Source organism: Microvirga calopogonii (assembly GCF_003347665.1).
Lineage (GTDB): Bacteria > Pseudomonadota > Alphaproteobacteria > Rhizobiales > Beijerinckiaceae > Microvirga > Microvirga calopogonii.
In genome coordinates this window covers 1-57,671 of the sequence record NZ_QDGA01000024.1, presented here as the reverse complement: position 1 = coordinate 57,671, position 57,671 = coordinate 1, and the positions used below count along the sequence as shown (strand labels likewise).

General features: G+C 63.6%; 43 protein-coding genes and 1 tRNA gene (1 of these 44 running past the window's edge). 14 read left to right on the top strand and 30 right to left on the bottom strand.

The annotated features are described in order from the left end of the window. From DDF70_RS18215 to pobA, 6 genes are all read right to left on the bottom strand, one after another. A protein-coding gene (locus DDF70_RS18215) for a reverse transcriptase domain-containing protein (protein ID WP_114946279.1) crosses the window boundary here: on the bottom strand, positions 1-1,244 show its 5' portion. Its footprint begins 631 nt before the window's first position; 1,244 of the gene's 1,875 nt are visible here — the first part of the coding sequence; its start codon is at positions 1,242-1,244; its stop codon lies off the left edge, out of view. Between the two features lie 648 nt (positions 1,245-1,892). Then, positions 1,893-10,394, bottom strand: coding sequence for an Ig-like domain-containing protein (locus DDF70_RS18210; protein WP_114946278.1), 8,502 nt, complete (start codon positions 10,392-10,394; stop codon positions 1,893-1,895). Between the two features lie 7 nt (positions 10,395-10,401). Continuing rightward, entirely contained in the window at positions 10,402-11,850 is a 1,449-nt protein-coding gene (locus DDF70_RS18205; protein WP_114946277.1) for an HlyD family type I secretion periplasmic adaptor subunit, read from the bottom strand. After that, positions 11,847-14,033 carry a peptidase domain-containing ABC transporter gene (locus DDF70_RS18200; protein ID WP_114946276.1) on the bottom strand — a complete coding sequence of 729 codons (2,187 nt, stop codon included), beginning with the start codon at positions 14,031-14,033 and terminating at the stop codon, positions 11,847-11,849. The genes DDF70_RS18205 and DDF70_RS18200 overlap by 4 nt, the downstream gene beginning before the upstream one ends. Further along, on the bottom strand, positions 14,030-15,730 hold the full coding sequence (locus DDF70_RS18195; protein ID WP_114946275.1) for a peptidase domain-containing ABC transporter: 1,701 nt from the start codon (positions 15,728-15,730) through the stop codon (positions 14,030-14,032). The genes DDF70_RS18200 and DDF70_RS18195 overlap by 4 nt, the downstream gene beginning before the upstream one ends. A gap of 308 nt (positions 15,731-16,038) precedes the next feature. Continuing rightward, positions 16,039-17,208, bottom strand: coding sequence for a 4-hydroxybenzoate 3-monooxygenase (pobA, locus tag DDF70_RS18190; protein ID WP_114946294.1), 1,170 nt, complete (start codon positions 17,206-17,208; stop codon positions 16,039-16,041). A 144-nt stretch (positions 17,209-17,352) separates the two neighbouring features. Here pobA and DDF70_RS18185 point away from each other — a divergent pair, with 144 nt between their 5' ends. Then, positions 17,353-18,246 carry a helix-turn-helix domain-containing protein gene (locus tag DDF70_RS18185; protein WP_162820483.1) on the top strand — a complete coding sequence of 298 codons (894 nt, stop codon included), beginning with the start codon at positions 17,353-17,355 and terminating at the stop codon, positions 18,244-18,246. 521 nt (positions 18,247-18,767) lie between these two features. Here the strand turns inward: DDF70_RS18185 and DDF70_RS18175 are convergent. The 4 genes from DDF70_RS18175 to DDF70_RS18160 all read right to left on the bottom strand — a co-directional run bounded on the left by DDF70_RS18175 (position 18,768) and on the right by DDF70_RS18160 (position 21,757). Further along, positions 18,768-19,265 (bottom strand): invasion associated locus B family protein, encoded by a 498-nt coding sequence (locus tag DDF70_RS18175; RefSeq protein ID WP_114946272.1) that lies wholly within the window; start codon positions 19,263-19,265, stop codon positions 18,768-18,770. Between the two features lie 194 nt (positions 19,266-19,459). After that, the gene (locus DDF70_RS18170) at positions 19,460-20,077 is read right to left on the bottom strand and encodes a peptidoglycan-binding domain-containing protein (RefSeq protein ID WP_162820481.1); all 618 of its coding nucleotides are present in this window, start codon (positions 20,075-20,077) and stop codon (positions 19,460-19,462) included. A gap of 154 nt (positions 20,078-20,231) precedes the next feature. Beyond that, positions 20,232-21,287: a histone deacetylase family protein gene (locus tag DDF70_RS18165; RefSeq protein WP_114946270.1), complete on the bottom strand. Its 1,056-nt coding sequence runs from the start codon at positions 21,285-21,287 to the stop codon at positions 20,232-20,234. A 26-nt stretch (positions 21,288-21,313) separates the two neighbouring features. After that, entirely contained in the window at positions 21,314-21,757 is a 444-nt protein-coding gene (locus tag DDF70_RS18160) for an OsmC family protein (RefSeq protein ID WP_114946269.1), read from the bottom strand. Between the two features lie 133 nt (positions 21,758-21,890). Between DDF70_RS18160 and mazG the strand changes: the two genes are divergently transcribed. Beyond that, entirely contained in the window at positions 21,891-22,736 is an 846-nt protein-coding gene (mazG, locus tag DDF70_RS18155; RefSeq protein ID WP_114946293.1) for a nucleoside triphosphate pyrophosphohydrolase, read from the top strand. Here mazG and hflX read toward each other — a convergent pair. From hflX to dusB, 7 genes are all read right to left on the bottom strand, one after another. Then, the gene (gene hflX, locus DDF70_RS18150; RefSeq protein ID WP_114946268.1) at positions 22,731-24,125 is read right to left on the bottom strand and encodes a GTPase HflX; all 1,395 of its coding nucleotides are present in this window, start codon (positions 24,123-24,125) and stop codon (positions 22,731-22,733) included. The genes mazG and hflX overlap by 6 nt on opposite strands. A 1-nt stretch (position 24,126) precedes the next feature. After that, positions 24,127-24,381 carry an RNA chaperone Hfq gene (gene hfq, locus DDF70_RS18145; RefSeq protein WP_009491222.1) on the bottom strand — a complete coding sequence of 85 codons (255 nt, stop codon included), beginning with the start codon at positions 24,379-24,381 and terminating at the stop codon, positions 24,127-24,129. A gap of 233 nt (positions 24,382-24,614) precedes the next feature. Further along, positions 24,615-25,985 carry a nitrogen assimilation response regulator NtrX gene (ntrX, locus tag DDF70_RS18140; RefSeq protein WP_114946267.1) on the bottom strand — a complete coding sequence of 457 codons (1,371 nt, stop codon included), beginning with the start codon at positions 25,983-25,985 and terminating at the stop codon, positions 24,615-24,617. Beyond that, entirely contained in the window at positions 25,982-28,213 is a 2,232-nt protein-coding gene (locus DDF70_RS18135) for a sensor histidine kinase NtrY-like (protein ID WP_425374090.1), read from the bottom strand. Before DDF70_RS18135 ends, ntrX begins: the two co-directional genes overlap by 4 nt. Before the next feature lie 118 nt (positions 28,214-28,331). Further along, complete coding sequence (ntrC, locus tag DDF70_RS18130; RefSeq protein ID WP_114946265.1) at positions 28,332-29,798, bottom strand: nitrogen regulation protein NR(I); 1,467 nt, start codon at positions 29,796-29,798, stop codon at positions 28,332-28,334. 8 nt (positions 29,799-29,806) lie between these two features. Next, entirely contained in the window at positions 29,807-30,904 is a 1,098-nt protein-coding gene (locus tag DDF70_RS18125; RefSeq protein WP_114946292.1) for a two-component system sensor histidine kinase NtrB, read from the bottom strand. A gap of 2 nt (positions 30,905-30,906) precedes the next feature. Next, positions 30,907-31,926: a tRNA dihydrouridine synthase DusB gene (gene dusB, locus DDF70_RS18120; RefSeq protein ID WP_114946264.1), complete on the bottom strand. Its 1,020-nt coding sequence runs from the start codon at positions 31,924-31,926 to the stop codon at positions 30,907-30,909. A gap of 109 nt (positions 31,927-32,035) precedes the next feature. On the opposite strand from dusB, the gene DDF70_RS18115 reads away from it, so the two are divergent. Continuing rightward, positions 32,036-33,229 (top strand): bifunctional 2-C-methyl-D-erythritol 4-phosphate cytidylyltransferase/2-C-methyl-D-erythritol 2,4-cyclodiphosphate synthase, encoded by a 1,194-nt coding sequence (locus DDF70_RS18115; protein ID WP_114946263.1) that lies wholly within the window; start codon positions 32,036-32,038, stop codon positions 33,227-33,229. After that, the gene (locus tag DDF70_RS18110; RefSeq protein ID WP_114946262.1) at positions 33,226-33,714 is read left to right on the top strand and encodes a CinA family protein; all 489 of its coding nucleotides are present in this window, start codon (positions 33,226-33,228) and stop codon (positions 33,712-33,714) included. Before DDF70_RS18115 ends, DDF70_RS18110 begins: the two co-directional genes overlap by 4 nt. On the opposite strand, the gene DDF70_RS18105 is transcribed toward DDF70_RS18110, so the two are convergent. The 7 genes from DDF70_RS18105 to gor all read right to left on the bottom strand — a co-directional run bounded on the left by DDF70_RS18105 (position 33,715) and on the right by gor (position 43,192). Further along, positions 33,715-34,200: a type II toxin-antitoxin system RatA family toxin gene (locus DDF70_RS18105; protein WP_114946261.1), complete on the bottom strand. Its 486-nt coding sequence runs from the start codon at positions 34,198-34,200 to the stop codon at positions 33,715-33,717. Between the two features lie 2 nt (positions 34,201-34,202). After that, positions 34,203-34,727, bottom strand: coding sequence for a P-loop NTPase family protein (locus DDF70_RS18100; protein ID WP_114946260.1), 525 nt, complete (start codon positions 34,725-34,727; stop codon positions 34,203-34,205). A 16-nt stretch (positions 34,728-34,743) separates the two neighbouring features. After that, positions 34,744-35,703 (bottom strand): lipoyl synthase, encoded by a 960-nt coding sequence (gene lipA / locus DDF70_RS18095; RefSeq protein ID WP_009491232.1) that lies wholly within the window; start codon positions 35,701-35,703, stop codon positions 34,744-34,746. Positions 35,704-36,678: 975 nt separating this feature from the next. Then, on the bottom strand, positions 36,679-38,019 hold the full coding sequence (gltX, locus tag DDF70_RS18090) for a glutamate--tRNA ligase (protein WP_114946259.1): 1,341 nt from the start codon (positions 38,017-38,019) through the stop codon (positions 36,679-36,681). A gap of 199 nt (positions 38,020-38,218) precedes the next feature. Further along, positions 38,219-39,952: an NAD+ synthase gene (locus tag DDF70_RS18085; RefSeq protein ID WP_114946258.1), complete on the bottom strand. Its 1,734-nt coding sequence runs from the start codon at positions 39,950-39,952 to the stop codon at positions 38,219-38,221. A gap of 339 nt (positions 39,953-40,291) precedes the next feature. After that, the gene (locus DDF70_RS18080) at positions 40,292-41,677 is read right to left on the bottom strand and encodes a class II 3-deoxy-7-phosphoheptulonate synthase (RefSeq protein ID WP_114946257.1); all 1,386 of its coding nucleotides are present in this window, start codon (positions 41,675-41,677) and stop codon (positions 40,292-40,294) included. 129 nt (positions 41,678-41,806) lie between these two features. Further along, on the bottom strand, positions 41,807-43,192 hold the full coding sequence (gor, locus tag DDF70_RS18075) for a glutathione-disulfide reductase (RefSeq protein ID WP_114946256.1): 1,386 nt from the start codon (positions 43,190-43,192) through the stop codon (positions 41,807-41,809). Positions 43,193-43,424: 232 nt separating this feature from the next. On the opposite strand from gor, the gene DDF70_RS18070 reads away from it, so the two are divergent. The 3 genes from DDF70_RS18070 (at position 43,425) to DDF70_RS18060 (ending at position 46,448) form a co-directional block, all read left to right on the top strand. Further along, a complete protein-coding gene (locus tag DDF70_RS18070; protein ID WP_114946255.1) occupies positions 43,425-44,396 on the top strand; it encodes a Bug family tripartite tricarboxylate transporter substrate binding protein in 972 nt (323 codons plus the stop codon). Positions 44,397-44,464: 68 nt separating this feature from the next. Further along, positions 44,465-44,938 carry a tripartite tricarboxylate transporter TctB family protein gene (locus tag DDF70_RS18065; RefSeq protein WP_114946254.1) on the top strand — a complete coding sequence of 158 codons (474 nt, stop codon included), beginning with the start codon at positions 44,465-44,467 and terminating at the stop codon, positions 44,936-44,938. A 10-nt stretch (positions 44,939-44,948) separates the two neighbouring features. Further along, positions 44,949-46,448: a tripartite tricarboxylate transporter permease gene (locus DDF70_RS18060; RefSeq protein WP_114946253.1), complete on the top strand. Its 1,500-nt coding sequence runs from the start codon at positions 44,949-44,951 to the stop codon at positions 46,446-46,448. 77 nt (positions 46,449-46,525) lie between these two features. On the opposite strand, the gene DDF70_RS18055 is transcribed toward DDF70_RS18060, so the two are convergent. The 3 genes from DDF70_RS18055 to DDF70_RS18045 form a co-directional block, all read right to left on the bottom strand. Beyond that, positions 46,526-47,032: a DUF2059 domain-containing protein gene (locus tag DDF70_RS18055; RefSeq protein ID WP_162820480.1), complete on the bottom strand. Its 507-nt coding sequence runs from the start codon at positions 47,030-47,032 to the stop codon at positions 46,526-46,528. Between the two features lie 30 nt (positions 47,033-47,062). Further along, positions 47,063-47,758 (bottom strand): ribose-5-phosphate isomerase RpiA, encoded by a 696-nt coding sequence (gene rpiA, locus DDF70_RS18050; protein ID WP_114946251.1) that lies wholly within the window; start codon positions 47,756-47,758, stop codon positions 47,063-47,065. Between the two features lie 124 nt (positions 47,759-47,882). Then, the gene (locus DDF70_RS18045) at positions 47,883-48,338 is read right to left on the bottom strand and encodes a hypothetical protein (RefSeq protein ID WP_114946250.1); all 456 of its coding nucleotides are present in this window, start codon (positions 48,336-48,338) and stop codon (positions 47,883-47,885) included. Between the two features lie 91 nt (positions 48,339-48,429). Between DDF70_RS18045 and DDF70_RS18040 the strand changes: the two genes are divergently transcribed. Then, positions 48,430-49,131, top strand: a complete 702-nt coding sequence (locus tag DDF70_RS18040; RefSeq protein WP_114946249.1) for an HAD family hydrolase — start codon at positions 48,430-48,432, stop codon at positions 49,129-49,131. 57 nt (positions 49,132-49,188) lie between these two features. Here DDF70_RS18040 and DDF70_RS18035 read toward each other — a convergent pair. After that, positions 49,189-49,263 (bottom strand) — tRNA-Val (locus DDF70_RS18035). Positions 49,264-49,510: 247 nt separating this feature from the next. Here DDF70_RS18035 and DDF70_RS18030 point away from each other — a divergent pair. Continuing rightward, positions 49,511-50,095: a L,D-transpeptidase gene (locus tag DDF70_RS18030; RefSeq protein WP_114946248.1), complete on the top strand. Its 585-nt coding sequence runs from the start codon at positions 49,511-49,513 to the stop codon at positions 50,093-50,095. Between the two features lie 68 nt (positions 50,096-50,163). Here DDF70_RS18030 and DDF70_RS18025 read toward each other — a convergent pair whose 3' ends face one another. Next, positions 50,164-50,532: a gamma-butyrobetaine hydroxylase family protein gene (locus DDF70_RS18025; RefSeq protein WP_114946247.1), complete on the bottom strand. Its 369-nt coding sequence runs from the start codon at positions 50,530-50,532 to the stop codon at positions 50,164-50,166. Positions 50,533-50,626: 94 nt separating this feature from the next. On the opposite strand from DDF70_RS18025, the gene moaA reads away from it, so the two are divergent. The 3 genes from moaA (at position 50,627) to DDF70_RS18010 (ending at position 53,645) form a co-directional block, all read left to right on the top strand. Next, positions 50,627-51,664, top strand: coding sequence for a GTP 3',8-cyclase MoaA (moaA, locus tag DDF70_RS18020; protein WP_114946246.1), 1,038 nt, complete (start codon positions 50,627-50,629; stop codon positions 51,662-51,664). A gap of 29 nt (positions 51,665-51,693) precedes the next feature. Next, positions 51,694-52,482, top strand: a complete 789-nt coding sequence (locus tag DDF70_RS18015) for an ABC transporter substrate-binding protein (RefSeq protein WP_162820479.1) — start codon at positions 51,694-51,696, stop codon at positions 52,480-52,482. Positions 52,483-52,763: 281 nt separating this feature from the next. After that, a complete protein-coding gene (locus DDF70_RS18010; protein WP_281024372.1) occupies positions 52,764-53,645 on the top strand; it encodes an NAD(P)-dependent oxidoreductase in 882 nt (293 codons plus the stop codon). A 67-nt stretch (positions 53,646-53,712) separates the two neighbouring features. Here DDF70_RS18010 and DDF70_RS18005 read toward each other — a convergent pair whose 3' ends face one another. Next, the gene (locus DDF70_RS18005; protein ID WP_114946243.1) at positions 53,713-56,031 is read right to left on the bottom strand and encodes a caspase family protein; all 2,319 of its coding nucleotides are present in this window, start codon (positions 56,029-56,031) and stop codon (positions 53,713-53,715) included. A 186-nt stretch (positions 56,032-56,217) separates the two neighbouring features. Between DDF70_RS18005 and DDF70_RS18000 the strand changes: the two genes are divergently transcribed. Together DDF70_RS18000 and DDF70_RS17995 are read left to right on the top strand one after the other, a co-directional pair. Further along, on the top strand, positions 56,218-57,171 hold the full coding sequence (locus tag DDF70_RS18000; protein ID WP_114946242.1) for a cadherin domain-containing protein: 954 nt from the start codon (positions 56,218-56,220) through the stop codon (positions 57,169-57,171). Between the two features lie 33 nt (positions 57,172-57,204). Further along, on the top strand, positions 57,205-57,671 hold a 467-nt coding region (locus tag DDF70_RS17995; protein ID WP_114946241.1), incomplete at its 3' end, for a helix-turn-helix domain-containing protein.

Genomic DNA, 57,671 nt, shown 5'->3' with positions numbered 1-57,671 from the left:
AGACTTATGATAAGCTCCTCTTTTGGTGCGTACATCATGGTTAGGTGATTCACATTCGCTCTACGAATGATGAATCTCCCGTCCTTCAGTTTCGCTTTCCGGAGGATCGCGTCTCCCGCGCCGATTGTGACATAAGTTCCTAGGAACTTAGCCTGCTCGGTTCTGGCTTGTCGGACGTGTGTTTTTTCAGCACTTAGCTCCAGATGTAGTTCATCTCGAAAGTAGGCAGTTGCCTCTGTCTTGAGTTTTTCGGCGAGACCATGCGGACCGTCGATTGCTACAAGCCAGTCGTCCGCATAGCGGACGTACTTAATGCGAACGTACCCTGGATCGTTGTGCATCAAAGAAGGTGTCTGACGAAGCTCTTTAGCGAGCTTGATCATTTCCTCACTCGTCTTTGACAACCCCTTTTTCGATAGGCGAAGTCGCTGTTTGACGATGGCTGTGTAACCGGGATTGACCCGTTTACGTTCGCCAACTTCGTTTGCGACTTTGAATCGTTCCATCCACAAATCGAATTCGTGAAGGTAGATGTTCGCCAGTATAGGGCTGACTATACTTCCCTGCGGAGTGCCTGCAAGTGAATTCACTTGCGTAGTTCCTTCAAGGTAGCCTGCCTTCAACGCTTTCCATATTAGATCTAGGAACCGTTGGTCTTCGATCCTTTTGGAAAGTATCGCAATCAGAGTTCCGTGATCGATATTGTCGAAGCAACCTTTGATGTCACCTTCAACGAACCAATTCACAGAGTGCCATGAACGCACTTCCTTCAGGGCTGTGTGAGTTCCCTTGTTGGCTCGAAAGCCATGGCTACATGGTAGGAAGGTTGGTTTGCTCCCGTCGTAAATGATTGACAGGATCATTCTTATAACTCCCTGTACGACCTTGTCCTTCGGAGAGGGTATCCCCAGAGGGCGAAGTTTACCGTTGGCTTTCGGGATATAGGTCCTTCTAGCTCGGGTAAAGGTGAAGGTTTGATCCTTCATGGACTGGATGATTCTGTCGATTTGCTTCATAGAGAAGCCGTCGATAGTCTCGTTGTCTGTCCCCGCCGTCATATTGCCCGGTGAACTTTTGATGTTCTCATATGCCGCAATGTACAAGTCTGGCTCATACATAAGGCGGTAGAGATCGCGGTTCACCCATTTTGGGTTCTCATTCAGCTTACTAACTTTCTGTAGTCTGCGTAGGCCTTTTGTACCATCCGGTACGACCTCTACTTCTACAGATTGACCACCTGTCATCCTTTTCCTTCTTCGAGCATTACCTCGAGATTATCAGCTTGCGCTGTCGGATACTACGATGACTCCGAAACCATAGGAATCGCTTCCCGTAGGTTTTCCCGCAGTTCCGGACGTCTTGTGTCTACGCACTTAGGGTCCTCTTCCATCGTTTCCTTCTTCCTGAAGGCTGTGCCATCCCTGATCTTTCGCTCGAACTTGAAAACCTTCCGAGCGAAGGGAGGATAGGGGCACGGGTTTTCCCCTATGGGTCTCAGTAATCCCCACACGATTAAGGTTCGACCAGTAAGGGTCTACCCATATACGTCATCGCTGACCCAACCTGTTGGAGACTACCCGTTCTCCTCATGGGCCTTTTCCTCGGATGCTATGTTCAGCTTTTCCTTTCGGATCGGCCTAACCGAGATGCATTACGGAGATAAGATCACTCCGGTAGCTTTCACAAACTACTCACAAAACGCCGGCACAACGGCGCACTTTCAAGACCGCTGCCTTAAACCACTCGGCCACCCCTCCAGAAACGGCGAACACCGCTCTGATGCTAAATTCTCTCTAAGGCCGCCGCCTGGGACACGTCAACAGGAACGGCTCGCCTAAAGCATCGGACCCACTGTGTCCGATGCCCTCTTTGTTGCCTGACCCTTCGAGACCTCAGGACCAATGGGTCCTAGCTGCCTCGATCTGGAGATTATCGATCGGCTGAACGTGATCGGGAGCGGGTTGATCGAGTTCCATGGGTTGGTGCGGGGCTGTCTCCGCGGGAGTGCCGATGTCGATTTGCTCGGTCCATGCTCCTCCGGCACCATGGCCCGGATCCATCATGCCATCCGCCATCATCAGTAGAATGTCGGACCCGGACAGATCCTGGGAGGTCGTGGTATCCGCTGCAGCCATGGGGCCGTGGGCATCGCTGAGGGGCGGCGGTGGCTCGTCAACGATCACTTCGATGGCTTTCGGCGCCGATGCGGTTCCCTCGCTGTCGAACAGCGTCACGGCTACGTTGCGCGACCCGGCAGCGAGGCCGGTCGGCTCGGCGCTCTCCAGCACCAGGGATTGCAGCACCGCCGAATAGATATCCGGCGATGCATCTCCCCTCAGCGTCAATGTGCCCGAATGGGACGCATAACCGCCGCCGACGACCTCGATACCGGTATCGCCGACCATCATGTGTCCGTTCTCCTCGTGCAGCACGTAGCCATCGAAATCGAGCCTGTCGCCCGCCTGAGCGCCGGTGAGCGTCACGGTCGCGCCCCCCAGATGGAGACTGTCCACGTCATGCGCCTCAACGAGGCCAACCGCACTCGCCTGATGGGCTCCCGCCTCCGCATGAGCCGGTGCGTTCAGCACCAGTTCCGGCGCGTCGTTCACCGCTTCGATCGTCACGGTGAAAGGCGTGGTCGCCGTCGCGCTGCCACCGCTCGTCTCATTACTCGTCGCCTGAAGGGTCAGGTGCAGCGTCCCGTTCCAGTCCTGAGCAGGATGGAGTTGCAGCCCTGGGAGAGCAGCCGAGGGAACCTGCCACACGCCGCTCCCGAGGGACGTGCCGTGGGACAGGGCGAATCCATCCGGAACGCCCAAGATGTTGACCGTCAGCGTCTCCGAGCCGTCCGTATCCACGAGGGCCGCGGACAGGTTCAGCGCAATAGCGTGATCCTCCTGCCCCGTCGCATCCTGCGCGGCCACATTGGGCGCGTCGGCTACGGCGTTGACGGTGACCACGTGCACGCCCGTCACCTCGCGACTGACGGAGATGCCGTTGCCGGTATCCGTGATCGTCGCCTTCAGGGTCAGGGTAAAATCCGCATCGCTGTGCTCCACCGGATTGATGCTCACCAGACCCGCGCGAAGGTCCGCCGTCGCGACCAGCCATGTGCCCGGCGCGAGTTGCGTGCCCCGATCGAGGCTCGCGCCAGCGGGCAGGCCCGACACCTGGGTGAACTCCGACCAAGTTTCCGATCCATCGTTGTCCGAAAGCGCGAAGGTCGGATTGAGCAGGATCGGGGTGTCCTCGTGTCCCACGCTTGTTCCGGCGATCGTGCCCGCATCCGCGACCGGGTTGATGCCGATGGTGAAGTCCTTTGACGTGCGGGCCACGGAGCCGCCGGCGCTTTCGGTCGCAATGCCGGTGAGCGTCAGGGTGAACTGCCCGGACACATTCGGCGGTGGCGTGAAGACCACGCTGTTGAGTTGGCTCGGCGTGAGCAACCAACTGCCGTCGGGCTGTTTCGTTCCTGCGTTCAGGCTCGCCCCGGCCGGCAGTCCGCTGAGAATGTAGCTCAGGCTCTCCGAGCCGTCCGTGTCGACCAGAGCACCGCCCAAGCCCGTGAGCCTGATGGACGTGTCCTCGTTGCCGGTGAAATCGCGCACTGTGACATTCGGTGCATCCGCCACCGCCTCGACCTGCACGCGGAAGCTCGCCGCGCTCGTGGCCGTATCGCCATTCGGCTCTCGGGTGATGGCACGCATGGTGAGGCCGAAGGTGCCCGAGAAGTTCTCCGGCGGGATGACGGCGAGACGCGGCAAGTCGGCTGGAGCAACGATCCAAGTCCCATCTGATTGGCGCGTACCATAGGTGAGGCTGGCCCCGGCGGGCATCCCCAGGATGACCACCGACAGCACTTCCGAACCATCCCGGTCGGTCAGGGCTGCCGAAAGGCTGAGGGCAATCGGCTGGTCTTCCAGCCCGGCTGCATCGCGCGCCCCGACGACAGGCGTGTCCGCAACGGCCTCCACATTCACCTGGATCGTGGCCTCCGTCGTTGCCACTGAACCGTTTGAGAGTTCCCGCGCATGGGCCTGCACGGTCAAATTCATGGTGCCGCTCCAATCGGCGGGCGGCGTCACGGTCAATCCGGCGAGTTGCGAGGGCGTCAAAGTCCAGCTGCCGTCGCCGTTGTTGATACCCTTGGACAGGCGCGCGCCTTCGGGCAATCCCTGGATGACCACCGAGAGCACTTCGGACCCGTCCGTGTCCACGAGAGACGCAGAAAGATCGAGAGTGATGGTCCCGTCTTCTTTTCCGGCAGCGTCGTGAACGGTGACCGTCGGGGCATCTGCTTTCGGCACGACGGTGACGGCGATGACCCGCTGCGTCTCGTGGGTATCGTCGTTGCTTGTCTCCTGCGTCGTGGCCGTCACCGTCAGGTGATAGGTGCCATGGCTGTTGGCGGGCGGGACGAACTTGAGATTCTCCAGCTGGGTGGAATCGACGGACCAGCGGCCGTTGCCGAGATCGACGACACCGGCGCCTTCGAGGTGTCCTCCCGCTGGAACGCCGGAGATGATCACGGGCGCGACGAATTCGCTGCCATCACTGTCGCCGGGCGTAACCAAGAGCTTCAACGGAACGGCACCGTCCTCTTCTCCCACGGAGGGATTGGCATTGATGACAGCATTGTCGGCGACCGCTTCGACATTGACGCTGATCGTGGCCGAAACGGCCTTCTGGTCACCGGTGGCTTCCGTCGAAACCGCGACGACCTGAAGATCGATCCTCCCGGAGAAATTCGCCGGAGGAATAAGCCTGACGTCCTTCAGCTGATCCGGATGCAGCGCCCACGCTCCCGTCAGCGGATCCCTGACGCCAACCGAAAGGCTCGCGCCTTCAGGGACTCCATTGATGCGGATGCCGAGGGTTTCGTGTCCGCCATCCGTATCCTTTGTCTCGGCTTCGATGGACAGAAGGACGCTGCGGTCCTCGAGGGTGTCAGCGTCCTTGACAACCAGCGAAGGGGCCTGGGCCAATGGAGCCTTGTCCGGATCAGGTCCAGGATTCGTTCCACCGCCTCCGTCCCCATCCCCACCGCCGCCACTCGGCACCGTGAGGGTCACCGGGACGACGACCGTCAAATCGGTCTGATCCCCCTCCCGCTCCACCGCAACGGCGGTGACTTTCAACTCAAAGCGTTCAGTGGAACCCGCCTTGGGGCGAATGGAGAGAGTCGGAAGATCCTGGACCGGAACCAGCCAAATGCCCTCGCCGACTGCGATTCCGGACGAGAGTACGGCTCCCGCCGGAACATCGCGGACCCACATCTGGAGGGTTTCCGAGCCATCCTTGTCCGCCGGTATTGCGGTGATATGGAGCGGGATCCAGCCCTGGTCCGGGTCCAGGCTGTTATGGGCACTCCCCTGGGACGGCTCGAACGTCACATTCGGCGTGTCGGCATCGCCGAGCGGATCCACCACCATCTTTCCGCCGATCGTGGCGCGCACGCCGCCGCTGTCCTCGATCGTCATTTCGATCCTGAGGGTGTGTGCTTCGTCACTGTCGCGAGGCATTATCAGCGTCACGCCGGTCATATTGGCGGCGGAAATCCTGTAGATCCCGTTCTCATCCGCGTTGACGACCGTGCTATCGGCCAACCGCAGAACGGCCCCGGCGGGAACGTCGCTGATGAGAATGTCGCCGACGACTTTCTCCGAGCCGTCGCTGTCCGCGAGTCCCGGATCGAGGCGCAGCAAAATCGGCTGATCCTCCGTTCCGTGCATGGTCCCCCAATTGCCGGACACGCCGTCGAGGCCGCCGACCGCCGGGATGTCGATCACGGCCTCCACCTTGACCGGGAATGGGATGGTGGTCGATGCCTGGTCGCCTCCCCGCTCCTCCTGCGTGATCGCCGTCACGGTCAGGTTGATGGTTCCCGAAAAGTTGGCCGGCGGCAGCAAGGTCGCCAGCCTGGCTTCCTCAGCCGTCAGGGACCACACGCCTGGACCACGATACGTGCCATGGGACATGACTGCGCCATCCGGCACCCCCCTGATCACGAAGCTCAGCGTCTCGGATCCATCGTTGTCCGGGAGCGTCGCCGAAAGGTTGAGCGCAATCGGCGTGTCTTCAAGTCCGCTGGCGCCGGTCACGTCCATGACGGGAGCATCAGCCACGGCGCGGACCGTCACACGCAGATCGAGCGGCGCGCTTTCGGCCGTGCTGCCATTCGGTTCCGCGGAGACAGCGGACACTTTCAGGGTAAAATCTTCATCCGATTGAGCGGGAGGTGTGATGGTCAGGCTGTTCACCACGGCCGGATCAACCAGGACGCTCCCGTTGACGACGACCAGCGCGACCCCGCCGGCCCGGATCACCGCCCCCTCCGGAATGCCGGTGATCCGAAACCCGGTGATTGTCTCCGAGCCGTCCCGGTCGGTGGTCCAGGCCGATATGGTGAGCGGAATGGCCGTGTCTTCGTCGCCCACGGCCGGAGCAACACGCAGCCCCGGCTCGTCGGCCACGGCGTCGACCTGCACTTGGAACGTCGCCTCGCTCCAGGCGGTCTTTCCGTTCGAGCTTTCCGTCGCGGTCGCTCGAATCCGGAGGTCCAGAGTGCCTGAAAAATCGACAGGTGGCTTCAGGGCGACGTTCGGCAGGTCAGCAGCCGAGACGATCCAGGAGCCGTCGGACTGAAGCACGCCCTTCGTGAGCGAAGCCGATGCCGGAACGCCGTAGATCCTGACCGTCAGCGTCTCCGATCCATCGGTGTCCACGAGGCCAGCCGACAGATTGAGCGGAATCTCCTGGTCTTCCTTGCCCGATGCGTTGGAAGCGCTCACCGTCGGTTTGTCCGCCACCGCGTTGACGATGACCGGATTCGTCCCCGTGATTACTTGGCTGACCGATTTTCCGTTGCCGGTATCCGTCAGCGTCGCGGTGAACGTCAGGGTGAAATCCTCATCGCTGTTCAGCGGCGGCTTGATCCTGACGAGACCGTCCTGAAGGGCGCTCGTGGAAACCTTCCACACGCCCGGCTCCACCATCGTGCCACGGTTGAGCGACGCGCCGGTTGGTACGCCGGAGATCGTGGTGAGCGCGGACCAGGTTTCGGATCCGTCCTGATCGGGCGTATCGAACTTCGGAGTAAGCGTGATCCAGGTATCCTCGTTGCCGGAGGCCGATCCGGTGATGGTGCCCTGGTCCAGCACGGGATCGAGATCGACCGTGAATTTCGCGGTGTTGCGCGCACTCGGCACACCCGGCTCGCGCTCCGTCGCGACGGACGTCAGCGTCAGTTCGAACCGCCCCGAGCTGTTCGCCGGAGGCGTGAGGACGAGGCCGTTGAGCTGCGCGGGCGTCAGGAGCCAGCTGCCGTCCGCCTGTCTGGTGCCGGCATTGAGCGTAGCGCCTGGAGGCACCGTGAGGATAAAGCTCAGTGTTTCCGAGCCATCAATGTCTCGAAGGGCACCTCCTAGCCCGGTCAGAGCGACAGGCTCGTCCTCACGGCCCGTGAAGTTGGCCACCGTGACATCGGGCGTATCTGCGACCGCGTGGATCTGGACGCGAAAATCGGCCGTGCTGGTCGCGGTATCGTCGTTCCCCTCCCGGGCGGTTGCTTCGATGCGGAGGTTCACCGGACCGGAAAAATCCGGTTTAGGGATGAATTTCAGCCTGGCCAGGTCGGTCGGAGCCACGACCCAGCTGCCGTCTGGCTGGCGGGAGCCGTGCGACAGGGACGCGTCGGTTGGCACATTCCAGATGACGACGGAGAGCACCTCCGATCCGTCCCGGTCCTTCAGCATCGCCGAGAGATCGAGCGCGATCGGCGTGTCCTCGAGGCCGGACACGTCATGGGCCGACACCAGTGGCGCATCCGCCACTGCCTCCACGGCGACGGTGAACGGCGCCCGCACCGTCGCGGTCGAGCCATTCGAGGTCTCCCGCGCCTGAGCCACCAGGGTCAGGTCCATGCGGCCGCTCCAATCGACCGGCGGCGTCAGGGTCAGGCCGGAGAGCTGCCCGGGCGCGAGCGTCCAACTGCCATCGCCGTTGTCGATACCGGCCGACAGGCGGGAGCCGGCCGGCAGGCCCTCGATCACCACCGAGAGCATCTCGGAGCCGTCGGTGTCGGTGAGAGCCGCCGAGAGGTCGAGCGCAATCGGCTGGTCCTCCTTCGTGGCGGCATCGTGCACACCGACCACGGGCGTATCCGCGACGGCGTCCACGTGGATCCGGAACGGTGAGTCGACGATAGCCGTCGAGCCGTTCGGACTTATGGAAGTGGAGCGCAGGCTCAGGTTGATCGTGCCGGAAAAGTTCTCTGGTGGGAGGATGGCAAGACCTGCCAATTGCTCTGGTGTGACCTGCCAGCTGCCATCCGCGGCGCGGATGCCTTGGGACAGGCGCGCTCCCGCTGGCACGCCGATGATGCTCACCGTCAGCGTCTCCGAACCGTCGGTGTCCGTGAGCGCCGCCCGGAGGTCCAGCGAGGTCCACTCGTCCTCGCGTCCTGCAGCGTCGTGGACGCTTACCAGCGGAGCGTCGGAAACGTCCTCAACGTCAACCCGAAAACCAACGCTGTGCGTCGCCGTCGAACCGTTCGAGCTTTCGCGAACGGTCGCCTCGAGCGTCAGCTTGATCGTGCCGGCGAAATCGTGGGGCGGCGTGATGGAAAGATGAGCCAGATCGGCCGGCGGCACGTTCCAGCTGCCGTCGGGCTGGCGTGTGCCGTGCGACAGAGAAGCGCCATCGGGGACACCGAGGATCCGGACCGTCAGGGTCTCGGAGCCGTCGGTGTCCGCGAGAACGGCCGAGACGTTGAGCGGAATCGACTGGTCCTCATGCCCCGACACATCACGCGCCGCCACCAGAGGTTCGTCGGCAACCGCCGTGACCGCCACCGTATGGGTGCCCGTCACCGCCCGGCTGACGCTCTTGCCGTTTCCGCTGTCCGTCAGGGTCGCCGTCAGGGTGAGCGTGAAATCCTCGTCGCTGTGCTCGGCCGGGCGGATCGTGACGAGACCAGCGCGGAGGTCGGCAGTCGAGACCTGCCATACACCTGGTGCGATCTCGGAGCCGAGATTGAGCGAAGCGCCTGGGGGGAGGCCTGCTACCTGGGTGAACTCGGACCATGTTTCCGAGCCGTCGTGGTCTGGAGTGGAGAAGTTGGGCTGGAGCAGGATTGGGCCATCTTCCGAACCTGCGCTCGATCCGCCGATGCTGCCCGCATCCACGACAGGATCGACGCTCACCGTGAACGTGGCAGAGGTCCGGGCGCTGGGCACGCCCGGCTCGCTCTCGGTCGCGATGGCCGTGAGCGTCAGGGTGAAGTGGCCGGACATCTGCGGCGGCGGGGTAAGGATCAGGCCTTCCAGTTGCGCAGGCGTCAGAGCCCAACGGCCGCCGCCAAGCGGTGTGCCGGCGCTGAGGGTCGCATCAACGGGCACCCCGCTGAGCACGAAGCTGAGGCTCTCGGAGCCGTCCGTGTCGCGCAGTGCTCCGCCGAGGCCCAAAAGGCTTACCGGCGTATCCTCGTAGCCACGGGCGTCGGCGACGACCACATCCGGCGCATCGGCGACGGCGTGCACCTGGATCTGGAAGGGAGCATCGATGATGGCGGTAGATCCGTTCAGCTCCTGTGAGGTGGCCTGCAGCCTGAGGTTGACCGTGCCTGAGAAGTTGTCCGGCGGGATAAAGGCGAGATGCGGCAGGTCGGTCGGAGCCACGCTCCAGCTCCCATCCGGCTGGCGCTTGCCATGCGAGAGAGAAGCACCTTCACGAACGCCATAGATCTTGATCGACAGCAGCTCCGAGCCGTCATTGTCCGTCAGGACGGCAGACAGATCGAGCGCAATGGCTTGATCTTCCTGCCCCTCCGAATCCGCGGCGCGCACGACTGGGGCCGAGGCTACGTTGTCCCGCGGTTCCTCTGGTTGGGGCTGGCTATGTTCGGGCGTCGGGATTGGCCTATCCTCGTCCCGCGGAGTGGTCTGCGCCCGTGCAACCTCTGATGGGGCCGCTATATCATGCGATGAAACCGTCGAACCCGGCGCCTCATGGGAACCACCAATCCTCGGAGGTGCGACGGGACGAGAGGGCGGCGCGTCGACGAAGATCGGCACGTCGATCGGTGCGGCCGCGAGTGACACCGTCGTGACTGCGGGAGCAGGTTCATCGAGCCTTTCCAGTGGCGCGCCGGCGGGACGAGGAGCAGATACTTCAGCGACCGGCGGGATAATGCCTGCCGCGCCTCCAGCGCCGCCGGAGGGCGAGCCCGGCATCATGCCGAACGCCGCGACAGCTTCGGTGCCCCCGGCAAGATTGCCGGCCGCCCCGCCGTCCCCCATGGGAACCGTCCGCTGCACGGCACGGAGGGCACGCAGGGCTTCCTCATCCACGACGCTGGCGTCGAACGGGATGGTCAGGTCGGGCTGCTGGGTCATGATGTGCTCAGCGTTCGTGGAAGGATGCGGCCATGGCCGAATAGATTGGTTTGAGCAGGTATTGCAGCACGGTCTTGGTGCCGGTCGTGATATCCGCCTGCACAGTCATGCCGGCCACGAGCTGCGCATGACGTGGATCGTGGCCGACATATTGCTGTTTGAGCGCAATGCGTGCGCGGTAGTGCGGCTGCCGCTGCTCATCGAGGAAGGTGCCGGCCGACACGCGCTCCACGCTGCCCTCGACCGATCCGAATCGGGCATAATCGAAGGCCTGCACTTTCACATGGACCTGCTGACCGACCTCGATGAAACCAATGTCGCGGGGCATGAGCCTGACATCGGCCACGAGTTGCGCGTTCTGCGGCATGATTTCAGCGACAAGGCCGCCCGGCGGAAGAACCGTGCCGGGACGATGAACCGTAAGCCCTCGCACGATACCATCGATGGGCGCGCGCAACATGACGCGCTCCGCGCGATCTTCCAACTTGCGGACGAGTTCGGTTGTTTCTGCGACATCCAGGGCGACCCGGGCCGCCTCCTGGCGTGCCTCGTCCACGGCCGCCGATTGCGCCTCGGCGATTCGGGCTTCAGCCTCGGCCAGACTGCGCTGCGCCGTCACACGCTGGCCGGTGAGCCGCTCGTGCTCGGCTTTCGCGCTCATGAACAGCCGCTGTGCCTCCAGAACCGAAAGACGGGTCGTCAAGCCGTTGCTGGCGAGGTCTTCCCGGATTCCGAGCTCTTTGGAATGAAGCGCCATCTGCTCCTGCACGGCGGAAATCTGCCCTCCGAGTGTCAGGAGATCGCTCCGCCGCTGCGCCACCTGTTCCTGCAGAACAGCCACGCGGTCGGCCAACGCCCGCAGGCGCGAATTCAATGCGGCTCGCTGCGGTTCGACGAACATGCCGGAAGCGAGCGGCGGTACGGCCTGCGCGTCTCCACCGGCACTGGCTACGAGACCGGCCGAAGGTATTTGACGTCCGCGGAGGTCGAGAGCCACGATATGGCCGTCCGCGGCCGCTGCAAGGCGTTGCGCCTGAAGTCGCAGGGATTCCAGGCGGTGCCGGGCTTGTGACAGTTCAGATTGCGCCACGGCATCGTTCATGCGCAGTAGCGGCTGCCCCGCCTCGACCGCCTCACCTTCGTTCACCAGCACTTCCGCGACGATGCCGCCTTCGAGATGTTGGATCGGCGCAGCCGCAACCATCGGAGAAATCTCACCGGTGCCGACTGCAACTTCGGGAACCCGGGTCAGGGCAGCCCAGGCCAAGCCAGCCGCCACCAGGATCCCGGTCCCCAGCACGACGGTACGCTCCAGTCCTTTCACGCGCAGCTCTTCGAGCGCCAACACGTGACCGTCCGGTCGCGGTTGACGGCTGGCCCGAGGTAGGACACGGCTGTCGATCCCTGCGGGCAGGATATCGCCGTGGACAGCAGGTGTTGCGGTCTTGCTCATCATGCAACTTTCGGACTGTTGGCGGCCGCCATATTCGCGAAGGCGGCATTCGCCAGCGATGGGCCAATTGGAGCTCTCGTGGGGCGCGGGCCGACGGGAGCCGTCTGCTGTTCGAGCTCTTCGACCTGTCCATCGCGCAGGCGCAGGACGCGGTCAGCCAATCGGATATGGCTCGGGCGATGCGTTGCCATGAGAATGGTGCAGCGACCGCGACGCGAGGCAATGACGTCCGTGAAGGCTTTGGCGCACGCATCGTCCAGGCCGGCAACGGGCTCGTCGAGCAGCAGGATGGGCGCATCGCGCAGCAGGGCCGCCGCAAGGGCGATGCGCTGCAGGATGCTACGCGGAAGACGTCCGCTCTGGTTGTCGCCGACGCGGGTATCGAAGCCCTGCGGCAAAGCCTCGATGGCCTCCAGCACCCCGGCCTCTTCGGCTGCTGCGCGCAGGTCCGCGTCGGACGCGCTGGGACGCGCGAGGCGAAGATTTTGCGCCACGGTGCCGTACAGAAGTCCGGGCGACTGCGGCACCCAACCGATGCTGCGCCGGAGAACCGCCGGATTGAAGGAACGGACGTCATGGCTGTCGATACGCACCAGGCCACCCTGGGGCCGGTAGAGACCTGCGATCAGAAGCAAAAGGGTCGACTTGCCACTCCCTTCCGCACCGGTGACGGCCACGACCTGTCCCGGCTGGATGGAGAAGCTGGCCCCGGCCAGAACCGGCTCGGATTGCGGGAGATAACGGAGGGTCACGCGTTGGAAGACGATGGCGCCCTGCTCCGGCGGTGCCATCCTCGCCTCAAGTGGCGGAGGGCGCTCTGTCTCCAGGGCCATCAGGCCGTCGACCTGCCGGATCGACGCCTGCGTCTGTTCCCATCGCGAGAGCATGACGAAAAAGGTCTGCATGGGTCCGAGAATGCGCCAGATCAGCATCATGCCGGCGATGAGCGCGCCCGCTGTCATGGCGCCGCCCAGAACCGACAGCACACCCATCACCACGGCAGCGAGCCCCGACAGCGTCACCAGCGCTTGGCTCGCCGCAAGAACCGAACCGGCGAGCGTGCTGACACGCGCCGATGACACGGCGGCGGCGGCAGCCGCGGAAGAGTAACGATCGATCCAGCGCTCCTCGGCTCCGACGAGCTTCAGGGTCCGCACGGTTTCGAGGGCCTCCACAGCGAGCGCCTCCCGCATCTGGTTGGCGCGAGCTGCCTGCTCGATTGCGGTCCGCATCGGCCCACGAGAGATCGCGAAAAGGATCACGAAACCCACAGCCGTGCCCACGGGCACGATGGCAATCCAGCCTCCCAGCAGCACCATGAGCACGATGACGATCAGCGTGAACGGCATGTCGAGCAGTGCGACCGCGAAGCTGCCCGTGAGGAACTCGCGGATCGCCGCGAAATCGCGCAGGCGCGATACCTGCGATGCGGTTCCGGCCCGCTCCACCAGCGCGGTTGGCAGGGACATGAGCTGGGTGAAGACCGCGCTTGGGACCAGCCGGTCGAGCCGCTCGGCAATGCTGAGCAAGGCTCGCTGCCGGACGACACGAAATGCGACCTCGAGAAGGATGGCCGCACCTGCGCCTGCAACAAGCATCGGCAAGGTCTCGGGACTGTATCCTGCGATCACGGTGTCGAACACCGACATGGTGAAGACCGGCACGGCAAGTCCGAGCACAGCCATCAATCCGCTGATGCCCAGGAGTGCCGGCAGATCGCCCCGGAAGCGCCGAGCGATGCCGCTGAACCAGCTCTTGCGCGGAGCTCCGGCATCCATGTCGACAACCAGCATCAAGGTGCCGCGCAGCGCCTTCGGATCGCACGGCTCCACCTCGCCGGTCGCACCATCGAGACGCAGGACGCGGCCCTCTTCGTCCCGGTAGACGATGGCCGCGGGCTCGCCTGCTGGGAGCAGAACGGCCGGAAGGCGTCTCGGGTCGAGCGATCCCCGTGACACCCTCTCCATGCGGGTCGGATAGCCGAGGATCGCGAGAGTGTTGCGCACATCAGTGAGATCGATATCCGGTTTGACGTGAGGCAGGGCCGAAAGGAGATCATCGACGCTCCCCGGCCATTCCAGGAGCCAGAGCATCGCGGAGAGACAGCGGGCTAGATCTGACGGAGCCAGCAGATCTTCCGGCAGCTCCAGCGGTGCGCACGAACGGTCGTCTCTTGCAAGACTCATGCCACACGCTCCAATCGTCCCTCCCGGATCGCGTAGACCCGGTCGGCAATGTTCAAGGTGGACGGCCGGTGGGTGACGTTGATCACCGTTACCCTGCCCCGCAGATCCGCAAGCAATCGGGCAAGCCGCGCATCACTGTCGCCGTCGATCTGTGAGGTGATGTCGTCAAGGAGCAGCACACGGGGTTCTTCCACCAAGGCCCGGACGACGCCGATGCGCTGGGCTGCGCCGCGCGGCAGCGGGGTTGCGGCAACGCCGACCTGGGTGTGCCAGCCGCCCGGGAGAGCGCTGGCGACCTGGTCGAGACCGAGCTCCGTTGCGAGACGAAGCGCCAAGGTTTCGCGCTGCGGCTGATGCATGGTCAGATTCTGCAGGAGCGTGCCGCGCACCAGCGCTGGATCCGGCGGGACCAGCGCGACGAGCCTGCGTGAGGGCCCGATATCGACCTGACCGAGATCCTGTCCATCGATCAGGACATGGCCTCCGGTGGCCTTCAGGTCCCCGGCGATCAGGCGCAGCAGGGCCGAACGGCCGGATCCGTTGGAGCCCGTAATGCCGACGATCTCGCCGGGTCGCACCTCCAGGTCGACTCCTTCGAACAACCAGTCGGAATAGCGCGGGGTACGAAACCGGACATCCTGAAGAAGGACGTGTCCGGCCGTAATCTGCAGCAGCGGCCTGCCAAGGCTGCGCCCCTGCGGCAGCGCACCGATTTCGGCAACGCGCCTCTTGCTCTCCCGGAGCGATTGCAGGCGCGACCAGAGGGCGACACCGCCGAGAAGCGGCTGCATCGTGCGGCCGACGAGCATGGTGCATGCGCTGAGGCCACCGACGCTGAGCTGTCCTTTGAGAACCATCAGGCACCCGAAGGTTGCAACGCCGATCGTGGCGACCTGGGACAGCAGCATGCCGCCCTCCTGCCCGGTCGAGATCGTATGCGACAGCTTGCGGCGCAGCTGGGCAGAGCTGTTCTGGAGACGCTCGTAGCGCCGCTCGAGCAAAGGTTCTGCGCCCAAAACCTTCATGGAATGGATGCAGTTCAGCGTGTCGAAAAGAAAGTTGAAGCGGCGCTCCTCGGCCAGAGCGAGGGTTTGGGCGGCATCGCGGACCCGGCGCCCCGTCAGCACAGCAAGCAGTCCCACACCTGCCAGAAGCGTCAGGGGTAGCAGCACGAGCGGGCCGGCCAGATACCAGATGCCGATGAGGTAAAGGAGCGCAAAGGGGAGATCGAGCATTGCCTGCAGGGCGGGGCCGGACCATGCTTCGCGCAGCGTCCCAATGGCGGAGAGACGCTCCGCATAATAGCCGTTGCCATGCGCCTCAAGGGCTGAAAGCGGCGCGTTCAGCAGACATTGCATGGCCTGACGATGGGCCTGGGCCTCCGACGTGGCGGCAACGCGGGCGAGCACCCGGCCTCGCACATGTCGCAACAGCGCCTCCAGCACGATGGCGATCGTCACGGTCGTGGCGAGAACCGCCAGGGTCCCGACGGCCTTGTTCGGGAGAATTCGGTCGTAAACCTGCAGCAGCGCTACGGGGAGAGCCAGCGCCAGAAGTGTGATGAGCAGGGTCGCTTCGAGCACCGGGATCAGGAACCCGATTCCGAAACGGCCGATCAGGCCTCTGAACGGGCGTGTCAGCCAGGGGCCGGCGGCCACCAGCGATGGTGCCGCGGATGAAACGGCGGACCGATCCATAACGCTACCAATGGCCTTCCGGCCGGTAAAAGACAGATGGTAAAGTTGGTGAAATATACCGGGCTCTCACCGGTATGACGGGGCGGCATCATGCCTTTGAGACGGCCTCACCTCTGCGAGCGCTCAATCCGTCATGAATATCAGCATAGTGATATATAGAATTCGGAAATATTTTCTTATTAGTCAACGTAACGTCATATCAGATTTCGCATTAATGGTCTGGTAAAGTTAACGATGCGGGCGACCTACTTTGGATAGTATCCATATGAAAGCCCTGAAGATGATGAATGGCAATTACTTAGAAATTTTCAGATCGGAAGCCCGGTATAGTTTTCCGCCAGCGAGCGGGCGCCTGTTTCCGAACTCCTGATGTAGTCGAATTCAGCCCTCTGGATCCGGCGACTGAAAGCATCCGTGTCCGGAAACGTATGAAGGATGGAAGTCATCCACCAGGAGAACCGTTCGGCCTTCCAGATCCTTGAGAGTACGCGTGCTGAATAGCCATCGATCCCCGCCGAGGAATGCTCGGCGTAGAACTCGATGAGCGCATCGGCCAGCGCACCGACATCGCTCGCAGCGAGGTTCAGCCCCTTGGCGCCGGTCGGCGGGACGATGTGGGCGGCGTCGCCCGCGAGAAAGAGCCGCCCAAATCGCAAAGGCTCTGCCACGAAGCTCCTCAAGGGAGCGATGGATTTTTCGATGGATGGGCCCGTTACCAGACGACCAGCGGTGTCGTCATCGAGCCTGCGGCGCAACTCGTCCCAGAAACGATCGTCGGACCATTCTTCGACTTTCTCGTTCGCCGGAACCTGAACGTAGTAGCGACTGCGGCTGTGCGAGCGCATGGAGCAGAGCGCGAAGCCACGCTCGTGGTGGGCATAGATCAGTTCCTCGGCGACAGGCGGCCTGTCAACGAGAATGCCGAGCCAACCGAATGGATAGTTTCTTTCGAAAGTCCGGATCGCCCCCTCGGGCACGCTGGCACGGGCGATGCCGTGATAACCGTCGCATCCCGCAATGAAATCACAAACCAGCTCATGCTCGACACCGTCCTTGACATAGCGCACCCTTGGCCTGTCGCTGTCAAAATCATGAAGCGACACGTTCTCGGCGTCGTAGATCGTCGTCGCTCCTGAGGCGTCGCGGGCTTGCATGAGATCGCGGGTGACCTCGGTCTGGCCATAGACAGTGACCGTTCTTCCGATCAGCTCGCGGAAATCGAAACGGTGCCTGTCGCCGTCGAAGCAGAACTCGACACCGTCGTGAACGAGGCCGTCCGCATGTAGCCTTTCGCCGACACCTGCCCTGTCCAGAAGCTCCACCGTCCCCTGCTCGAGAACGCCGGCTCGGATCCGTCCGAGCACATACTCGCGACTGCGCCTCTCGAGAATGACGGTCTCGATTCCGGACTTGTCCAGAAGGCGCCCGAGCAGAAGCCCGGCTGGGCCGGCGCCGACGATGGCAACCTTGGTCCGCATGCTCATTTCCTCCGCATTGACGGTCTGAGCCGCCTTCCTCACGCCGGTATAGAATGCCTCCCACCCGTCGAACGGCCAATAGACAAAGCGAGCATCGGATTGGACAAATCGAACATTCCACGACATGCGAGGGATCGAACGATCTTGGCCCTGAGAGACATCCCTTCCTACGCACTTTATGGGGAAGATGGCGACGACCCGGTGGCGGATTGGGTGCATTGCGAAACCATCCAAAGCCGCAGTCGCTTGCACAATTACAGGATTTTGCCGCATCGGCACGAAAAGCTGTTCCAGGTCCTTCATCTCGCCGCCGGCTCGGCCGAGATCGTGGTCGACGGCCAGAGCACGAGTTTGAGGGGCCCCGCTATCATCGCCCTGCCCCCGATGACGGTGCATGGCTACACGTTCTCGCCCGACGTGCAGGGAACGGTGCTGACCCTGTTCGACAGCAGATTGACTCATATCCTCGCGAGTATGGACGGCATCCGTGAGACATTCCGCTCGGTTCAGTTGAGCTGCCTTCATGATCACGCGGATCTCGCAAACAATCTGACCGAGGACATTGCGTCTTTGGCGGCCGAATTCACCGGACGCGGTTCCGGGCGCTCGGAAGCCATCCAGGCGCGCCTGATGCTTGTCCTGATCGCACTCCACAGGCTTCGAGGCACTGCAAGGAGCGCCCGCACTAACGGCGTTGGGCACCGGACACTTCAGCATGCCTTGCGCTTTCGCGAGTTGGTCGACCGGGATTTCCTCAAGCATCATTCCATCGAGGTCTATGCTCGGAGGCTCGGCCTCACGCCGCCGCATCTCAACCGGATCTGCCGGGAACATCTCGGCGATTCTGCGCTTGGCGTCGTTCATCAGCGAATCATCCTCGAGGCCAAGCGCTACCTGACCTTTACGAGTCTGAGCGCCAAGGAGATCGCCTTGGCGCTTGCCTTCGACGATCCGGCTTATTTCGCCCGCTTCTTCAAACAGAAGGCAGGCCTTCCGCCCCTCGCCTTCCGGGCCGTGCAGCAGAACGCACTCGCTTGAGGCTACCCACCCGCGGCCAAGCAAGCCCCTCCATAGCAAGAACGAAAAGCGGAAAGTGAATGATCACGCCGACACGATCGATTATGCTACACCGGCACGATGATCAGGAGAGCGAACCGCAGGAGACGGGATCATGAGTGTCGATACATTTGAGGCATCTCTTCGCCATGAAAGGCCCCCTCAGGATTGGAGCCCTGTGCTGCAGGCGCTCTGGTGGGACGCACGTGGGGACTGGGACAGGGCTCACAGCCTTGTTCAAATGGACGAAACAGACCCTCAATGCGCCTGGGTTCATGCTTATCTGCACAGAAAAGAAGGCGACCTCTCCAATGCCGCCTATTGGTACAGGCGATCTGGTCACGCCATGGTGACCTGCTCCTTCGCCGAAGAACGTCAGGCGATTGGGACCGCCCTACTGAACTCCTCGCGCCCTGTGTAAGCATCACTTCGGCTGCCTATTGATCAGGCAGGGCGACGGACCGGCGGCTCCCGGCCTGTCTTCGCCCGCTACTGTAATTGCCTCACCTACACGCTTGACGGGCTTTCTTCATGACAGCAGTGAACCCTTTGAGCGGAAAGCTGTAACTCGTCTTGTTTCCGCGCCTTGAAGTTGCCTCGACAACCGCTATCCGCCCCTTCTCGAGAGCGCGCACGAACTCGGTCTCATGTTCGGTGCGCCGCAGCCAGGCATGGTTCCTCCGCGGGATCATGGTGAAGGAACGGCCGTCCACGGCAATGCGGATCGCCGTTGGAGCGAAGTCATACCCCGCCTGAAGACTGGCTTCAGTGCGAATCTTGCCGTGGTTGAGCCTTCGCACAAACAGGGTCACCCGTCCATGATCGAGGTGCTCGGGCTTCTTGGATGAAGCGTCGGAATACACGTAGCAGGCAGCAGACTTGTTCTCGTAATCTTTCCATGCGCTCCAACTTTCGCTCGTTCCGATCACTCTCGGCGTCTGTGCAAGGGCATAGGTGCTCGAGAAGACGAGGATTGCGATAGCTGTGCTTGTCACCTTCATCTACGGGATACTCGCTTTGGCGGTTGCGGAGCCCGCAACCTTCCAAGGCGAGGTTACCTGGGGGTTAATTGCATCGTGCAGGGAGGGGCCAAGATCGTAGTCCGGAAAATTCCAGCATAAGGCGCAGAGGTTTACCGCGAGTTCAAGAAAATGTGAGGCACATCATATGACACGCCTTGTGTTGATCCTTGAAGCTACTCGGTGCGCTCACTCTGTGCGGCCACGACCTTTGCGGACCGCATGAGGGATTGGAGTGTCTGCGCATGAAGCTCGCCGGTTACGGTCAATCCAACCAGGCGCTGGTACTCTTCAATCGCTTGTCGCGTGGTCGGGCCGACCACGCCATCGCCTTCGAGCTTTCCAAAGCCGAGATCCGTGAGGGCTTTCTGAGCGGAGATGACATCCTGCCTCGTGGGCAACGGCGTAACGCCGCGCAGGGCGGGCGCACCGTCGAGGGCCGGAGCGGCATGGATCTCGTGGAGCGATGCCAGTTGCTCTCTCGCGGCGGTAAGGCTTGCCTCGGCCTCCGTGTGCTTCAGCGTGAGCCGCTCGATTTCGCCCGTAGCCAACACGAGTTGCTCCTGGAGTTTTCTAATCTCGCTTGCTCCGTTCTCCGCCTTCATGCGTTCTGACAGAAACTGAGCTTGATACTCTCGGAGCGCAGCCGTCTGCCCGCTTACCTGATGTTCGAGCTGCGTGGATGAAAGAGCTGAGTAGGCATAGGCTCCCCATCCTGTGATGGCTATAACGGCGATGCCTGAGATCGTGAGGCGGCCGATCGACGAGCCCCTGCGTTCTGGCGTGCGAGTCACGATGGTCCTTTCGAAGATCAAGCCATCAAGGGCCGGGTGAAGTACCGGACCAAGGTGAACAAGAACGTGGTCAAAGAATGACAGGTCTCACTGTGAGCAACGACCGTGCTTCGCTCTTCGGCGGCATGCCACCTGCTGCGAACGGCTCAAATGCTCACTCGGCGGCGTTGGAGCGGAACGCCGCGACGAAGGCTGGTGCGGCTTCCGAGATGGCAGCCAGCGAATAGCCGCCCTCCTGGACGATCAAGGTCGGCAGGTCGATCTTGCCCCAGATTTCTCCGATCCGCGTGAACGCATCCGAGGTCACGTTGAGCTTGGACAGGGGATCGTCCCGGTGAGCATCCCAGCCTGCGGACAGAACGAGTGCTTCAGCCCCGTGAGCCTGCACCGCCAGCGCCAGACGCTGGTTGGCGTCGATGAAGGCTTCGTCGTCGGCAGCCGGCGCGAGCGGCAGGTTGTGGTTGGCCCCTTCGCCGGGCCCTGCTCCTGTTTCATCCGCATAACCCGCATAATGCGGATAATAAGACGACGGATCGGTGTGGACCGAGCCGTAGAAGACGTCTTGGCGGGTGTAGAAGATCGCCTGCGTTCCGTCGCCGTGGTGAGTATCGAAATCTACGATGGCGACTCTGGGAAAGTGGCTCCTCAGCACCGTGGCCGCGATGGCGGCATTGTTGAAGAAGCAGAAGCCCGAGGCTCTGTCGGCATAGGCATGATGGCCAGGCGGCCGGCAAAGTGCGAAGGAGGCCCGTTCGCCCGCCAGCACCGCCTCCGCACCGGCAATCGCCGTCTGGGCCGAAGCATAGGCGGACTGGAAAGTGTCTACCATGATCGCGCAGGACATATCGCCGATATACCAGCCCGCTTGACCGAGAATCCCGGTCGTGCGCGGCCTACCACGCTCTTCCAGGTCGATCCCAGCCCCGCGATATGGGTGGACGTTGGGCAGAACTTCCGGGCCGTGATTGGGGAGTTCCAGGAACCGTGCATAGGCGTCCTCGAGGAACTCCACGTAATGGGCGGCATGGACCGCCAGGATCGGATCGCGGCCGAAATCGCCCGGATCGGTCCTCGTCAATCCTTGTGCCTCCAGGACCTCAAGGAGCGTCGTGGCCCGATCGGGATTTTCGAAGGGATCCACGATCCGCCCATGCACCATGTATTGCCTAGGCCTGTGGGCCAGTTGTGCGTCGGAGAAGAACAGCTTCATGAACGTGGATCCCGGATGCTGGAGGTTCAGGAAGAGGCGGCTTCCACCTCCTCAGCCTCGTCGATTGCCGCCCAGGAATGGGTGATCTTGGCCACGGCTCCGAGCATGATCGAGGCGGAACAGTACTTTTCCTTGGAAAGCTCGATGGCCCTTTCCACCTTGGCCGGTGCAAGATTCCTGCCCTTGACCTTGTAGTCGATGTGAATTGCCGTGAAGACCTTCGGGTCGGTGTCCGCGCGCTCGGCGATGACCTCGACGTCGCAATCCGTCACCTTCTCGCGGCCTTTCCTGAGAATCTGGACCACGTCGAAGGCCGTGCAGCCTCCAAGCCCAATGAGGAGCAGCTCCATTGGGCGAATACCGACGTTGCGGCCCCCATATTCAGGCGCCCCGTCCATGACGACGGCATGGCCGCTGCCCGATTCGCCCACGAACATCATTCCATCGACCAGTTTCACCCGGGCTTTCATATGATCTTGTCCTCTTATGCCTGAAGCATTCATCCTTCCTTATAGCGCTAACGCAGGGAAATGGCGCAAATCCAGCTAGCCCGGCGTTTTGTCCTCAGGCTATGACACCGTCAAAGGGGCCAGGGATTCCATCATGAAGCCTTCCAAGGACATCACGCGACTTATCGAGATCATGGCGGCCCTGCGAACGCCCGGAACCGGGTGTCCCTGGGATCTTGAGCAGGATTTCGCGTCGATTGCTCCCTACACGCTCGAGGAAGCTTACGAAGTTGTCGACGCCATCGAGCGGGGCGATTTGGCCGATCTGCGGGACGAGCTCGGGGATCTGTTGCTTCAGGTCGTCTTCCACGCCCGTATGGCGGAGGAGCAGGGCGCCTTTGCCTTCCCCGACGTGGTCGAGGCCATCACGAGAAAGCTCATCCGGCGCCATCCTCATGTCTTTGGGGACATCAAGGATCTGTCGCCCGGGGAGGTGAAGAACCTCTGGGACACGATCAAAGCCGAGGAGAAGGCGGAGCGGCGCGCGGCCCGCGAGTCGATGGGGCACTTGCCGGAGCCTCACGAAGCGGGTTTTCTCGGAGGCATCCCCACGGCCCTGCCCGCTCTGACGCGAGCCCAGAAGCTCACGGCCAAGGCGGCAAAGGTCGGCTTCGACTGGCCGGAGACCATGCAGGTCATCGACAAGATCCACGAAGAATTGGAGGAGGTTAAGGAGGCTTCCTCATCCGGACAGCAAGACAGGATCGAGGACGAGATCGGCGATCTTCTGTTCGCGGTCACCAATCTGGCCCGGCATTTGGGCGTCGATTCCGAAAAGGCGTTGCGACGGACGAATGCCAAGTTTGAACGGCGCTTCAAAGCCATCGAGACGGGGCTCGGAGAGCGGGACCGCAGCCTTAGCGAGGCTTCGCTCGAAGAGATGGAAGAGCTCTGGGTCGCGGCGAAGCTGGCCGAGCGTGCGCCCGGCCCGTCCTCATAGAACGCGGGCGTCCGGAAAACGGTTGAGGAATCGGGGTTCCTTGCCGGCCACGAGGCGAATCTGGAGGATGGTATGCCCGTTCTCCCTCGTCTCGCGGTCCAGGATCTCGGTGTTCTCGTGGAGCCAAGCCAGCCCCTGCCCGTCTTCCGGCGCCACATCGACCTCATAGGTCGGCCGTCCCATGGACAAGTGCTGTTCGATGGTTGCGAGGAGTTCGGGGATCCCGTCTCCCGTCAGGGCCGAGATAAGGATCGGCCGCCTCTCCTCGCCTGTCCGGTGCGAGGCCGTCGCAAGCCGCTCGCGATCCTCCGCCGACAACAAGTCCGCCTTGTTCCAGACCTCGACGATGCGTCTCGTGTCGTCCGGATCAATGCCGAGCTCCCGCAATACGACAGCGACGTCGCCAGCCTGGGCCTCCGTCTCCCCGTGCGACACGTCGCGGACATGCAGCAGGACATCGGCTTCGACCACATCTTCGAGGGTGGCGCGGAAAGCCGCCACCAGCATGGTCGGCAGGTCGGAGATGAAGCCGACCGTGTCCGACAGGATGGCCTTCTCGCCGTGGGGCAGCTCGATGGCACGGGAGGTCGTATCAAGGGTCGCAAACAGCATGTTTTCGGCCAAGACGTCAGCCTGGGTCATGCGATTGAACAGGGTCGATTTGCCGGCATTGGTGTAACCGACGAGCGCAATGATCGGGTAAGGTACCCGCCTGCGGCTCGTACGGTGCAGGGAGCGCGTCTTCACGACGCTCTCCAAATCCCGCTCGATCCGGTTCATCCGCTCCTGAATGAGGCGCCGGTCCGCTTCGATCTGCGTCTCGCCCGGGCCACCAAGGAAGCCGAAGCCGCCGCGCTGACGCTCAAGGTGCGTCCAGGAGCGGACCAGCCGGCCCTTCTGGTAGGACAGATGGGCCAGTTCGACCTGAAGGGTGCCTTCTTTGGTTCGCGCTCGCCGTCCGAAAATTTCAAGGATAAGGCCGGTCCGGTCGATGACCTTTGCCCCCCAGGCCTTTTCGAGGTTGCGCTGCTGCACAGGGCTGAGGGCGCAGTCCATGACCACAAGGCCGATTTCCTCGGCCCGGATCAGGCCCGCCAGTTCCTCGACCTTGCCGCTGCCGATGAACGTGGCAGGGCGCGGCGAGGACAGGGGCGCGATCAGCGAATGGGTGATGGTCAGATCGATCGCAAGCGCCAGTCCGGTGATCTCATCGAGGCGAGCCTCAGGAGGACGCGGATTGCCCCCGTCACCGTCTGCCTCCACGGCACCGCGCCGCCGGCGGGTCAGATACGGACCGATCACCAACGTCCTCGTCCCCGCCGCAACCTCTTTCTCAGGTTCGGCAAGCTGAGCGAGACGTTCTTCCCCCGGACTGCGTGGTTCCGTCACCTCAAGCCTTCTCGCCAGCCTCGTCGATCTGGTCGAACAACTGGACGGGCTGCCCTGGCATGATGGTGGAAATGGCGTGTTTGTAAACCAGCTGGGAATGACCATCCCTGCGCAGAAGGACGCAGAAGTTGTCGAACCAGGTGACGACGCCCTGAAGCTTTACCCCGTTCACGAGAAAGATCGTCAGGGGAATTTTTTGCTTCCGGACGTAGTTCAGAAAAGTGTCCTGAAGATTCTGCGCGCGATCGCCCGCCATTGAAGTTGCCTCGCCAGCCCATCGCCGCCGGTCTTGGCTATGGGGCCGCCTGGATATGGTTGTCCGCTTTCGTGCGGTCGGTGACCGGCAGATCTATTACAGGGCGAACGGCAGCGTTCGGCAAGAGGCAGCCAAGACTTCTACCACCCTGGGATTATATTTTCCCGTGGATTGTAGGTTTTCCACCTTCCGAAGAGGCGGGAGGAGCGCCCGCCCCCATCGGCTCTGGGGCCTCAGCCGCCAATTCCGAGGGATTTCAACTTCCGGTGCAGCGCCGAACGCTCCATGCCGATGAACTCAGCCGTCCTCGAGATATTGCCGCTGAACCGGGCAATCTGCGCCAGCAGATACTCCCGTTCGAAGATCTCGCGCGCCTCACGAAGGGGCAGGCTCATGAGTTTCTCGCCCCCCGCCCCGCCCGGGGTGCTGGGAACGAGCGCGCCGATCTCCGTAGGCAACATGTCAGCCGTGATCTCGGCGTCGGGGTCCCCCGAGGTGAGAATCATCAGCCGTTCCACGTTGTTGCGGAGCTGACGCACGTTACCGGGCCAGTCGTGGGATTGCAGGACCGCCATGGCGTCCTCGGCAATGCGCCGCTTCGGCAGGCCGGTCGTCGACGAAATTTGCTCCATGAAGAATTCGATCAGCTCCGGCACATCCTCGCGGCGCTCCGCGAGAGACGGAACCCGGATCGGGATGACGCCGAGCCGATGGAACAGGTCCTCCCGGAACTGGCCCGCCGCGATGGCCGCGGGAAGGTCTCGGCTGGAGGACGAGACAATTCGGACGTCCACGTGGACCCGCGTCGTCCCGCCGATGCGCTGGAAGTTCTGATCGACGAGGACGCGCAGAATTCTGTTCTGCGTCTCTCGGGGCATGTCGGCGATCTCGTCGATGTAGAGGGTGCCGCCGTGGGCCTCTTCGAGAGCGCCGACACGCCGCCCGCCCCCCTCGCCGCCTTCGGTGCCGAAGAGCTCCGCCTCCATGGTTTCGGGTGTGATCGTTGCGGCCGAGAGAACGACGAATGGGCCATTCGCTCGCGTCGAGAGGCTGTGAATGGTCCGGGCCGTCAGTTCCTTGCCGGAACCGGGTGCGCCCGTAATCAGGATACGGGCATTTGTCGGCGCCGCCCGCTCCACCGCCTGCCTGAGCTGGTTGATGATGATCGACCGGCCGGCGATGCGGCTGGCTTGAACCGAACGCGAGCGCAGATCGCGAACCTCCCGCTTCAGGCGGGAGGCTTCCAGGGCGCGCTCGGCAACGAGAACAAGGCGATCCGCCTTGAACGGCTTCTCGATGAAATCGTAAGCGCCTGCCTTGATGGCGGAGACGGCCGTCTCGATGTTGCCATGCCCTGAGATCATCACGACCGGCAGGTCGGGGTGCTGGGACTTGATGATCTCAAGCACCTGAAGTCCGTCGAGCCGGCTTCCCTGCAGCCATATGTCGAGGAACACGAGGTGTGGACGCCGGGTCTCGATGGCGGCCAATGCCTCATCGGACGTCCCGGCCGTGCGGGTGCGGTTCCCTTCATCCTCGAGAATGCCGGCCACCAGTTCACGAATATCGACTTCGTCGTCGACGACGAGAATATCAGCGCTCATAGGCTTGCCCTGCGGGAGTCGTTTCGGCTGGAAGCGGCCGATGTCTCTTCCGATACAACTTGCTTCGTTTTTGGGATCCACATGCGAACCTGCCCACCCCTGCCGGCTGGATTGTCGGCGAGTTCCATGCCACCTCCATGGTCTTCCAGAATCTTTGCAACGATTGGCAGCCCCAGTCCGGTTCCACCCTCGCGCGTCGTCATGTAGGGCTCCAAAAGGCGCTGTCGGCCTTCGACCGGAAAACCCTTGCCGTTATCCGTGACCGCCAGGATCAGATAATCGGGGTGCGTGTCATCGAGCAGAACCGAGATCTGCGCCTGGCCTCTCTCGTTCTCCGGCACCGCAGCAATCGCCTCGGTTGCGTTCTTGACGATGTTCGTCACCGCTTGCGAGACGAGCCGACGGTCGAAAGGGGCGATGAGGGACCCAGGCGGCACCTGGTCGACGAACTGAATCTCGGGATGGGCGATCTTCATCATGAAGATCACCTGCCGAATCGTCTCGGCCAGATCCTCGTCTCCGATGGTCGGCTTCGGCATGCGGGCGAAGGACGAGAACTCGTCGACCATGCGCTTGATGTCGTCGACCTGCCGGACGATGGTGTCCGTGCATTGATCGAACACCTCCCGGTCCGTGGTGATCACCTTGCCGTATTTCCGGCGGATGCGCTCGGCCGAGAGCTGGATGGGCGTGAGAGGATTTTTGATCTCGTGCGCAATGCGCCGCGCCACATCCGCCCAGGCGGAGGTGCGCTGCGCCAGCACGAGATCCGTGATGTCGTCCAGGGTGATGACGAGGTCCCTCTGTCCCCCGCGCGCCTGCTCGCTTGTCACACGAACGTTGATGGTACGTTCCTTGCCCTTGCGGGAAATGTGGATCTGCTGCTGCATCAGGCGCTGGCGGCCCTGGCTCATTTCCTCGACGAGCGGGGTCACCTCGGGGAGAACCATGGTGATCGGTTGGCCGAGCAATTCTTTGTGCGAGCTGCCGAGCAGGGCCTCCGTCGACGGATTAACGATGGTGATCTGCCCCCTCGCATTGACGCCGATGACCCCGGCCGAAACGCCCGCCAGAACGGCTTCTGTAAACCGACGCCGCCGGTCCATCAGATCGCTGGCCGCCGTGAGCCCATCGTGCTGGCGCCGCAGTTCGGAGGTCATCTTGTTGAAGGTCTCGCCCAGATGTCCGAGATCGCCCTCGCCCCGCTTCACAGGCACTTGAACATAGAAATTGCCGGTCGCCACCTGGTCGGTGGCGTGGATGAGACGCCGGATCGGGGCGACGAGTCGGTTAGCGAAGTTCAGCCCGAACCAGACAGCCGAGAGGAGAACGATCAACGCGATCAGTATGAACATCGACGCGAAGGCGAATTGAAGCCCTGCCTTTTTCTGGTCGAGAGCGGCATAAAAGGCCACGCCATTCTCAGCCACGGCTGGGAATTCCATCGCTTGGCGGTCCACTTCACGCGCCACGTACAGAATGCGGCCTTTGCTATCGCTGAGCTTGAGAACGGACCGTAAGATATTCCCGTTTCCGGGAAGAAGGCAGATGGGCTCTTCGGTGTTCACATCTTCAAGATCAGCCTGAGTGGGCTCAGGCAGATCCGGAAGGGCCTTGCCGACGATCCGTTCCAGAATCGAGCCATTGGGCTCGACGACCATCGCTACGGGAAGCCCCAACGATCGAGCGCGTGAGCTCATGAACTCGCGAAAGAACTTCTGGTCCGCATCATAGAGGTTGAGGGCGCGGCTCAAATCAGAGGCCATCAACAAAGTTTCACGGGCTAGGGTCCTGCATTGCATTTCACGATAGGAGTAGGCTATCGCGACGGTGTTCGTCATCAAGTCTTTGATGGTACTCGTTAATCTTGAATCGAGCCCGCGTTCGAACGATACCGATGCGGCGCCGGCGATGAGTATGGCAGGCACTCCAGCAACGAGCGTGAAAAGTCCGACAATCCGGACATGCAGTCCTGCGGCGGCCGCTCCCTCTCGTCTTGCTCGAATGATTTTTTGGGACTGCCAAGCAACGATCCCGAGGAGCAGGACAATGAGGATTCCATTCAGGATGAAAACCCATTGCACGATGCTGTTAGTCGGCGGGATCGGTGTTGCACCTGCCAGGATGAGGAAGGTGAGCAGTGCCGAGGCAAGGGCCATAGGCACAGCAACATACCCGACCCAAATGAGCCAGCCATGGCCCGTTTCGGACGAACCGCGTTGTTCCATTGTGCTCTGGTCGGTCAAAATCCGAAGCCCCCAATCGGGTGCCGTCGTTTCGACACCCCACCTTAAGGGGTGATGCACCAACACAACACTGTGGTCAAATTATTACAGCGGCCAAGGCTCAGCCCCGGTTGGAGCGGACCACCATGAGCTCCAGATCCCGCACCTTCTTGCGGAGGGTGTTACGGTTGACGCCCAGAAGCTCGGCGGCCCGGATCTGGTTGCCTCTGGTTGCCGCAAGGGCCGCGCCGATCAGCGGGCCTTCAATCTCGCGCAAGACGCGATGATAGAGACCGGGAGGCGGGAGAGTGTCCCTGAACCCGGAGAAATACTCGTTCAGATGCCGTTCCACCGCATCGGACAGTCCTTCCGCGTTCTGCTGTGACGACTGGGATGCCTTCCCGGCCGGCTGGGGCGGCAGCAGGGGCTGGGAGTCGAGTTCCGAGTCGATGATCGCCCCGGTAATAGTGTCCTGAGGGTACAGGGCCGCCAGGCGTCGCACCAAGTTCTCCAGCTCACGGACATTACCCGGCCAGCGGTACCGCTTCAGCCGGTCCATGGCCTCCACATCGAGTTGCTTACGCGCGAGTCCCTCCTTCTCCACAAGCATGAAGAAGTGACGAGCCAGATCCGGGATATCCTCGACGCGCTCCCGCAGCGGCGGGAGACGCAAGGGCACCACGTTGAGCCGGAAATAGAGATCTTCGCGGAAGAGCCCCTGCTGGATCAGCACGCGCAGATCCTTGTTCGTGGCCGCTACGATGCGGACATTGGTCTTGATCGGCACCCGGCCGCCCACGGTCGTGTACTCGCCCTGCTGGAGGACCCGCAGGAGGCGGGTCTGCGCCTCCATGGGCATGTCGCCGATCTCATCGAGAAACAGCGTACCGCCCTCCGCCTGCTCGAAACGGCCGGTATTGCGAGCCGTCGCGCCGGTGAAGGCACCTTTTTCATGGCCGAAGAGCTCGGATTCGATGAGCTCACGCGGAATCGCAGCCATGTTCACGGCCACGAACGGCCCCTGCCGGCGCTTGCCGTAATCGTGCAGGGCCTTTGCGACGAGTTCCTTGCCGGTTCCGGACTCGCCGGTGATCATCACCGTGAGGTCGGTCGGCATCAGCCGGGCGAGCGCCCTATAGATCTCCTGCATCGCGTGCGAGCGGCCGACGAGGGGGATATCCTCGTTCTCCGGCGATGGGCTGGCTCCAGTCGGGACGTTCCGCGGGCGGGACAAGGCTCGGCCGACAACCGCCACGAGTTCCTTCAGGTCGAAGGGCTTCGGCAGGTACTCGTAAGCCCCACGCTCAGAGGCCTTGATGGCAGTCATGAACGTGTTCTGGGCGCTCATGACGATAATCGGCAGCTCCGGGCGCATCTTCTTGATGCGGGGCAGGAGATCGAAGGCGTTCTCGTCCGGCATCATCACATCCGTGATGACGAGGTCGCCCTCCCCTTGAGCGACCCAACGCCACAGGGTCGCTGCGTTGCTGGTCGAGCGGACCTCATATCCCGCCCGGGACAGGGCTTGGTTCAGGACGGTCCGGATGGCCGCATCGTCGTCAGCGAGAAGAATCTGTCCACTAGGCATTGCTTATCTCACAATTCGGCCCCGCGCCCGTCATTGGCGCGGTGCATGGGCAGGAGAATTCGAAAAGTTGTTCGTCGGGGCGCCGGCTCGCATTCGACGATGCCGCCGTGATCGCCCACGATCTTCGCCACGAGGGCAAGTCCCAGGCCGCTCCCCTGGACCTTGGTGGTCACGAACGGGTCGAAGAGATCGGTCATGAGTTCGGGAGGAATGCCCGGTCCGTTGTCAATGACGCTCAGCTCGATGGGAAGGCTGACCCGCTCCTGGGAGCCGGGCACCTGAAGCCGGACACCCGTGCGGAAGGCCGTGGAGAGAATGATCTCGCCATCCGGTGCATCGATGCCGACGGCTTCGGCTGCGTTCTTGACCAGGTTCAGGATGACCTGGATCAGCTGATCGCGGTTGCCGAGCACGGGCGGGAGCGACGGGTCGTAGTTCTCGACGAAACGGATATGTCGGGCAAAGCCCGACTGGGCGAGACGCTTCACGTGGTCCAGCACGCCATGGATGTTCACGGGTCCCCGTTCCACCGGCCGTTCCTCGCCGAACACCTCCATGCGCTCCACGAGCTTTACGATCCGGTCGGTTTCGTCGCAGATCAGACGCGTCAGCAGCCGGTCGTCCTCGCTGGCCGATTGCTCGAGGAGTTGCGCCGCGCCCCGGATGCCGGACAAGGGATTCTTGATCTCATGCGCCAGCAGCGCACCCAAGGCCGTAATCGATCGTGCCGCGCCCCGGTGGGTCAGCTGGCGATTCATCTTGTCAGCAATCGTCCGCTCCTGGAGCATGACGATCACATGATCGCTGTCGTCGCCCAGGGGGCTTGCGGACACGTCGACGATGCGTTCCGCGCCGAGACGTGGGCTGCCGATATCGACCCGGTGCTCGCTGACGCTGGAGCCGCGCTGGCGGACATCTTCCACCAGGGCCATCACGGGCGAGCCGAAAGGCAGGAAATCGCTGAGCTTCTGACGCAGCATCATGCGCAAGCTCATCTCGAAGAAGGACTCCGCTGCCGCATTGGCATGGACGATCCGATGCTCGGGCCCCACAGTTAGAACCGGGATCGGAAGTGCGTTCATGATGAGATCGTTCATGGCCGTCATCGTCATGCCGCCTCCCGATCCTGGCGGCTGTAGAGGGAGCGCAGCAAGGTGATCACGGTCCGGGGCTCCTCGGATGTTACCAGCGCCGTCCGTACGCTCGGCAGAACATGGAAGCCGGACTCCATGGCCACGTCGGCATACGCGGCGAGGTGCTTGCGGGCGTGGCGGATCCCGGTTCTTTCTCCGTAGAGAGACAGGAGACCCTCGTAATGCTCGACGGCGATCCCTGTCATTTCTTCGGGGGACGGATCGGGAATCGTCCCTCCTCGAAGGGCGGCACCGATCTGACCCACGAGCCAGGGCCGGCCGACAGCGGAGCGTCCGACCATCACGGCTGCAGCACCGGAGGCCGACAGGCAACGGTTCGCATCGTCGAGCGAGCCGATATCGCCGTTGGCGATCACAGGGATGCGGACGCTTCGGACGATGGCCGCGATAGCGTTCCAGTCGGCCTGTCCCTTATAGAACTGCTGGCGTGTCCGGCCATGCACCGTCACGGCCTGCACGCCCAGACTCTCCGCGCGGCGAGCGAGTTCAGGCGCGTTGATGGTGTCATGATCCCATCCGAGCCGCATCTTGACCGTCACCGGCACGCTGGCAGCCTGCACCGTCGCTTCGATGAGCCGAGCAGCATGATCGAGATCGCGCATGAGCGCCGACCCGGCATAGCCGCCGATCACGCGCTTGGCCGGACAGCCCATATTGATGTCGATGATGCGCGCCCCCGCCCCTTCGGCGACTCGGGCCGCCTCGGCCATCCAGTGAGGCTCGCAACCGGCCAGCTGAACGACGTGAGGCTCGATCCCGGCTCCTTCAGCTCTCAGCTGCGCCTCCTCCGAGCCTTGGACCAACTCGTCCGAAGCCACCATCTCGGACACGACGAGACCAGCCCCGAGGCGCTTGGCAATACGCCGGAATGCGACATCCGTAACGCCGGACAAGGGCGCGAGAATGGCCGGAGCTTCGACCCGTACAGGACCGATGCGGAAGCTGCCCGCGCCTATTTTTTGTTCAAAACTCATTGTGCCTAATCAATAGACAATTCGACGATAGGCGCAAGCCCCTCCGACAGGGATTTGCGTTCCATCGGTGTCACGCTTAGGAGAGCGTTTGTCACAGAGGCTATCCTGTATGTCAGTTGCCGCCCTCATCGTTGCTGCCGGACGTGGATCAAGAGCGGGCGAAGGGATTCCGAAGCAGTATCGGGAGCTGCGAGGGATGCCCGTTCTGTCGAGGACACTGCCGGCCTTTCTCGCGCACCCCGGCATCAGCCACACAGTCGTGGTGATCCATCCCGATGACCGCGCGCTTTATGAAGATTCCGTCGCGGTCGTGCCATCCCCAGGGCCGAAACTTCTGCGATGCGCCCGTGGGGGGCAAACAAGGCAGGATTCGGTGAGAAGCGGGTTGGAAGCCCTGGCAGGCCTGGAGCCGGAATACGTTCTCGTTCACGATGCGGCACGTCCGTTTGCCGGCCGCGACCTGATCGATCGCGCCATTGCGGCCGCCGCGCGCTGGGGTGCCGCCGTTCCGGGAACACCCGTCACCGATACCATCAAGGTGATCGGAGACCAATCTGAAGTGCTCGCCACGCCGGACCGATCGAGGCTCAGGGCCGTGCAGACCCCGCAGGCTTTCCGCTTTTCGCTGCTTCTCGATGCACACCGCCGTGCCGCGAGTGCTGGCCTGCACACCTTCACGGACGACGGTGCCTTGACGGAATGGGCCGGTCTGCCGGTGCATGTCTTCGATGGCGACACCGGCAATATCAAGCTTACCCATGCGTCGGATTTTCAGGAAGCCGAGCGACGTTTGAAAGGCGAAACAATGGCTTACGTGACCCGGCTCGGCACCGGTTTCGACGTTCATGCCTTCGGCGATGGCGATCATGTCTGGCTCGGTGGAATCAGGGTGCCCCATGACCGCGGGGTTCTCGCCCATTCGGACGGCGATGTGATCCTGCATGCCCTGACGGACGCAATTCTCGGTGCTCTTGCCGATGGCGATATCGGGACTCATTTCCCGCCGAGCGACCCGCAATGGCGCGGCGCCTCCTCGGACCAATTCTTGGCCCACGCGGTCGAACTCGTCGCGAAGCGGGGCGGCATCGTCGATCACCTCGACACCACGCTCCTGTGCGAGAAGCCAAGGCTCGGCCCGCATCGCGAAGCGATGCGCCAGCGGATCGCCGAGATCGCCGGTCTCCGCCTGGACCAGGTCTCGCTCAAGGCGACGACGACCGAGAAGCTTGGATTCACCGGACGCGCCGAGGGCATCGCTGCCCAGGCCGCAGCAACGATCCGCCTGCCGGAGGTGAGCGCATGACGCCCGAGATGACGACCCGCGCCGCGGCGCTGCTGGACGCCTACAAGGAAAACGGCCTGAAGATCGCCACCGCAGAATCCTGCACCGGTGGTCTCGTGGCGGCGTTGCTGACCGAGATTTCCGGCTCCTCGGCCGTGGTGGAGCGCGGTTTCGTGACCTATTCCAACGAGGCCAAGACGGAGCTGATCGGCGTCCCGGCAGACCTGATTGCGGCTCATGGCGCCGTCAGCGAACCCGTCGCTCGCGCCATGGCCGAGGGGGCGCTCGCTCATTCCCGGGCGGACGTGGCCGTCGGCATCACGGGCGTGGCCGGCCCGACCGGCGGGACGGACACGAAGCCGGTGGGCCTCGTCCATTTCGGCCTCGCCCGCAAGGGGGCCGCGACGGTGCACCTGGAGCGGCGCTATGGCGATCTCGGGCGGGGGACCATTCGCCGTCGGGCGGTGGAGGATGCTTTGTCGCTTTTGGAGCAGGCTCTTCGCTGATCAGGCGGTCCGCGCTCCGGCTTTTGCCTTCGATGGGGCCCCGTAGATCTCGTCCGCCCGCTCCTCGAAGGCTTCGGTGAATTTGCGGAAGGCCTTGTCGAAGACCGAGCCCATGAGCAGGCCAAGAGCAAAGCTCTTGAACTCGTAGTTGATGTAGAACTCCACCTCGCAGCCGCCGCCGGGCGCCTCGCGGAAGGTCCAGCGGTTTTCCAGATACTTGAAGGGCCCGTCCACGTACTCGACCGTAATCTTCCGACGCGGGTCGTCCAGAGTCACCCGGGTGGTGAAGGTCTCCCTGATGGCCTTGTAGCCCACCGACATGGTGGCGACGAGGGTCTCGATGCCCTCTCCGCTCTGGACCCGGCGCATGACCCTCAAGTCCTCGCACAGGGGCACGAATTCCGGATAGCGCTCCACATCGGCCACGAGGGCGAACATCTGGGCCGGGGTATGCTGGACGGAACGCGTGGTGCGAAAGGTCGGCATGCTCAGGCGGCCTCTTTGAAGGTTGAAAGCGCGGCCTCGAGGGCCGGAATGTCGGAACGGGAACGCAGCACATGGACCTGCTGGTCCCGGCGGAGGCGCTCCAGCATGCGAAGCGTCTTCGGCCGCATCGTGCCGGGATAGGACCAGATCCAGCGCATGAAGGACCAGTCGAAACGCTCCGGCCCGGCGGAGCCGAGATCGGGCCTCGACCGGCCGTAGTTTCTCGCCACACGCCAGAGCACGCTCAGGGCGCATTGCCAGCGCGGCAGATCGAGCCAGACGACCGCCGTGGCGCGGGGCACGCGGATGTCGAAGGTGCTGGCGTAGTTTCCGTCCATGATCCAGGCCGGCCGCGCCGCGAGCGCTCTGACCCGCTCGCGCCACTCCTCCCTGGACGGCGTGGTCCAGCCGGGCCCGAAATATTCCCGGTCGAGATGGATCAGCGGCAGGTCGAGACGCCCGGCGAGACGGTTCGCCAGGGTGCTCTTGCCCGCGCCCGGGCTACCGATGACCAGAATGCGCTGCATGGGCTCCCGCGAACCTCTAGCCGAGCTTCGTCAGACGAGCCGCCTTCAGCTTGGCAAAATCCTCTCCCGCGTGATGCGAGGAGCGCGTCAGCGGGGTCGAGGAGACCAGGAGGAAACCCTTGGCATAGGCAGTGGTTTCATAGGCCTTGAACTCGTCCGGCGTCACGAAGCGGATCACCTGATGGTGCTTCTTCGTGGGCTGGAGATATTGGCCGATGGTCATGAAATCCACGTCAGCCGAGCGCAGGTCGTCCATGAGCTGGAGCACCTCGTTCCGCTCTTCGCCCAGGCCGACCATGATGCCGGACTTGGTGAAGATGGTCGGATCCAGCTCCTTCACCTGCTGCAGCAGGCGGATGGAGTGGAAATAGCGCGCGCCGGGCCGGACCTTGAGGTATTTCGACGGGACGGTTTCCAGATTGTGGTTGAACACGTCGGGCTTGGCCGCGACCACGACCTCGAGAGCGCCGGGTTTGCGAAGGAAATCGGGTGTCAGGATCTCGATGGTGGTCTTGGGCGAGCGGGCCCGGATGGCGTGGATCACATCGGCGAAATGCTGCGCGCCGCCGTCGGCCAGATCGTCCCGGTCAACCGAGGTGATGACCACATGCTCCAGGCCGAGCTTCTCCACCGCCTTCGCCACGCTCTCCGGCTCATTCGGGTCCAGTGCCTGCGGCAGGCCGGTCTTCACGTTGCAGAAGGCGCAAGCCCGCGTGCAGGTGTCGCCCATGATCATGAAGGTGGCGTGCTTCTTCTCCCAGCACTCGCCGATATTGGGGCAGCCCGCCTCCTCGCATACGGTCACGAGCTTGTTCTCGCGGACGATCCGGTTGGTCTCGGCCCATTTGGGCGAGCCCGGAGCCTTCACGCGGATCCATTCCGGCTTGCGCTGCTGAACGGGCTGGTCCGGCCGGTGCGCCTTTTCCGGATGGCGAGGACGCTGGTCCTTGTTGAGGAGGTCGAGAACGACGGCCATGAAGCTAAACCCCTGAGGCGAAGGGCCCCGCCCTTCCTGACATGCCGCTGATTTAAGACTTCCGGAGCACAATCGCAAATGCTCAGATGGCAGGGCTGTACTTCCCACGGCAGCTCACCTCGGCACCGGTGCCTTGTCATTCCCGCGCAGGCGGGAAGCCAGAACCGCGACGTCTCAAGACAGGGCGAGCCGCGTCTCGTCTCCTCCTGCACCGTCGGCGGTTATGGATCCCGGGCTCCGCTCCCGCGGCCCCGGGATGACGGGGGATGTGTCTGATGTCAAAGAGCCAGCACCTGCGGGCCCGCAGCGGGTGCTGCGAGCCTGGTGAGTGTTCGAGGGTGGCGCGAGTGGCAGCCCGGCTCGCTACTGGTGTGAGAGATGGAAGAGCCGGACGGCCGCTTCGCGCACGGTTCTTTTCAGGTGGACCAACTGGCANGGGCCCGCAGCTTGCGCTGCGGGCCGTCAGGGTTCGAGGGTGGCGCGTCGGGCAGCCCGGCTCGCTACTGGTGTGTTGATGGAAGAGCCGGACGGCCGCTTCGCGCACGGTTCGTTTCAGGTGGACCAGCTGGCAGGGCCAAGGTCGACCTCCCGCGACCACAGGATTGCGAGGCCTGCGGCGGGACCGTGCCTGCTCCCACACTGCGACGCCTCGCGAGCGCGCCCCTCGTCAGGAGCAGATCTGTGCAATGTTATAGCCAAGGTTGCGCCCGCTGTCAAGAACAAAGTGAGAACATGAGATTGTCCTCACCGCCTCTCCGACCTCATCCTGAGGAGCCGCTGCAAGCGGCGTCTCGAAGGAGGCTCCAGCGCGCACGGGAGACGCCCTCGTCCTTCGAGACGGTCGCACAGCGACCTCCTCAGGATGAGGGCTGTGGGGGCACGGCAGCCGGGGATGGCCGGGACAAGCCCGGCCATGACGTGGAGGGTGTTATCTTCAGGCTGAGCGAAGCGAGGAAACAGGATCCAGTGGCTCGTTCAGGCCACCTGCCCTGCCAGCCGTACCTTCGCCCGCTCGGGTCCGATGAGCGGCAGCAGCGCTCCCAGTTCAGGGCCGTGGTCGCGCCCGGTGAGCGCCAGTCGCAGGGGCATGAACAGAGCCTTGCCCTTCACGCCGGTCTTCGCCTTCACGGATTCCGTCCAGGCTTTCCAGGTCGTCGCATCCCAGGGGGCCTCCGGCAGGACGCCCGTGGCCGCTTCGATGAAAGCTCGATCCTCGATGACCGGGCTGACGGGGCCACGCACCACCTTGGCCCATTCGGCCGCATCCTGAAGCTTCGTCAGGTTGCCGCGCACGGCGAGCCAGAAGGCTTCGCCCGCATCCGCGTCGAGCGCGGCCAACCGCTCGCGGGCCGCCTCGTAGGGCATCTCGTGGATCAGCCGGGCGTTCAGGTGCTCCAGCTCACTCTCGTCGAACTTCGCGGGTGCGCGGGAGATGTGTGAGAAGTCGATCAGGCGGGCAAGCTCGTTGAGATCGGCCACCGGACGCACCGCCTCCGCCGAGCCCACCAGCACCGCGAGCGAGGCCACCGCCTGCGGCTCGAGGCCGGAATCGCGCAAGCCCTTGATCGAGAGGTGGCCAAGGCGCTTGGACAGGCCCTCGCCGCTGGCCGTGATCAGAAGGCTGTGATGGGCGAAGGTGGGAGCAGCGGCTCCCAGAGCCTCGAAGATCTGGATCTGCACCGCCGTGTTGGTGACGTGGTCCTCACCGCGGATCACATGGGTCACTTTAAGCTCGATGTCGTCCACCACGGACGGCAGCGTGTAGAGATATGTCCCGTCCTCGCGCACCAGCACCGGATCGGAGAGCGAGCTGCAATCCACGTGACAAGGACCGCGCACGAGGTCGTCCCAGGTGACGTTGGTCGGCTCGAGGCGGAAGCGCCAATGGGGCCGGCGTCCCTCCTGTTCGAGCTTGGCGCGATCCTCGTCGGTGAGCTTCAGGGCCGCCCGGTCGTAGATCGGCGGCAGGCCGCGGGCGAGCTGGCGCTTGCGGCGGAATTCCAGCTCTTCCTGCGTCTCGTAGCAGGGATAGAGGCGTCCAACCGCCTTCAGCCGCTCGGCGGCGGCGTCATAGAGATCGAACCGATCCGACTGGCGGACGATCACATCGGGCGGGATGCCGAGCCAATTCAGATCGGTTTGAATCGAATCCGCATATTCCTGCTTCGACCGCGCCAGATCCGTATCGTCGAAGCGCAGGATGAAGGTGCCGCCCTCGCGCCGCGCATAGAGCGCGTTGAGCAGGGCGACGCGTGTGTTGCCGATATGGATGTGCCCGGTCGGGGACGGGGCGAAGCGAACGATGGGCTTGGACATGCAAATGCTATGGCGAAGGGAACCGAGCGGCGCAAGGGGTGACAGGGTTTTCGGTGCCGTTCCCCGCCTGCCGCCGTCGGAGATTTCCACCCTCTCCCGTCATGGCCGGGCTCGTCCCGGCCATCCCGATACAGAAAGGCTCGGCGTTTCAGACCATCGAGATCACCGGGACAAGCCCGGTGATGACGTGGAGCGAATCCTAGACGTCCATCGACCCGACTCGCGGCTTGCCGATGGCACGCTCCAGGGCCTCGTCCTTCCGGTGCGCTTCCGACCCCGGGTCGCGATAGCGGTTGACGATGGGATAGCGGCGATCGCGGCCGAAATTCCTGCGCGTGACCTTCACGCCGGGCGCCGCTTGGCGGCGCTTGTATTCGGCGATGTAGAGCAGCCGCTCGACCTTCTTGACGGTGTCGAGATCGTGGCCCTTCGCGACGATCTCGGAGACACGCAGCTCCTCCTCCACGAGACCCCGCAGGATTGCGTCGAGATCTTCATAAGGCGGCAGGGAATCCTGGTCCCTCTGGTCCTCGCGCAGTTCGGCCGTGGGCGCCTTGGTCAGGATGTTCTCGGGAATGACGATCCCATCCGGCCCTAGCGCCCCCTTGGGCTTCCAGCGGTTGCGCAGGGCCGCGAGGCGATAGACCTCCATCTTGTAGAGATCCTTGATCGGATTGAAGCCGCCGTTCATGTCGCCATAGATCGTCGCGTAGCCCACCGACATTTCCGACTTGTTGCCGGTCGTCACCACCATGGCGCCGAACTTGTTCGAGATCGCCATGAGGATGGTGCCCCGGGCGCGGCTCTGCAGGTTCTCTTCCGTGATGTCGCGCTCGCGGCCGGCGAAGATCGGCTCCAGGGCGGTCTCGAACCCTTCGACCGGCGCGGATATGGGCAGGATGTCGTAGCGGACGCCGAGCATCTGCGCGCAGGCTTCCGCATCCCTCAGGGACTCGCCCGAGGTGTAGCGGTAGGGCAGCATCACGCAATGAACCCGTTCGGTTCCAAGCGCGTCCACCGCCATGGCGGCGCAGATGGCGGAATCGAGGCCGCCGGACAGGCCCAGCACCACGCCCGGAAAGCGATTCTTCTCCACATAATCGCGAAGCCCCAGGACGCAGGCGGCGTAATCGGCCTCCTCGCCCTCCTCCACCGTGACGATGGGAGCATCGCGGCAGGTCCAGCCTTCCTCGTCCTTGACCCAGGTGGTGAGCGCGACGACCTCCTCATTGGCGGGCAGCTGGCAGGCGAGCGAGCAATCCGCATTCAGCACGAAGGACGCGCCGTCGAAGACCAGCTCGTCCTGGCCGCCGACCTGGTTGAGATAAACCAACGGAAGCCCGCTCTCGGTCACGCGGGCGGCCGCGATGTTGAAGCGTTCCTCGGTCTTGCCGCGCCAATAGGGCGAGCCGTTGGGCACGAGAAGCATCTCGGCGCCCGTCTCGGCAAGACATTCCACCACGTCGCCGGTCCAGATGTCCTCGCAGATGGGAATCCCTAAGCGGATGCCGCGGAAATTCACCGGCCCAGGCAGAGGCCCGGCGGCGAAATTGCGCTTCTCGTCGAAGACGCCGTAATTCGGCAGATCGACCTTGAAGCGCACCGAGATCGCGCCGCCGTCGAGAAGCGCATAGGCATTGTAGAGCTCGCCCTCCTCCCGCCATGGCAGGCCGATGAGCATGCCGGGGCCGCCATCCGTCGTTTCGCGGGCGAGGCGTTCGAGGGCGGCGCGGCAGGAATCCTGAAAGGCGGGCTTCAGGACGAGGTCCTCGGCGGGATAGCCCGCGAGGAACTGCTCGGCGAACATCACGATATCGGCCCCGAGCCGGGCCGCCTCGGCACGGGCGGTCCGCGCCTTCTCCTCGTTGCCGGCCACGTCGCCGACGATGGGGTTGAGCTGCGCGAGAGCGATCTTGAGGGTGTTCTGAACCATACCGGGGATCTAGCGCGCCAGAGGGTCAGCAGCAATGCGAGGGCGAGGCTTTCCCGTGGACTCCCACTGCGCAGAAATCCAGCATCCAACAACTTCTACGAAGCTCAAGGTTTGAGGGAACCCGCAACAGTCCAGTTCGTTATTTCCACACGAAACATTGGGAGACTGACATGTTGAAAGGCGGCCTGCTCTGGCTCATCGGCATTCCTCTGCCGATCATTCTTCTTCTATTCTTCTTTGGCTGGCTTCATTAGGCCAAAATACGAGTAGAGTTGCGTACGCGTAAAGTAAAAGGGGCGCCCGGTGCGCCCCTTTTATTTGCCTAGTCCGCCCAATCGCTCATTCCGCCGCGAGGGCGGCCGGTAGTTCCCTTGACTGGCGTTCCCGCTTGATGAGCTCGGAGGTCAGAAAGGCGATTTCGAGGGCCTGCTCGGCATTGAGACGCGGATCGCAATAGGTGTGGTAGCGGTCACGCAGGTCGGCATCGGTGAGCGCGCGGGCGCCGCCCGTGCATTCCGTCACGTTCTTGCCGGTCATCTCCAGGTGGATGCCGCCCGCGTGCGTCCCTTCCGCCTGATGGATGGCGAAGAAGTCCTGCACCTCGCCCATGACCCGCTCGAACGGCCGGGTCTTGTAGCCCGAGGCCGCCTTGATGGTGTTGCCGTGCATGGGATCGCAGGACCACACCACCGTGCGCCCTTCCCGCTGCACCGCGCGGATCAGACCCGGCAGGTGGTCGCCCACCTTGTCGGCACCGAAGCGGCAGATCAGGGTCAGGCGGCCGGCCTCGTCCTCCGGATTGAGGATGTCGATGAGCTTGAGCAGCCCATCGGCCGAGAGCGACGGGCCGCATTTGAGGCCGATCGGGTTCCTGATGCCGCGCATGTATTCCACGTGGGCATGGTCGAGCTGGCGCGTGCGGTCGCCGATCCAGAGCATGTGGCCGGAGGTGGCGTACCAGTCGCCGGTCGTGGAATCGACGCGGGTCATGGCCTCCTCGTAGCCGAGCAGCAGGGCCTCGTGGCTGGTGTAGAAATCCGTCGAGCGCATCTCGGGATGCGTCTCGGGATCGATCCCGATGGCCCGCATGAAGTTCAGGCTCTCGGTGATGCGCTCCGCGAGCTCGCTGTAGCGGGAGGATTGCGGGGAATCCTTCACGAAGCCGAGCATCCAGCGGTGGGCATTCTCGAGATTGGCATAGCCGCCGGTCGCGAAGGCGCGGATCAGGTTGAGCGTCGCGGCCGACTGGCGGTAGGCCATGAGCTGGCGGCGCGGATCCGGCGTGCGGGCTTCCGGCGTGAAGGCGATGTCGCTGATGATGTCGCCCCGGTAGCTCGGTAGCTCGACGCCGTCGATGGTCTCCGTCGGAGCGGAACGCGGCTTCGCGAACTGCCCGGCAGCCCGGCCGACCTTCACCACCGGCGAGCCACCCGCATAGGTGAGCACCACAGCCATCTGGAGGAACAGGCGGAAGAAATCGCGGATATTGTCGGCCGAGTGCTCGGCGAAGCTCTCGGCGCAATCGCCGCCCTGGAGCAGGAAGGCCTCGCCCTTGGCGACCTTGCCGAGGGTCCGCTTGAGCTTGCGGGCCTCACCCGCAAACACGAGCGGGGGAAAGCCGGCGAGCTGCTGCTCGACGCTCTCAAGCGCCTCAAGGTCCGGATAGGCCGGAACCTGCTGGATCGGCTTGTTTCTCCAGCTGTCGGGCGTCCACCGCTCGGTCATGACACTAACCCCCGTATCCTTCCTTCAATGCTCATCGTGCACCGCAACAAGCGGCACGAAAAGGCACCTATACACGACATATTCAAAAAGGCGAGTGTTGAGGCGCACTACGCTGCTGCGACGATTCTGTCACCCGACCGCCACCGGCTTCTTCACCACCACGGGCGTCCGCATGGTGACCAGTTCCTCGGCTGCCGTTGGGTGAACCGCCACGGTGCGGTCGAAATCGGCCTTGGTGGCTCCCATAGTCACGGCGATGCCGGCGAGCTGGATCATCTCGCCCGCGTCGTGGCCCATGATATGGACGCCCACGACCTTGTCGGTCGCCTTGTCGACGATGAGCTTCATGAAGACCCAGTCCTTGCCGCCCGAGAGCGTGGCCTTCATGGGCCTGAAGGCGGTCTTGTAGACGTCCACATCGCCATAGATCGCCCGGGCTGCCGCCTCGCCGCAGCCGATCACGCCGATTTCCGGGGTCGAGAACACGGCTGTAGGGATCAGGTCGTGATCAACGATGGTGGGCTTGGCCCCGAACACCGTGTCGGCGAAGGCATGGCCCTCCCGGATGGCGATGGGCGTGAGGTTCGCCCGGTTGGTCACGTCGCCTACCGCATAGATCGAGGGGACGATCGTCTGGGAATAACCGTCGACCGGAATGGCCCCGACCTCGTCGACGGTGATGCCGGCCTTCTCCAGGCCGAGTCCCGTCGTGTTGGGCCGCCGGCCCGTCGCAACGAGAACCTGATCGACGGTGATGGTCGAGCCGTCCGAGAGGGTCGCGGCAATGCCGTCCGGTGTCTTCTCGAGACTGGTGAGGGTCCTGCTCAGGGCCAGCTTGATGCCACGCTGGGCATAGGCCTCCCCGAGCGCATCGCGCACGTCCTCGTCGAAGCCGCGCAGGAGCTTGTCGCCTCGGTGGAGGAGCGTGACCTCACTTCCGAGGCCGGCGAAGACGCCGGCGAATTCGACCGCGATGTAGCCGCCGCCGACCACCAGGATGCGCTTCGGAAGGCTTTCCAGATGGAAGACCTCGTTCGACGTGATGCCCAGCTCCCCGCCGGGAATGACCGGCTCCAGGGTCGGGTGGGCTCCGACCGCCACCAGGATGATGCGGGCGCGGATGCGCGCGCCGGTCTTGAGCACGTGGACCGTATGGGCGTCCTCGATCACCGCGCGGCTGTCCACGACCTCGACACCGGCCCGCTCCAGGTTGGCGCGATAGATCCCCTCGAGCCGGTCGATCTCCCTGTCCTTGTTGCGGATCAGGGTCGCCCAGTCGAAACGTGTCCCGCCGACGCTCCAGCCGAAGCCCTCCGCATCGTGGAAATCGTCGGCGAAGCGGCTCGCATAGACCATCAGCTTCTTCGGCACGCAGCCGCGGATCACGCAGGTCCCGCCGACCCGGTATTCCTCCGCCAGCATGACCTTCGCCCCGTAGCCCGCGGCGATCCGCGCCGCGCGCACGCCGCCCGATCCTCCCCCGATCACGAACAGGTCAACGTCGAATGAGGACATGGTGCGGTCTCCGCTCAGTTCTGCGACTTGCATTCGTTCATATAAGGACGGCTCCCGGCAAAATCCCCCGTCGGCCCTGCTTCGGGTGCATGGCTGCTCACCTGAATCGGGAAGCTCTTACGCTAAGGTTCAACAACGATAAAGCGGCAAGCCGCTTGCCGCCCCCCTGTTCCCTCATTAGGGTCTGCCGCGGATTTGCCGACTGGAGGTCGGCCCCAAGTGGAGGAAACATATGAGCCATTTTCGTAAAGGTCTTTGGCGCAGCGCTCTTGCTGCGGCGGCCGTGGCAGGATTCGTGACATCGGCGGCAGCTCAGATGGAGCTCAAGATCATGGCTCCGGCGGCACCCGGCGGCGGCTGGGACCAGACGGCCCGCTCCATGCAGCAGGCCCTGACCCAGGCCGGCATCGCCAAGAGCGTGCAGGTTGCCAACGTTCCCGGCGCCGGCGGCTCCATCGGCATCGCCCAGCTCGTGAACAATTCCAAGGGCGACGGCAACCAGCTCATGGTCATGGGCTACGTGATGGTGGGTGCGCTCCTCACCAACAAGTCGCCGATCACCCTCGATCAGACGACGCCCATCGCCCGCCTGACCGCGGAATACGAGGCGATCGTGGTTCCGGCCAGCTCGCCGATCAAGTCCGTCAAGGAACTTGCCGACGCCATCAAGGCCGATCCGGCCAAGGTGACCTGGGCGGGCGGCTCGGCCGGTGGCGTCGACCACATCGCGGCCGCTCTCTTCGCGAAGGCGGCGGGCGCCGATCCGACCAAGATCAACTACATCCCCTTCTCCGGCGGCGGCGAGGCCCTTGCGGCCATCCTCGGCGGCAAGGTGACGGCCGGCATCTCCGGCTACGGCGAGTTCGAGAGTCAGGTGAAAGCCGGCAAGCTTCGCCTCCTCGGCTTGACCACCCCGGCCAACAAGGCCACCGCCGACCAGCCGTCCATCAAGGCACAGGGTGTCGACCTCGAGATCGCCAACTGGCGCGCCGTCGTCGCACCTCCCGGCATCTCCGCCGATCAGAAGAAGGCTCTGACGGACGCCATGGACAAGATGGCCAAGTCCAAGGAGTGGCAGGAGATCCTGAAGGCCAAGGGCTGGGAGGATTCCTACGTGTCCGGCGATGCTTTCGCCAAGATCCTTGCCGAAGAACAGACCCGCACAAAGGAAGTGCTCACCGCCGTGGGGCTGGTGAAGTCTTAATTTTCAAGATAAAGGCCGTTGGAGGCGCCGCGTTCTCGGAGCGCGGCGCTTCTTTTTTGGGATAACCTATGACCACATCACACCAGCGGCGCATCGACGTGGCAGGCCTCGTCATCGCGCTCCTTCTTCTCGGCCTGGCCGGTCTCGTCTGGTGGGACATGACCAAGCTCCAAATCCTTTCCCCCTACGATCTCGGCCCCAAGGTCATGCCCATCGTCGTCTCGGCCGGTCTGACCCTGCTCGCCATCGGCAATGCCATCGGCGCCCTGCGCGGCGATCTCCCGCCCCGTGACAGTCTCGACTGGAAGCCGATCATCCTCATTCTCGGCGGGCTTGCCTGCCTCATCGTCCTGATCGCCGTCGGCGGCGGCTTCATGATCGGCACGGCCATCTTGTTCGCGACCACATCGGCCGCCTTCGGACGCCGGGCGTTCCTGACCGATCTCCTGATCGGCGCCGTGATCGCCGTCTTCATCTATCTGCTTTTCGGCAAGCTCCTGACCCTGTCCCTCCCGGCAGGGCCGCTCGAGCACCTGTTCTGAGGCCCAGCCCATGGAAGCCTTCACGTCCCTCGCGAGCGGTCTTGCCGTCGCCATCCAGCCGATGAACCTGCTGTTCGCCCTCATCGGCGTTCTTCTGGGCACCGCCGTCGGCGTTCTGCCCGGCATCGGTCCGGCGCTCACCGTGGCGCTGCTCCTGCCGATCACCTTCAAGCTCGATCCGGCCGGGTCCATCATCATGTTCGCCGGCATCTATTACGGCGGCATGTATGGCGGCTCGACCACCGCCATTCTGATCAACACACCCGGCGAAAGCGCCTCCATGGCCACTGCCCTGGAAGGCAACCTGATGGCCAAGGCGGGCCGCGGCGGCCCGGCGCTGGCCACTTCGGCCATCGGCTCCTTCGTGGCCGGCACCATCGCCACCCTCGGCCTCACGCTGCTCGCTCCCTATCTCGTGGAAGTCGCCGTGAGCTTCGGGCCTGAGGATTATTTCGCCCTCATGGTCGTGGCTTTCGTGACCGTTTCGGCCACGTTCGGCGATTCCCCGGTTCGGGGTCTCACGAGCCTGTTCATCGGCCTGCTGCTCGGCCTCATCGGCATCGACATCCTGTCCGGCCAGTCGCGCCTGAGCTTCGGCATTCCGGAGCTCTACGACAACGTCGAGGTCACGACGCTGGCCGTGGGTCTCTTCGCGGTCGGCGAAGCCCTCTACGTGGCGTCGCGCCGCCATGTCCACGAGGAGAAGCTCGAGGCCGTTCGCGGCTCGCTCTGGATGACCAAGGAGGATTGGAAGCGCTCCTGGAAGCCGTGGCTGCGCGGGACGCTCTACGGCTTCCCCATCGGAGCCCTGCCGGCCGGTGGCGCGGAAATCCCCACCTTCCTGTCCTATGCCACCGAGAAGCGCCTGACGAAGTACCCGGAAGACTTCGGCAAGGGCGCGATCGAAGGCGTTGCCGGACCGGAAGCCGCCAACAACGCGTCCGCCGCCGGCACGCTCGTGCCGCTGCTGACGCTTGGCCTCCCGACCTCGGCAACCGCGGCGATGATGCTCGCCGGCTTCCAGCAATACGGCCTCAATCCAGGCCCCCTGCTCTTCGCCGAGCAGCCCAACCTCGTGTGGGGGCTGATCGCCAGCCTGTTCATCGCCAATGCCATGCTGCTGGTGCTCAACCTGCCGCTGGTCGGCCTCTGGGTGAAGCTGCTCGCGATCCCGCAGCCCTGGCTCTATGCGGGCATTCTGGTCTTCGCCACCATGGGCACCATCGCGGCGAACCCGTCGCCGGTGGAACTCATCATGCTGACGGTGTTCGGCGTGCTCGGGTTCCTGATGCGGCGGTTCGACTTCCCCATCGCCCCGGTCGTCGTCGGCCTGATCCTCGGGCCGATCGCGGAAAGCCAGTTGCGCCGGGCCCTCTCGATCAGCCTTGGCGATCCCATGGTGCTCTTACAGAGCCCGATCTCGGCAACACTGCTCGGGATTGCCCTGATTGCCCTGGTCCTGCCGTTCGTCCTGAAAGGCATGGGGCGCTTCAAGGCCGTCGAGGACTGATCCTCGCCCGACACAACGCCGCAAAAAAGAAAGGCCCGGTTTCCCGGGCCTTTTTCATATCGGTGATGCAACCAATCTCAGTTCAGCTGGTGGCCGCGCTTGCTCATTTCCTCACGGGCGCGGACCAGGATGAATTCCGAAGTCTTCTGGGTCCAGATCGACATGTCGCGGACGATGGCGTCGAGAATGCCCGGCTGCAGCTGCACCCACTTCTGACCGACCGGAGACTTGTAGAAGGTTGCGATCTCCTTCAGCTCCGCCTCGCTCAGGCGCGACGCGAGGGTCTTGGCCGTGGCGTCGATCATTTCCTTCTTCTTCTGCTCGACTTCAGGACGGATGAGAGCCACCACCTGATCCAGATCCTGGCGGATTTCAGGGCGTGTCACGTTCATCTGCTGGAGCTGGTTGAGCAGCGGATCGGTCATGGCATCGAAGGCCCCCGTCAGGCCGGAGCTGGCCGCGACTTCCGTTGCGGCAGCAAGGTGGCTGGCGCTGGGTTGCGGTGCCTGCTGGGCGAAAACGGGGCTGGCGAGCATGAACAACGCGACCGAGGTCGCGGCCAGGCGGGAGGCGTTGCGGATCATAGAAGTGGCTCCAATCGTCATGGTTTTTGGTCAGAGCTGACCGAGTTCGACAAGCCCGTCGCCGGTTGCGAGGATCGCCCCGGTGGCCAGGCCCAGGAAAAGACCGTGCTCCACGACGCCGGGGATGTTGTTCAGCGTCGAGGCGAGCACGTTCGGCTTGTCGATGCGCCCGAGATGCGCATCGAGAATGAAATGCCCCCCGTCGGTGACGTAGGCGGCCCCATCGGGAGCGTGGCGGAGACGCAGCTCGCCGCTCATTCCTAAGCTGTCCAGCAGCCTGACGATGGCGCGCTCGGTGGCCGTGAGGCCGAAGGGCACGACCTCGATGGGAAGGGGGAAGCGGCCGAGCTTCGCGACGAGTTTGGATCCGTCGGCGATGACGATCATCCGCTGGCTGGCGGAGGCCACGAGCTTCTCGCGCAGGAGAGCACCGCCGCCGCCCTTGATGAGGCGCAGGTCGTCGTCGATCTCGTCGGCTCCGTCGACCGTCAGGTCGAGTTCCGGGGTCTCGTCGAGGGTCGACAGGGGGATGCCCTCGCGCTGCGCCTGCTCGCGGGTAGCCTCGGACGTGGGAACGCCCACGACCTTGAGCCCAGCCCGAACCCGTTCGCCGATGGCCGACACGAAATGTGCCGCGGTCGAGCCGGTGCCAAGGCCCAGCCGCATGCCGTCCGTGACGAGCTCGGCGGCCCTGTCAGCCGCAGCGCGCTTGAGATTGTCGCTCACTGAAATCCTCTAAGAATGCGTCCGCTCCGGCTTCCGAAAGCTGTTTTGCTCGCTCTAGCATGTCGGAACGGCTGAAAGAAAGAACGTTTCATCCACGATCGGCCGCAGATTTTGCGCCCGGCCGTCAGGGACGCTGCGGCGAGGCCCCCGTGCCGGAGCCGCCGCTCGGGGTGGCTGCCGTCGGCGCGGCCGACGAGGCGGCCGGAGACGGGGTCGTCTGGGGGGTGCAGACCACACGCTCGTCGAAAACGTAGCAGATGCTCATCTGGCCGGTCCGGAAGTTGACCCGGAAGACGCCGCCTTCCCGCTCGTGACGGGAAGCGACAAGCCCGTACTCGCCCGGTGCCTGGGCACCCGCGCCCTCGCCTGCGCTGTAGCAGAGGGTGACCCCGACCGTACCTTCCTGTAGACCGTACTGGCAGGAGCTGACCTCGCCGGTGATCCGATCGATCCTATAAATCCTGTTCAGGTCGGTCTGAGGCGCAGGGACGAAATCATAGGACGCCGCCAGGGCGGGGCTGGACAAGCCTCCCAACGCCAGGACTGCCGATATCAACGCCGCGGAACCAAGGGGCCGCATTCACCACTCCATCCGGTAAGAACGAATCAACCATAGGCACCATATCATCCCGATGCTTGATTCCCTTGCCTGCAGCAGGTAGCCGACCTTCATGGCCATTGATACCCCGCACATCGTCTCGCCCATCGCCGTCTTCGACCTCGATGGAACCCTGGCAGACACGGCCGGCGACCTCGTCGGGACCCTCAATGTGATTCTCGAACGGGAGGGCCTCGCTCCCCTGCCGGTCGCCAAGGCGCGCGACATGATCGGCGCCGGCGCCAGGGCCCTGATCGAACGCGGGTTCGAAGCCGCCGGCAAGGAGCTGACGCCCGCCTATCTCGACGAGCTGTTCCGTCAGTTCATGGTCCACTATGGCGAGAACATCTGCGTCCGGACACAGCTCTACCCGGGCGTCGCCGCGGCGCTGGACCGGCTGGAAAAGGCAGGGTTCATTCTGGCGGTCTGCACGAACAAAGTCGAGGAGCACTCGGTCAAGCTGCTCGACGAGCTCGGCATCGGCCGGCGTTTCGCAGCCAATTGCGGGCGGGACACCTTTCCCTACTTCAAGCCCGATCCACGCCACCTGACCCTCACCATCGAGCGCGCCGGCGGCAGCCCGGCCCGGGCGGTGATGGTCGGCGATTCCCGGACGGACATCGTGACGGCGCAGAATGCCGGCATTCCTGTGATCGCCGTTCCGTTCGGCTATACGGACGTGCCGGTCCGCGAGCTGGGACCCGATCTCATCATCGATCACTTCGACGATCTGTTCGCTGCCGTGCAGACGGTCATGAGGCCATTGGCGGCCTGATGCGACTATCGCGACGGGCTCGCACGAAAAAGTGAAGCTTCATTGTCAGGAAGGAAATGGTGGGCGCGACAGGGATTGAACCTGTGACCCTTCGCGTGTGAAGCGAATGCTCTCCCGCTGAGCTACGCGCCCTGACCAGCGCCTTCTAAAGGCGCAGAGCCCCCGGCGTCAAGCCAAAGAAGCACGCCCGGATCGAAGTATTTTGTTGCGTGAATTGCGGCAGCCTGACTTTAACGGGTTGGTTACGATGTGGCCGGAATGAGGCAATTTTGCACTAGAATTTTATAGCAGAACCTTGATAAGCCATGGACCCGAAGCGGGGCTGTTGCGTTGTGCAATGGCAGAACCTGCCACCAACCATGTTTTATCTGAGGCAAAAATGGGACGCACTCGCGCTGCCTTGACCGGGCTCGCCTGCGCCTTCGTCGCCCTCGCGACGCCGGCTGCGGCATTTACGGCAATCGATCCTCTTACACGCCAGCCGCTTTACAGCGCTGAAGATGCCTTGAAGGCCCAGGCCGCGCCGGTTGCGCGCGAGGTCGTCTCCTTCGACGGCCGTTATGCTCCCGGCACCATCGTCGTGTCGACGAGCGAACGCCGCCTCTGGTTCGTGCTCGGCAACGGCCAGGCCATCCAGTACGGAGTCGGCGTCGGACGTCCGGGTTTCACCTGGTCGGGCTCCCACTCCGTCACCATGAAGCGCGAATGGCCGGATTGGCGTCCGCCGGCGGCAATGCTCAAGCGCCGCCCCGACCTGCCCCGCTACATGAAGGGCGGACCAGACAACCCGCTCGGCGCCCGCGCCCTTTACATCGGCAGCACGATCTACCGCATCCACGGCTCGAACGAGCCGGAGACCATCGGCGAGGCGGTCTCCTCGGGCTGCATCCGCATGACCAACGAAGACGTCACCGACCTCTACAGCCGCGCCAAGGTCGGCGCGAAGGTCGTGGTGCTTCGCTAAAGGCCTGGAATTTTTATCAAATGGCCGGGCTCGTCCCGGCCATTTTCGTTAGGCGGCCCTCTCACCCGTTACCGCACACGATCGCGAGACAACCCCTTCGCAGCCAGTTCGTCGAGATAGGCCTGCCATTTCTCCCCTTGCTCGGCCCCGAGCCGGTAAAGGTAATCCCAGCCGTAAATTCCCGTGTCGTGCATGTCGTCGAAGATGAGCTTGACGGCATAGTTGCCGACTGGCTCCACGCCGATGAGCTCCACCTCCCGCTTGCCCGGCACCGTCTTGCGCTCAGCGGGGCTGTGCCCCTGCACCTCGGCAGAGGGACTCGTCACCCTCAGGTACTCGGCCGGCAGATCGAAGGCCGCACCGTCGTCGAAGACGATGCGGAGGCTGCGCTTGTCCTTGGCGAGGCGAAGCTCCGTCGGCCAGCGTTCAGATGTCATAGGCCTCAACCCCTTTCCCGGAACACGATTTCACGCTAACTGCTTGATCATAACATCGAAGGCAAGCGCTCACCCGAACAAGGACGTCCCCGCCATGGGAGCCTTTCCGGCCCATCTCGAGAATGCCGATACCGGCCGGTCCCTTCTGGACCCGTTCGGCCGGGCGATCACCTATCTTCGCGTTTCGGTGACGGATCGCTGTGATTTTCGCTGCGTCTATTGCATGTCCGAGGACATGGCCTTCCTGCCCAAGCGCGATCTGCTCACGCTGGAAGAGCTCGACCGCATCTGCACGGCCTTCGTCGACAGGGGTGTGCGCAAGCTGCGCATCACCGGCGGCGAGCCTCTGGTGCGGCGGGACATCATGACCCTGTTCGGCTCCCTGTCGCGCCATCTGGACTCGGGCGCTCTCGACGAGCTGACCGTCACCACCAACGGCTCGCAGCTCGGCCGCCACGCCAGGGAACTCGCCGCCTGCGGCGTGAAGCGGATCAACGTGTCGATGGATACCCTCGATGCCGACAAGTTCCGCAGCATCACCCGCTGGGGCGACCTGACCAAGGTGCTGCAGGGGCTGGACGCCGCGCAGAACGCAGGTCTCAAGATCAAGATCAACGCGGTTGCGCTGAAAGGCGTGAACGAGGACGAGATCGTGCGCCTGCTCGAATGGGCGCACGGTCGCGGCATGGATCTGACACTCATCGAGGTGATGCCGCTCGGCGAGATCGACGGGCAGCGCATCGATCAGTTCCTGCCGCTGTCCCTCGTCCGTGCCCGCCTTGCCGAACGTTACACGCTGGAGGATCTTGCCGACCGTACCGGAGGGCCGGCGCGCTACGTGCGGGTCAAGGAGACGGGCGGCAAGCTCGGTTTCATCACGCCGATGACCCACAATTTCTGCGAGAGCTGCAACCGGGTGCGGCTGACCTGCACGGGCCAGCTCTTCATGTGCCTCGGCCAGGAGGATGCCGCCGACCTGAGGGGTCCAGTGCGCGCTTCCAAGTCCGACGAGCTTCTCGAACGAGCCATCGTCGATGCCATCGCCCGAAAGCCGAAGGGACACGACTTCATCATCGACCGGCGCCACGCTCGTCCGGCGCTGAGCCGTCACATGAGCGTCACAGGCGGTTAGGCCAGGCAATGATGAGTGCGAGTGTCCTCATGTTCACGCGAAGGCTGACCCTTCTGGCACCCATTCTGATCGGCCTGGGAATGGCGCCGGCTTTGGCTCAGGATGCGACGCCCGCGCAGAGGCCGACAATTCGCATCGCCATCGAAGGGGCCTACCCGCCGTTCAATTTCATCGATGCCGGCAACGAACTGCAGGGTTTCGAGGTCGAACTCCTCAAAAGCCTGTGCGACGCGATGAAGGTCACGTGCGAACTCGTTCAGCATGAATGGGATGGCATCATCAAGGGCCTTCTAAACCGCGAATACGATGCGATCATGTCGTCTCTGGAGATCACCGAACGGCGGCAGAAGCGGATCGCCTTCTCGGATCCATACTATCGCATCCCGGCCGTCTTCATCGGATCCAAGGAGACCGCACCGGGCGCAGTGACCCCTGCGGCGATGGCCGGCAAGAAGATCGGCACCATCGAACGCACCGACCACGAGACCTATCTCAAGACCTTCTACAAGGATTCTGAGGTCGTCCTCTTCGCGAAGGCGGAAGAAGCCAATCTCGATCTTCTCGTGGGCCGCATCGATGCCGTCTTCGCCGATGAGCTGCTTCTTTCAAGATTCCTGAAGAGCCGCGAGGGAGCCTGCTGCCATATCCTCGGAGATGCGCCCGCAGAGCCGCCCTACAAGCGTGAATCCTATGGCATCGGCCTGCGCAAGGAGGACGCGAGTCTGCGCGAGCAGTTCAACCGCGCCATCGCGCAGGTGAAAGCGGACGGGACCTATGACCGGATCCGCGCCGAGTATTTTTCCTTCGACATCAAATAGAGGCGTTCGATCTCAAACTTTCCCGTCATGGCCGGGCTCGCCCCGGCCATCCCGATCAAAAGGGCGCCACTATCATTCCGGGGCCGCGTAGCGGAACCCGGACCCCATAACCGCTGAAGGCGCAGGAAGAGGTACAACGCTGATCGCTCCTTCCTGAGACGTCGAGTTTATGGGTTCCGGGTTCGCCTCCGGCGCCCCGGAATGACAGGGAGGTGATGACTATGAGCATCCAACAAAAACCAGGTCCACTTTTCCCTACGATGCGCTAGAAACGGCGAAACATTCAGGAGCAGACGATGGCGAAGGTTGCATTCCTCGGGCTCGGTGTGATGGGTTATCCCATGGCCCGTCACCTCAAGGCGAAGGGTCACGAGGTGACGGTCTACAACCGCACGGCGGCCAAGGCCGAGCAGTGGGTGTCCGAGAACGGCGGGCGCGCCGTCAAGACGCCACGCGACGCGGCCGAGGGTCAGGAGATCGTCTTCGCCTGTGTCGGCAACGACGACGATCTGCGTCAGGTGACGCTCGGCCCGGACGGTGCGTTCCACGGCATGGGCAAAGGCGCCATCTTCGTCGATCACACTACCGCCTCGGCGGAAGTGGCGCGCGACCTTTACGCCGCTGCCAAGGACAAGGGCTTCGCCTTCATCGATGCTCCCGTATCGGGCGGTCAGGCGGGCGCGGAGAACGGCGTTCTCACGGTCATGTGCGGCGGCGACGCGGATGCTTATGCGAAAGCGGAGCCCGCGATCATGAGCTTTGCCCGCGCGTCGCGCCTCATGGGCGAAGCCGGTGCCGGCCAGCTCACCAAGATGATCAACCAGATCTGCATCGCCGGCCTCGTGCAGGGCCTCGCCGAAGGAATTCATTTCGGCAAGAAAGCCGGCCTCGACATCGAGGCGGTGCTTGAGGTGATCTCCAAGGGCGCCGCCGGCTCCTGGCAGATGGAGAACCGCGGCAAGACCATGAACCAGGGCAAGTTCGATTTCGGCTTCGCCGTCGACTGGATGCGCAAGGACCTTGCCATCGTGCTGGGTGAGGCCCGCAAGAACGGCGCGAGCCTTCCCGTGACGGCTCTGGTCGATCAGTTCTACGCCGACGTGCAGAAGATGGGCGGCAAGCGCTGGGATACGTCGAGCCTGATCGCCCGGCTCGAAAAGTAAGCACGGGCTGAAACATCAAGGATCGAACGCGAAGCGCCGGGGCCGAAAGGCTCCGGCGCTATTCATTTCAGCGCGCCTCTTCGGCACAGGGGCGCCCGGGCCGGCAGCGCTCATTGTTGCCTCGACCTTGATGCGCGCCCGATGGTGCGGGAGAGGGACGGACCTGCGGCGGCCTCTCCATTTCGCGACCGGGGCGAGGCTGAATCGACGGACGCGGCACTTCGCGGAAGGCACGCTCCTCCCGAGGTGCTTCCATGCGAGGTATCGGCCTCGGCTGGAAGGCCGGCGCCTCCGGACGCTCGATCCGCGGCGCGGGACGAGGCGATGGACGCTCACGTTCCAGCCTTTCCAGCGCGGCGGGCCGCTCGCGTTCCATCCGCGGACGAGGCCCCTCAACGTCCCGGCGAGGACGCCGCTCCTCCGGTTGCGGCAGCATGATGGGCGGTCGAGCGGCAACAGGGGCGCCCTGCTCAGGCCTGATGCGCGGATCCGGGCGACCGACGTCACCCCGTCCGGGCCGCTCGCGCTCCATTTCGATCTGCGGCCTCTCGGGCCGGACCTGCCGCGGGAGGATCTCGTCCCTGTTGATGCGCGGATCTCTCCGGCGGGCGGCATCACGCACGGGAGTCTCCGGACGGATCGCGCGGGGATCGGGAGCGCGCTCTGCGGGGCGCAGGCCACGCGGCGGTTCCGGGCGCGGAGCCGGTTCGCCCATATCGGAACGGCCCGGACGGAGCCGCTCCTGAGGGACATTCACGAGCGGGATCGGACGGGCGGGAATGCGGCCAGGGCGCATTTCGGGCACATCCCCGGGGCGAGCACCCCTGCCCTCGCGCGATGCTCGCGGATCGACCGATACCGGGAGCGGCTGAATTGGTGCGGCGAGTCCGGGTTGACGCGGAACAGCCGGCTGCTCGGGCCGCAGGCCGCGGCGCGGACGGGGACCGCTTTCATCTCCCATGAGACCACCGAAAACCGGCGGAGCGGCCACGGGAATGGCGACGGGTCCGCGCGGCGTAACCGGCGCGATGGGCTGATAGAACGAGCGCGGCGGGCGGGCACGCACCGGAACCGGAATGGCCATCGGGATCGGCAGGACGCCGGCCATGATCGGGGGCGGCGGGGGCTCGCGGATGATCGTGACGAACTCCTCGTCTTCATCCCATCGCGGCAGGAGATAGACAGGCGCGCGGGGCGGCGGCACATCGCGTATGATGGTCACGACCTCCACGACCTCGACCCGCTCCACTTCCGGCAAGGGCGGCGGCAAGTCCGCGTAGACCACCTCCTCGAAGGCGTCCGGTGGAGCATAAGGCGCGGACAAGCGCGTGAGCCGGCGCCGGCTGTCGGCGGCATGCGGGCCGCTCGGATAATGACGCAGATAGGTCCAATAGGCTTCCCGCGTGTTGCTGGCGAGAGTGCGGCGCCAGACGATGGCTTCGCGGCGGGCAGCGAGCAGCGCGGTCACGCGGCGGGCGAGGCGATGGTCGGGGTAGCGGCGCAGGAACGCCTGATAATCCTGGATCGTGTCGCGCTCGACCGCAATGGCATAAGCCTCCTCGGCCGGGACCTCCTCGATCCGGCGCACCTCGCGCACCAGCGGCGCGGCGGCCGCCTCCGCCTGCTCGAAGAAGACGAAGGAAGCATTTCCAAGATTGGCCGAATGCCAGGGGATCTGCAGGCCGTTCGTGGCCTCGTGCGTCCTGAGGCGCGTGCGGGCGAAGACCTCGTCGAGCGGCATTCCAGGTTGGCGGATCATCTCCGCCAGGGCCGTCGCATAGGCGCCGTAGGGCCCCTGCCCGTCGGCCGCGGTGATGTTGGGAGCCGAGGAAAAAGCCACCAGGAACCCGGCCGGCGGCTCCATCAGGGCGAGCCCTTTGGCCATCGGCTCGCCCTGGGAGCCGAGCGGATAATCCCGCGCCATGTCGGCGACGATCATCCGCACCTTTGCGGGACTGCGCTCAAGGGAGCGGACGAGATCGGACAGGCGAAAGCCCTCGAGCGGCACATCCACGTCACGCTCAATCCGTGCATCGATCGGCAGCAGGTAGTTCTCGCCTTCCAGCTGGACTCCATAGCCAGCGAGATAGACCGCCACCGTGGAGCCAGGCTCCAAGTTCTGGGTCTTGTCGAGAAAATCCCGGACGAGGCTACGCAAATCGCCAGCACCTAGGTCGCGTCCCTGGATCACCTCGAAGCCGGCGCTGGTCAGCGTCTGGGCGATGAGACCGGCATCGTTCACGGCTGTCGGAAGCTGCCGGCCATGATAAGCGCCCTGCCCGACGACCAAGGCGAGACGGTCCTGAGCGGACGCGGTGGAGGCCTGCCCGATTGCGGTTACCAGACAGAAGCCGATAAAAACGATAGCACGTTTCAGACGAGACACGGATTACGCACCTTTCACCCACCCTGCGGGTCTTAGGGAGCAGAAAAGGCCAAGGTAGTTGAACGGGTCGTGAACGAAGCGGGACGATGGGACTTTGAAGGACTGCCATTCAGCATCGGATGCCACAGTTGCCCTTCGCTGATCTAAATTTTATAACAATGCGAAATGGGGCAACTTTGAGATCCTATGTCTTATCTACACTTCAACGGTCACGTTTACGAGGTCAGGGGTTACGGCAGCATGGAGCAGCCCCTCTCCTGGCAAGGCGCTAAGGATGCGGCAATAGCCCTCGGCGGGCATCTCGCAAAAATTGAATCCGCCGCCGAGAATACGGCCATCTTCAACTATGTCATGCATGAGCGGGAGGCTTGGTCGCCGGACCAGCGCCACACGGCCGCGGACGGCGGCGGAGCCGAATACGTCTGGATTGGCGCAAATGACACCACTACCGAGGGGCAGTGGCAATGGGCCGACGGCACACCGTTCTACTACAGGAACGGAGGGGGTGTGAATCTCTATTCGAATTGGGGATCTGTCGGAGATCAACGCGAGCCGGATGACTATAGAAATGACTCCGTAAGCCCCAATGGCCAGGACGGCGGCGCACTTGCTCTGACCTCTTGGCCTTTCGGTATAATGGGCCAGTGGAACGACATAGCGATCACAAACACTCTCTTCTACGTCGTCGAGTACGATCCTGGTGTCGGCGGCCCGAACGCCAATCCGCTCGACCTGGCACTCTCGCGCTCCACAGTCGCGGAGAATGCCGAGATCAATTCGATCGTCGCCACTCTTTCGGCGCAAGATGCGGATGGTGACAGCCTCACCTATACGATCACGGACCCGACCGGCACGTTTGCTATCGAGGCCGGCAACCTCGTCCTGAAGAAGGCGCTCGATTTCGAGACCGTTCGCCAATACGCCATCACTGTCAAAGCAGAGGACGGCTACGGCGGCGTGGTCTCCAGCTCTTTCACGATCAACGTCACCGACGTTAGCGAGCCGACCACTCCGGCTCCCGTCACCCGAACCGGAACAGCCAGCGCCGACACACTCATCGGCGGCGCCGGCGGCGATACGCTCAATGGCCTCGCAGGCAACGACCAGCTAGTGGGTCGTCTGCCGTCGGATATGGTATAGTGGCATGGTGATCCTCGTGTTGCGAGGTGCCCCATGTCGCGCCACCAGAAAGATCCACTACGCCCGCTCACCGTAGACGAGCGCAAAGAGCTCACCCGCCTGAGCCGCTCCCAGAGTACTCCTGCCGCTGAAGTCGACCGTGCCCGTGCCCTGCTGGCGATTGCCGAAGGCGCCAGCTACACCGCCGCCGCCCATCTCGTCGGGCGCGGCCACAACGAGACCATCTCGGCCTGGGTCAGTCGCTTCAACCGCGAGGGCCTGGCCGCCGTGCGCCCGCACCACGGTGGCGGGCCACGGATCCGCTATGGGGCTCACGCGCAGCAGCGCATCCTGGCCGAATGGGCGCGAGCGCCGCAGCGCGAGCAGGACGGCACCGCGACCTGGTCGCTGAGCCTGCTGCAGAAGGCCTTGCGCCAAGCCCCGGACGGCCTGCCGCAGGTGAGCCGGTTCACCATCGCGCGCACCCTGCACGAGGCGGGCCTGAGCTGGCAGAAGAGCCG

Coding starts and splice junctions, on each gene's coding strand:
- DDF70_RS18165 (WP_114946270.1), bottom strand. CDS start 21,287: ATGAAGCTGTTCTTCTCCGACGCACAACTGGCCCACAGGCCTAGGCAA.
- pobA (WP_114946294.1), bottom strand. CDS start 17,208: ATGCGGACCAAGGTTGCCATCGTCGGCGCCGGCCCAGCCGGGCTTCTG.
- DDF70_RS18125 (WP_114946292.1), bottom strand. CDS start 30,904: ATGACGGCCATGAACGATCTCATCATGAACGCACTTCCGATCCCGGTT.
- DDF70_RS18135 (WP_425374090.1), bottom strand. CDS start 28,213: ATGGAACAACGCGGTTCGTCCGAAACGGGCCATGGCTGGCTCATTTGG.
- DDF70_RS18205 (WP_114946277.1), bottom strand. CDS start 11,850: ATGATGAGCAAGACCGCAACACCTGCTGTCCACGGCGATATCCTGCCC.
- lipA (WP_009491232.1), bottom strand. CDS start 35,703: ATGGCCGTCGTTCTCGACCTCCTCAACAAGGACCAGCGTCCTCGCCAT.
- DDF70_RS18105 (WP_114946261.1), bottom strand. CDS start 34,200: ATGCCGACCTTTCGCACCACGCGTTCCGTCCAGCATACCCCGGCCCAG.
- DDF70_RS18100 (WP_114946260.1), bottom strand. CDS start 34,727: ATGCAGCGCATTCTGGTCATCGGTAGCCCGGGCGCGGGCAAGAGCACC.
- DDF70_RS18175 (WP_114946272.1), bottom strand. CDS start 19,265: ATGAAGGTGACAAGCACAGCTATCGCAATCCTCGTCTTCTCGAGCACC.
- DDF70_RS18040 (WP_114946249.1), top strand. CDS start 48,430: ATGGCCATTGATACCCCGCACATCGTCTCGCCCATCGCCGTCTTCGAC.
- DDF70_RS18025 (WP_114946247.1), bottom strand. CDS start 50,532: ATGACATCTGAACGCTGGCCGACGGAGCTTCGCCTCGCCAAGGACAAG.
- gor (WP_114946256.1), bottom strand. CDS start 43,192: ATGTCCTCATTCGACGTTGACCTGTTCGTGATCGGGGGAGGATCGGGC.
- DDF70_RS18160 (WP_114946269.1), bottom strand. CDS start 21,757: ATGAAAGCCCGGGTGAAACTGGTCGATGGAATGATGTTCGTGGGCGAA.
- ntrX (WP_114946267.1), bottom strand. CDS start 25,985: ATGAGCGCTGATATTCTCGTCGTCGACGACGAAGTCGATATTCGTGAA.
- DDF70_RS18015 (WP_162820479.1), top strand. CDS start 51,694: ATGTTCACGCGAAGGCTGACCCTTCTGGCACCCATTCTGATCGGCCTG.
- DDF70_RS18055 (WP_162820480.1), bottom strand. CDS start 47,032: ATGATCCGCAACGCCTCCCGCCTGGCCGCGACCTCGGTCGCGTTGTTC.
- DDF70_RS18030 (WP_114946248.1), top strand. CDS start 49,511: ATGGGACGCACTCGCGCTGCCTTGACCGGGCTCGCCTGCGCCTTCGTC.
- mazG (WP_114946293.1), top strand. CDS start 21,891: ATGAAGCCTTCCAAGGACATCACGCGACTTATCGAGATCATGGCGGCC.
- DDF70_RS18070 (WP_114946255.1), top strand. CDS start 43,425: ATGAGCCATTTTCGTAAAGGTCTTTGGCGCAGCGCTCTTGCTGCGGCG.
- dusB (WP_114946264.1), bottom strand. CDS start 31,926: ATGAGTTTTGAACAAAAAATAGGCGCGGGCAGCTTCCGCATCGGTCCT.
- DDF70_RS18085 (WP_114946258.1), bottom strand. CDS start 39,952: ATGGTTCAGAACACCCTCAAGATCGCTCTCGCGCAGCTCAACCCCATC.
- hfq (WP_009491222.1), bottom strand. CDS start 24,381: ATGGCGGGCGATCGCGCGCAGAATCTTCAGGACACTTTTCTGAACTAC.
- DDF70_RS18065 (WP_114946254.1), top strand. CDS start 44,465: ATGACCACATCACACCAGCGGCGCATCGACGTGGCAGGCCTCGTCATC.
- ntrC (WP_114946265.1), bottom strand. CDS start 29,798: ATGCCTAGTGGACAGATTCTTCTCGCTGACGACGATGCGGCCATCCGG.
- DDF70_RS18200 (WP_114946276.1), bottom strand. CDS start 14,033: ATGAGTCTTGCAAGAGACGACCGTTCGTGCGCACCGCTGGAGCTGCCG.
- DDF70_RS18210 (WP_114946278.1), bottom strand. CDS start 10,394: ATGACCCAGCAGCCCGACCTGACCATCCCGTTCGACGCCAGCGTCGTG.
- DDF70_RS18060 (WP_114946253.1), top strand. CDS start 44,949: ATGGAAGCCTTCACGTCCCTCGCGAGCGGTCTTGCCGTCGCCATCCAG.
- DDF70_RS18110 (WP_114946262.1), top strand. CDS start 33,226: ATGACGCCCGAGATGACGACCCGCGCCGCGGCGCTGCTGGACGCCTAC.
- DDF70_RS18115 (WP_114946263.1), top strand. CDS start 32,036: ATGTCAGTTGCCGCCCTCATCGTTGCTGCCGGACGTGGATCAAGAGCG.
- DDF70_RS18080 (WP_114946257.1), bottom strand. CDS start 41,677: ATGACCGAGCGGTGGACGCCCGACAGCTGGAGAAACAAGCCGATCCAG.
- moaA (WP_114946246.1), top strand. CDS start 50,627: ATGGGAGCCTTTCCGGCCCATCTCGAGAATGCCGATACCGGCCGGTCC.
- gltX (WP_114946259.1), bottom strand. CDS start 38,019: ATGTCCAAGCCCATCGTTCGCTTCGCCCCGTCCCCGACCGGGCACATC.
- DDF70_RS18195 (WP_114946275.1), bottom strand. CDS start 15,730: ATGGATCGGTCCGCCGTTTCATCCGCGGCACCATCGCTGGTGGCCGCC.
- DDF70_RS18000 (WP_114946242.1), top strand. CDS start 56,218: ATGTCTTATCTACACTTCAACGGTCACGTTTACGAGGTCAGGGGTTAC.
- DDF70_RS18045 (WP_114946250.1), bottom strand. CDS start 48,338: ATGCGGCCCCTTGGTTCCGCGGCGTTGATATCGGCAGTCCTGGCGTTG.